The following is a 57,671-nucleotide window of genomic DNA, read 5'->3' on the forward strand; positions in this document are numbered from 1 at the left end:
GGAAGTGTGGCGACATACGGAGCTGAGAGATACTAATCGATCGAGGACTTAACCTATAAATAAGTATGATTCGGTATTCGTTAAAAAATGTTAGTTTTATTCAGTTTTCAGTGTTTTATTTCAAAAAAACACTTGCATATTGTGGTATATTTGATATAATATAATATGTCTTGAGAAATGAATAATAGTCTAGTGACGATGGCAAAGAGGTCACACCTGTTCCCATACCGAACACAGTAGTTAAGCTCTTTAGCGCCGATGGTAATTGGGGGTATCCCCCTGTGAGAGTAGGACGTTGCTAGTCTATATTTTTCTTAAATATAAAAAACGTGTAACTTCTAATTAATCCGCAGTAGCTCAGTGGTAGAGCAATCGGCTGTTAACCGATCGGTCGCAAGTTCGAGCCTTGCCTGCGGAGCCATTCTTGGAGAGCTGTCCGAGCGGCTGAAGGAGCACGATTGGAAATCGTGTAGGCGGTATACACTGTCTCAAGGGTTCAAATCCCTTGCTCTCCGCCAGGTTTTCAAAGGTTTTTAAAAGCAAGGCCCCTTGGTCAAGCGGTTAAGACACCGCCCTTTCACGGCGGTAACACGGGTTCGAGTCCCGTAGGGGTCACCATTTTCGGAGGATTAGCTCAGCTGGGAGAGCACCTGCCTTACAAGCAGGGGGTCGGCGGTTCGATCCCGTCATCCTCCACCATTTTCTTATAGCAATTATCGCGGAGTGGAGCAGTGGCAGCTCGTCGGGCTCATAACCCGAAGGTCGCAGGTTCAAATCCTGCCTCCGCAACCAAGGTCCCGTAGTGTAGCGGTTAACATGCCTGCCTGTCACGCAGGAGATCGCGGGTTCGATTCCCGTCGGGACCGCCATTTTTATGGTTCAGTAGCTCAGTCGGTAGAGCAAAGGACTGAAAATCCTTGTGTCGGCGGTTCGATTCCGTCCTGAACCACCATAATTGTGCCGGTGTAGCTCAGTTGGTAGAGCAACTGACTTGTAATCAGTAGGTCGAGGGTTCAACTCCTTTCGCCGGCACCATTTTTTCATATAGTAAAATAAATTCTGGTGGGGTAGCGAAGTGGCTAAACGCGGCGGACTGTAAATCCGCTCCCTCAGGGTTCGGCGGTTCGAATCCGTCCCCCACCACCATTTTTTTAACATAGGGGCATAGTTCAACGGTAGAATAGAGGTCTCCAAAACCTTTGGTGTGGGTTCGATTCCTACTGCCCCTGCCAATTTTAAAAACTATAGTAATGTGGCGATTGTGGCGAAGTGGTTAACGCATCGGGTTGTGGTCCCGACATTCGAGGGTTCGATTCCCTTCAGTCGCCCCATATTTTCATTTTACTACTTTGTAGTAGAATTATTTTTGTATAATGGCGATTGTGGCGAAGTGGTTAACGCATCGGGTTGTGGTCCCGACATTCGAGGGTTCGATTCCCTTCAGTCGCCCCATTATTTTCATAATTGATAACACTAATTATTAGTGGGGTATAGCCAAGCGGTAAGGCAACGGACTTTGACTCCGTCATTCGTTGGTTCGAATCCAGCTACCCCAGTAGTATGCGGAAGTAGTTCAGTGGTAGAATACAACCTTGCCAAGGTTGGGGTCGCGGGTTCGAATCCCGTCTTCCGCTCCATTTTATAAAAGTTATATTATGTAGGCGGCATAGCCAAGCGGTAAGGCACGGGTCTGCAACACCCTTACCACCGGTTCGATTCCGGTTGCCGCCTCCATTTTTTCTTTTTTGCCCGAGTGGTGGAATGGCAGACACGTCGCACTCAAAATGCGATGCTCTCTGGGCATGCCGGTTCAAGTCCGGCCTCGGGTATAATTCGAGTAATAAAAGAACGATGAGAAAGAGATCTTGTAAACATGTCGATTCATGTTTATAAGGCTTTTTTTTTGCTTAAAATTCATTAGACATTTATTACAATGAAAGAGGAATGATTGAATCGTGATATAAAAATTCCCCACTCTATAAAAGAGTGGGGCAGATGAGATTCAATCGTAGGCCGAAGCCTCTTCAAAAGAAAATTTGATCCATTGCGCTTGCCGATAGTTGGTTATAGGTCATGGGTCACAATGTGAAAGGTAAGAGGTCATTGGTTTGATTAAAAGGGATGATTGAACCTCACCTGGTTGTAAAGGGAGTCTCACCCTTTACAACGATTATAGGAAATACGCTTCTCCGTTAAAGTCTAATTCAATTTGATAGTTTTTCGCGTTAATTTTATTCGATAAAGCATGTGCTTTTTTCTCGAGTAATAATGCTTTTTGACGATATTCTTCAGGGTCGAAAAGAGCGATGCGATAAATCGGCGCACTTTCCGTTCCATAGCCGTACATCGGCTCTTCTGTTTCAGAAGTAGCGAGCTCTTTACATGTGTTCGCCTCAGCACGAAGCTGTGTAGCGCGTTCAATCGCTTCTACAATCGGTAAAGTCTCACCTTCGAATTCAATCGTATGATCGATATTCGCTCGATAAATGAGTGCATCGAGTTTACGGCTATCGAAGCGTACTTGTGCTAAGTCTTGTTCCACGTCTTTCATTGTACGTGTTTGTTCAGGGAATGGTTCAGCTTTTGTTTTGGAAACGAAAGCGACACGCATCAGTTCATTTTCTAAATCGTGTAATTGTGTACGTAAAATACTTTTTAATTTAATCGCTTCTGCTAAATAGATCATGCGATAACCTCCAAAGTTTGATTCGTTTTTAAAATGTGAGTGGTGCTCGTTCCACCGTGAATTTGGAAGAAAAATTGTCGTGCGGCTTCTAAGCGTTGTTGACATTCTTCCTCTGTCAGTTCATTAGGAAAGTAGAATAGTTGAATCGCTGCTGTCGTAGACTCATCCACCATCTCCGTAAGTGGTCGCTGTAAAGCTCCTGAATCTATGATGTAATCATCTTGAATGTTTCCATTAAGATGAACAGGAAAACTAAATTGTAAGGCGTAGAGTAAGTTAATGTCTTCTCCGCTATTCGTCAATGATTGCCATTCTTCTCGTTGAATTTTTTCAATTGTATCGTAAAAGGTAGATGGTTGAAATTGAGTAAATGACGTTTCTTGGAGAGGACGATCTTCGAGTTCAAAAAATAGTTGTTCTTGAAATAAGCGTAGCCTTCCTCTCAACATTTGAGGCGAATGTCCGACTTGTATTTTGGTATAATGGATAAGTCCAATTCGTTCAAATTCATTCAACGCATCTGTCCGAATGATTTTCACATAGGTCACCTCAATTAGTTTATTAATTCTTTTAGTATAGGGGGAAATGTTATGGATGTCCACCAATTGCAACAGCAAATTCGAGACTATGCAGCGTATATCGGCATCGATAAAATTGGATTTGCTTCCGCGGCACCTTTTGTCGAATTGAAGCAACGACTCATTCGTCATCGAGAGCTCGGGTATGAATCAGGATTCGAAGAAAAAGATTTAGATAAGCGAACGACGCCTACTTTGTTATTACCAGGAGCACAAAGCATTATCGCAATTGCGGTCGCTTATCCGTCTAAGATGAATGACAGTCCCAAAAGTACACGTGGTGAACGTCGTGGACTGTTTTGCCGAGCTTCATGGGGAACGGACTATCATCTCGTTTTAAAAGACATGCTGACGGAGTTAGAAGCGTTTATTTTGACGCTCGTTCCTGATGCGAAATTAAAATCGATGGTCGATACCGGAGAATTATCCGATCGAGCGGTTTCAGAACGTGCAGGTATCGGATGGTCAGGGAAAAATACGATGATCATTACCGAAGAATTTGGTTCTTACGTTTATTTAGGTGAGATGATTACGAATATTCCTTTCGTACCAGATACACCGATGGAAGATCAATGTGGAGATTGTCGTTTATGTATGGATGTTTGTCCGACCGGTGCTCTCGTGCAACCCGGACAATTGAATGCTCAAAGGTGTATCGCTTTTTTAACGCAGACGAAAAATCCTGTACCACTTGAATTTCGAGATAAAATTGGAAATCGTATTTACGGTTGTGATACGTGTCAAACCGTTTGTCCGAAAAATCGTAAAAAATATAATCAACATCAAGAAGCATTCAAACCAGATGGAGAGCTAGTGAAACCTTTACTGAAGCCTTTACTGCAATTATCGAATCGTCAATTTAAAGAGCGTTTCGGTCATATGTCAGGTTCATGGCGAGGAAAAAATCCGATACAGCGCAATGCGTTAATTGCACTTGCACATTTTAAAGATGAAACGGCTCTTCCTGATATTCATCGAATTTTACAAGAAGATGCGCGCCCGATGATGCGTGGAACAGCAGCTTGGGCAACAGCGAAAATATTAGATGATTCAAGTATTGCAATATTGGAAAGTTGCTTGCAAAATGAAGAAGAGGAAAGCGTGCGTCTCGAAATCGAGGCAGCGCTCGCCGAATTTAAAGAGAAAGAAGAGAATATGGATGGCTAATCATATCGTTTTATATCAACCGCTTATCCCAGCGAATACGGGAAATATATCACGCACATGTGCAGGGACTCGCACGACATTGCATCTCATTCGCCCGCTCGGGTTTTCCACAGAAGATAAAGCTTTGAAGCGTGCAGGACTCGATTATTGGGAGCATGTGGATATCGTGTATCATGATCACCTTGATGAATTGTTTCACGCTTATCCAGAAGGTTATTTTTATTACATTACGAAATTTGGTTCACATACGTATACGGACCGTGATTACACAGTAGAAGGAGATCATTTCTTTATTTTCGGTCAAGAGACGAAAGGACTGCCTGATACTTTGTTACAACAAAACCCTGAGCGTTGTTTACGCATCCCAATGGACGATACACATATTCGTGCATTGAATTTATCGAACACGGCAGCGCTTGTACTTTATGAAGCATTGCGTCAACAAGGTTGGCCACATTTAACATAAAAAAATGCCTCACTCGATGAAGAGTGAGGCATTTTTACAATTAGCGAACGTTATTCGCTTTGTTTTCGTAACCACCTGTGAAGATTGCAGATAAGAATGCGAAGCAAACTGCTCCGATAAGAATAAGTTTCATGGACTTAACCTCCTGTATAATAATCTTCTATTAATTATACATGATATGAATGAAAATGAACATGCTTGAAAAAGATTTCTCGAAAAGAATGGCGGAATTGCGAATTGATAAATAAATTGATAAATATATTATAAAAAATAATATATTAATACTTTCGTATGATATAATTGTATTAATTATGAAGGGAGATGAATAATATGTTTGGAAGAAAAAATTTCGCTGCTGAAGAAGAGCGACTGCAAGCAGAAATTCGATCTTTGGAAGACGAATTACGTCGCGAGCGTCAAAATACAACATCGCAAATTCAAAATATGAAAGCGCAAATGTTGCGTGCAGTGGAACAATATAAGTCTGATTTACATAATACACAATCTGATGGACGTGCTCTTGAGCAATTAGAACGTAATTTGCAATCATTCGTTCAAGAATACTCAACTGCGACATCAAACGTAGAGCAAATATTTACATATAGCGATGAATTAAAAGAAGATACGGATGTTTTAATCGAAGGTGCGAGTACGGGATTAAATGAAGTGAACGGAACAGCAAATCTGATGAAAGACTTAGGGAGTCAAATTAAATCATCTGTTCAAAGTATCGCTAATTTAAGTGCACGTTCTGAAGAAATTCAATCGATCGTAGGAGTTATTGAAGATATTGCTGCTCAAACGAATTTACTTGCGCTAAACGCATCTATTGAAGCAGCACGAGCAGGTGAATCTGGAAAAGGTTTCGCAGTAGTCGCACAAGAAGTTCGTAAGCTGGCAGAAAGTACGTCAGATAGTACAGCGAATATTCAAACGTTGACAAATTCTTTACGTGAAGAAATTGAAGAAGCTTTAAAAGCGACTAAACGTAGTTCAGAAATGATTGAACGCAGTGTGAAAGCGAGTTTAACGACCGCTGACAAAATTGCTGAAATTTTATCAGCAGTAGAAGCGGGAGAAGCAAATATTGAATTCATTCGCCAGCTGTCTGAAGAACAACAACGTCAGATGAAAACACTTGAACAGCAAGCGCACGATTTAACGAATGATTTAAATCAAATCGATATTTCAGATCAAACGGCACAATTTGCGGAAGCATTTGAACGTACTGTCGAGAAAGCCGTTCATTCGATTTAATGAATAGTAAAAAGAGTTGACCACATTATAAATGTGACAACTCTTTTTTTATCGAAATTTTTTGTTTTGTGATCGGATGAACAAAATTTAATTCATTTGCGACTAAAGCGTACGGTTCTTCTTGTTTTTCTCCCCCGTACATTTCATCTCCGACAATCGGGTGGCCGATTGAGCTAAAGTGGACACGGATTTGATGTGTGCGTCCCGTATGAAGTTGAACACGTACGACAGAGTATTGTTGAGTGACTTGAATCGCTTCGTATGTTGTCCGACTTGCTTTTCCTGTTTCGGATGTGTGACGTTTCGTTTGATGGTGACGGTCACGGCCGATCGCTTGTCGAATTGCGCCACGTTTTTTCAATAAGCGGCCTTCCACGACAGCTTCGTAAAAGCGTTCGACTTCCCCGCGTTCAAACATACGATCGAGAAGGTTTTTCGCAATTGGATGTTTAGCGATTAATACGAGTCCAGCTGTTTCGTAATCGAGACGGTGGACATGTTCCACATAAGGATGTGGTGCGGTCATTGCTTGGACGTGATTCATTAACGTATCGTGTTCACCGACTTCGTTCGGATGAACTTTGAGAAAAGCAGGTTTCCAAACGATGAGAAGGTGTTCGTCTTCGTATAGTCGCTCATGTTCTACCAATGTAGGTGCGTAGGAACTTTGTGCTTGTAATGTGATGTTCACCATTTCTCCTTGATTGATTAATTCATGAAATGGAATCGGCTTGTCATGATGTTTGAACGCTTGGTCCATACGCAGTTGATGGCGTAATTTTTTGCCGAGTTGCCAATCATCTTGTAGCAATTCGTCGACCGATTGAGTTTTTAAAAATGTGTAAGGGATGATCATTTGATATACGGTGTTAAGAAGTTTTCGATTTGGCTCGCATCATGATAGCCTGTAATGCGTTCAACTTCTTGGCCATCTTCGAATACCATCAATGTCGGCCATCCTTCTAAAGCATATTCGTTTTTCCCTGATTCAAACTCCAATACGTTAAATTGTCCGAAATGAGGAACTGTGACATCGTTCATCACTTTCATTAATTCTGGTGTCATTTGTTGACAATATTGACATGTTGGGTGGAAGAAATAAGCGATTGTCGTTTCTCCCGTATTAATATCTTTTTGCAATTGTTCTGGTGTCGTAATATTTTGGTAGTTTTCATCTTTTAGTAAAGCGATCGTAGCTGAATCGAGCTTATCTTTACCGTAAGGATTTCCTTCACTTTTCTTTTCTGCTGATTGACTAGATAAAAAAGCAACGACGGCGAATAAAGCGATAATGACGACGCCACTAATAGCTAATTTTTTCAAAATCATCATTCCTTTCGATTATTTATTCATTTTCATGAGGCGAATGCTTAAAATGAAAATAAGACTAAATGCGATGAGTGAAAGTGCTGGAATCGTAATGAATCCTAAATAGTTAACGTATTGCGCTGTACAAGGAACTCCATCTCCACAGCTCGGTGCATTTTCTTGTAAAAGTGGTAACTTTTGAAGTGCGTAGTGATATGCTGCGAGTGCTGTACCGAGACCAGAAAAAATGGCTGTTGTGAGCGCTACTCGTTTATTCTTTTGTGCAATTGCAACTCCGATAATGATGACGAGCGGGTACATTAAAATACGTTGATACCAACAATATGTACATGGCACAAAGCCGTGCACTTCAGAATAGTATAACGAACCGATCGTTGCAATCGTCGCAATAATCCACATACTGAGCAAAATATTTTCACTCTTTTTGTTCATTTCCAATCACCTCGATTAGTATAGGGATTTCGTAGACTGTTGTCCACAAAAAGTAATTTTACAGGAGTAATATTAAGAAGTGATGAAAATTTGAAGAATCTTTGAATTTTCATACGACTCGTAGAAAAGATAGAAAAAACACAAGCTTATGCAAACATAAACTTGTGCCATAATTTTACTCTGCGACTGTCGGAATCGCTTCTTGAATTTTCTTTGCCTCGACAAACGAAATGTGATGTCCTTCTACTTCGAGAGCAGAGAAGACATATTGTTGTTCGATAATTTTTTCATTCGGCGCAGCTTCGAAATGTTGCGACATGAACCAACCACCGATCGTATCGATATCTTCATTTTCGATGTGAATGCCTAAAATATCGTTGACGACATCTAACAATACTTTTGAATCGAAGATGTAATGTGATTCTGTAATTTTTCGAATTTCAGGTACTTCGTGCACGTCAAACTCATCTTGGATTTCCCCGACAATTTCTTCTAAAATATCTTCGATTGTAACGAGTCCGCTCGTCCCTCCGTATTCATCAACGAGAATAGACATGTGAATTCGTTCGCGTTGAATCTTTAAAAGAAGGTCTCCGATAGGCATCGTTTCAATCGCATGAATGATTGGCTGCATATACTCTGTTACAAGATGATCTCCTGTCGTCGGATCTTTAATGTATGCGGAGAGTAAATGTTTAATGTTGACGAGTCCGATGACATTATCTTTATCCCCTTCAATCACAGGATAGCGTGTATATTGTTCTACCCCAATGACTTCAAATACGTCATTTAACGTAAATGTGTGGTCAATCGTCATCATTTCAGTACGTGGCGTCATAATTTCTTTTGCAATACGGTCGTCAAACTCAAATATTTTATTGACGAATTTATATTCCGCTTGATTAATTTCTCCACTCTTATAGCTGTCCGATAAAATCATGCGTAATTCTTCTTCTGTATGGCTCGTTTCTTGTTTGTTCATTGAATTGAAGCCGAACGCTTTTACGAGTAAGCGTGCTGAACCGTTCAACATTTTGATGAGCGGATACATGACAATGTAAAAGAGACGTAGCGGTTTTGCGAACAAGAGCGTAATCTGTTCCGCTTTTTGAATCGCAATCGTTTTCGGCGCAAGTTCACCGATGACGACGTGTGCAAATGTTACGACAGAAAAAGCGATGATGAAGGAAAGTGTCGTCTCTGTACTGCTCGATAATTGAAGTCGCTCAAATAGAGGGACGAGCAACTGTCGAACAGTAGGCTCTCCAAGCATACCGAGTCCGAGTGCTGTCATCGTAATGCCGAGCTGACAAGCGGATAAGTATTCATCCAATTGATCGGTAATTTTTTTAGCGATGACGGCTTTTTGATTTCCTTCATCTATTAATTGTTCTAACCTTGTAGAACGCACTTTTACGATGGCAAACTCAGCAGCTACGAAAAATGCAGTTAAAATGATTAAGACAGCAAATGCTGTCAATCGTATCGGAATGTCCAAATAGTGGCTTCACTTATGCGAATATTCGGAATAAATGAAGCTCCCACCTCCTATAAAATAAAAAATGTTAGTTACATCTTATAGTAGTGGAAAAGACGATAAATTACAATAAAATACACTTTTAGTTATCGTATACATGGAAAAGCATCAGTTCATGAATCATTTTTTCGCATTGTTCGATATTATTCGGCTTTTCGGACTCCCAAACGATTGAACCATCTTGTTCGTAATTCGCAAAATATTTTTTTCCTTCATATAAAAAAGAGACGATCCAACCAGGCAATTCGCTATTTGGAAACATTCGTTCATACTTAAAATGTTGTAACATATTATTCCCCTCCTTTATGTAATGTCTATTATACGAAAGATGTAGCATATATTGCTATGAGGAAGAATTAACCTTTGTTATACTTAAGCATGTTACGAGAAAAAGGGTGAGCATATGAACTTTTTATGGACTGTACTTTTCATGGCAATCGTTGGAGCTCTCATTGGAGCTTTTACGAATCATATTGCGATTTTAATGTTGTTTCGCCCACATGAAGCGAAGTACATAGGATCGTGGCGCCTGCCATTTACACCGGGTTTAATCCCGAAACGTCGAGCGGAACTTGCGACACAGTTAGGTCGAACGGTGAATGACTACTTATTGACACCGGAAACATTTAAAGAGAAGTTATTAACTCAAGAGACACGACAAGTTGTAAGTGATACGATTGAACAACAAGCTGTGCACCATATTTTTCAATCTGAAAAGACGTTAGCTGAATGGTTGCGACTTGTAGAAGGTGAAAAATTCATTCCGATTGTTGAGCAAGAAGTGACAGCGTACGCGAGCAAGCAATTGTATCAATTCAAAGACTATTTATACGGGGGAACGATTGAACAAGTCGTCCCAGCGAAATGGCTTATGCAATTTGATGAGAAAGTGGAGAATGTGCCGAACTGGATTTTGCAACGCGGGGAAACTTTCGTTCGTTCCGATGAAGGAGCGCATCTATTCCGAAAGTTACTGAACAACTTTTTAGAATCGAAAGGGACATTCGGTAATATGTTGCAAATGATGGTGGGTGATTCGAATACAGTCGTTGAAAAGTTTCAAAAAGAAGCGCTGAAATTTTTGAGCGCTGCTGAAACGGAACAATTGTTGCGCGGTATTATCGCAAAAGAATGGGATATGTTGAAACAAAAGCCTGTTCAAGAGTTGTTACAAAATATCGATTGGTCACAAATTGAAAAAGATATGAATGCTTTTATTTTGCGTAAAATGGATATTCAAGAACGCTTAAATCATCCGCTCTCTCATTACTGGCCTACTGGTTCTGCTTGGTTTACGGAAGAAGTGTTGACGAAATTAGTCGACGCACTTTTCAAAATCGGGGAAGAGAAATTGGAGATTGGATTGCGAGCATTGAAAATCGATGAAATGGTAGAGAAACAAGTGAATGATTTTCCAATCGAAACATTGGAAGGACTCGTCATTCAAATTGCGACACGCGAGTTGAAAATGATCACCGTGCTCGGTGGAGTACTCGGTGGTGTCATCGGAATCGTACAAGGACTGATCGTATTTTTCACCACATAATGGAGAGGAGTCATGAACATGACAGTAAATATTTATGACGATATTAATCGTTTAGAAGCGAGCTTTAAACAGACAGAACAATTCGAGGCACTCGTTGCAGCGGTAGAGGTAGTGAAAGCAGATGAAGAAGCACAACGCCTTTTCGTCGCATTCCGAGATATGCAAATGGAACTTCAACAGCAACAAGCGATGGGCGTCGATATGACGGAAGAACAATTAACAGAAGCGCAACAAGTTGCAGAACAAGCACAAACGAATGAAAAAATTATGGCGATGCTTCAAGCAGAAATGCAATTGAGTGAAGTGCTCAACGAAGTGAATCGTGTTTTAGTGAAACCGATTCAAGATTTATATAACGGACTATAATAAGAAGAGGCGGACGCTTAGGCGTTCGTCTTTTTGTTTGCCGATAGCATCCTTTTTCATTTCACGATATAGTATAGATACATATGTTGAGAAAGAAGGACAGTTATGAAAAATATTTATTTCAAAGAGCCGATTACGGAAGAATACGTCCGTTTATATACGCATTTAGCAAATTTGTTTTTTGAAGAATCAAAAGTTCGTCAACCGATGACGGGGGATTATCAAGTGTCGATCGAGGTAGAAGAACGAGAAGGACATTATGTTGGTAAAGCGACATTGCAGACGACAGAAAATAAATACGAAACGACGTATGAAGAAAAGATTGAGCAACAATGGCTATCGGAAAAGCATCAAGTGAAACGAGTGAAATCGCGTCTCTTTTTACAATTGCTTGAGGAAGAGACAGGGATGACACAAAGTTGGGGAGTGCTTACGGGAATTCGTCCGATGAAGTTATATCACCAACATATGCAAAAGTTAGGTGATCGCGAGCAAGTTCATGAACTGTTACGCAAACAGTATCGAATTAGCGAAGATAAAATTGAACTTCTCGCTGAAATTGAACGAGTTCAACTACGTGCTTTACCTGATTTATATGATTTGAAAAAAGAGGTGAGCGTTTATATCGGGATTCCGTTTTGTCCGACGAAATGCGCTTACTGTACATTCCCAGCATATGCGATTCATCGCAAAAACAACCGTGTCGACAATTTTTTAGATGCGCTCCACTTAGAAGTTGAAGCGATTGGAAAATGGTTGACAGAACACGATGTCCGCATTACATCGATTTACTTTGGTGGAGGTACACCGACGTCGATCGAAGCGCATGAAATGGATGCGTTATATGAAAAAGTGTATAACAGCTTCCCGAATATGGACAAAGTGCGAGAGATTACAGTAGAAGCGGGAAGACCAGATACGATTACAGAAGAAAAATTAGCGGTATTAAACAAATGGAAAATCGACCGCATTAGCGTCAATCCACAATCCTTTACGAATGCGACATTGAAGGCGATCGGCCGTCACCATTCCGTAGAAGAAACGATTGAAAAGTTTCATCTCGCACGTGAACACGGCATGAATAATATTAATATGGATTTAATAATCGGTTTGCCGAATGAAGATGAGACACATTACGCTCATTCTTTAGCGGAAACAGAAAAATTAATGCCAGAGTCTGTGACGATGCATACTTTGTCGTTTAAACGAGCGAGCCATATGTCGCAAAACAAAGAGAAGTACAAAGTCGCCGATCGCAAAACGACAGAGCGGATGATGCAAATGGGCGTAGATTGGGCGAAAGAACACGAGTACATCCCATACTACATGTACCGACAAAAAAATATTTTAGGAAATTTAGAAAATGTCGGGTATAGCAAGTTTGGAGAAGAAAGCTTATACAATATTGTCATTATGGAAGAAGCGCAAACGATCATCGGTCTCGGAAGCGGAGCAACGAGTAAGTTCATGAAGCACGGCAGTAGAAAATTACAGCAATATATGAATCCGAAAGACCCTGCGAGTTATGCGCTGACGATTGATCAATCGATTGAAGAGAAAATCGACTGGTTAAATAAAATCGTCAAATAATCGTCACAACGATGTATAATGAATGAGAATAATAGTGTTTGAAAGGGGAATAAACAATGGAGAAAGTAGTACATGTTCAATATGAGGGGAATATCGCAACGGTGACGATGAGTCGTCCAGAAGCGATGAATGCAGTGAATATTAAAATGATGGAAGAGCTCGAATTAACATTTCGCGAATTAAAAGAACGCGAAGATATTCAAATTGTCATCCTAAAAGGTGAAGGAAGAGCATTTAGCGCGGGGGGCGACATTAAACAAATGTTGTCGAATGAATTGACGGATCGAATGGATGATGTGATGGACATCGTTAGCAATATGGCGATGCATATGTATCAACTACCACAAATTATGATTTCTCACGTTCAAGGAGCGGCAGCGGGTATCGGCCTAAGCATTGCGTTATCAAGCGATTACATCGTAGCAGAACGCGCGAGCAAAATTGCGATGAACTTCATAGGAATCGGTTTAGTTCCTGACGGTGGCGGGCACTTTTTCTTAAAAGAAAGATTAGGCGCTGAACGAGCAAAACAGCTCATTTGGCAAGGAAAAGTGATGGAGGCGGAAGAAGCTTATCGTTTAGGTTTAGTGGATGAAATCGTTGAAAATGGCGATACTGCGAGTTTTGAAACATTCATTAAAAAATTGCAACAAGCTCCTTTAAAAAGTATGCAAGAAACGAAATATATTTTACGAAGCTCAAACTATGAGCAACTAGCTCAAATGTTGCAAAAAGAAAAAGCGGGTCAATTGAAAATGAAAGATACGGAAGATTATCGTGAAGGAATTAAGGCATTTGTTGAAAAACGTGCACCACAATTTAAAGGAAAGTAATAATAACTCTTTACTATTAAGAAATTAGTCCGATATAAGTAGTAGAGAAAAAAACATGCGGAGGTGTCACGATGAATATAAGAGTTCCTAGTTCAGCAGTAGCGACTCCGATGAACAATCAATCATCTTCGGAAGAGACTGTCGTTGAACAAGTGCGTGAATCGCAAGAAATGGCTCAAATGAAAAGTGAAGTACAAGATCAAATAACGAAAGAACAAGCGAAACAAATGGCAGATAGTATGAATCATTTTTTAGAAACCGTGGATACGCAATTGCGTTTTAAATATCACGATAAGTTAAATGAGTACTACGTCACGATTGTCGATTCAAAAACAGACAAAGTCGTTCGCGAAATCCCATCGAAGAAATTGATGGATATTCACGCGGCAATGCGCGAATATATCGGTTTATTAGTAGACCAAAAAATTTAAGGATGAGGTGTTATAAATGAGAATTAGTGGATTAGCTTCTGGAATCGATACAGAGTCGATCATTAACGACATGATGCGTGCTCACCGATTACCTTTAGATAAAATTACTCAGAAAAAACAATATTTAGAATGGCAATTGGACGATTATCGTTCGATTAACCGTGATTTACGTCAACGTTCGGATGCGTTGTTTGATACGGTCATCGGAAACTCTGCAACGTTTAATAAGAAAAATGTCAACATTTCTGATCCGAATGCGATCAGCATTAATGGCAACAATGCAGCGAATGATTTTGCAGGAACGATTCAAGTGAATCAATTAGCAACACAAGCGACGCTTCAGAGTGGACAGTCGCTCGATTTAGGAAAAGATGCAGGTAAGAAAACGTTGAAAGAACTCGGGTTAGCAGAAGGTTCGACATCAATTACGATTCAAGTGCCGCATTCAAGCGAAGCGAAAACGGTTGAGTTGAAAGAAAATATGACATTGGACCAAGCGATGAGCGCGATTACGAAGCAAACGGGAGCGATGGCATTTTACGATGCCCATTCAGGAAAAGTCGCTTTAACATCGAAACAGACAGGTGCAGGCAATTTGCAAGTATCTGGAGACTTCGCTACGAAGACGGGTATTGCTCACGATGGTGAAAACGGTATCGGGCAAGCAGTCGCTGGGAAAAATGCGGAATTTATTTTCAACGGACTTGAAACAGAGCGTGAGACGAATACATTCAACATTAGTGGATTCGACATTACGTTGAAGCAAGTGACGACTCAACCGGTCACATTCAGTTCATCACCTGATGTCGACTCAGTGATGGAGTCGATTGAAAAGTTTGTTGATGATTACAATGAATTGATCGGCGATTTAAATACGAAAGTCCGTGAGCCGAAATACCGCAGTTTCCACCCTCTTTCATCGGAAGAAAAAGAAGCGATGAAAGATCGAGAAATTGAATTATGGGAAGAAAAAGCGAAAAGCGGTACGTTACGCAATGACCCGACATTAACAAATATGTTATCTAACATGCGTTTGGCGATGTCTTCATCTGTAAAAATCGGAGAAGGTGAAAACCAACGTTCGATCTCTTTACGTGATATCGGAATTACGACGTCATTATCATATACAGAAAACGGTAAGCTCGAAATTGATAAAGAGAAGTTGCGCGATGCGATTATGGAAGATCCAGGCGCAGTGCGTGAACTATTCGCACAAAGCACGACGAACAGCGCAGACGGTAAAGGTGGAATCGCAATCCAATACCGTAAAGCGATGGACGACGCACGCTCAACAATTTCACAACGTGCAGGTACTGCAGGAGCTGGTAATGATTCATTCACACTCGGTCGTTCGATGAAAGCGATGAACCAACAAATTGAACGTTTTGAAGAGCGTTTGAAAGCGACAGAAGAACGTTACTGGAAGCAATTCTCTGCAATGGAGAAAGCAATTCAACGTGCGAACGAACAATCTGCACAATTAATGAACTCATTAGGCGGTATGTAACGCTTCATGAATATAGACAAGAAAAGGGGACAAGTTTCATGTCGATGAATAATCCATATGCTGCATATAAAAACAATGCTGTAAATACTTCTACGCCAGGTGAATTAACATTAATGCTTTATAACGGAGCACTCAAATTTATTGAGCAAGCGAAACGAGCAATTAATGAAAAAAATATTACAGAAAAAAATACAGCGATTCAAAAAGCACAAGCGATTGTAACAGAATTAATGATCACTTTAGATCGCTCTGTACCGATTGCTGAAAACATGCTCGTTTTATACGACTATGTGAACAATCGTTTAATCGAAGCGAATATTCACAATAACGTCGAACGTTTAGATGAAGCAACTGAAATTATGACAGAGTTTCGCGATACGTGGAAGGAAGTCATTCAAATTCAACGCAAAAAGCAATATGCGAACGTGGACGAAGTATGATTAGAGCTGAAATGAAAGAGTGGCATACGCTCACTGAAAATATGATTCGCCTTTTACAAATCGAAGAAGAAGAGAAACGCGATCTCGTCATAGAACAAGTGGAGCTCTCTTTAACGAAGCGTGAAGAACTGCAAAGTTTTATTCAACAACCTTTTACAGAAGAGGAAATTGAGTTTGGCAAAAAACTTATTTTAGCGGACCAGCAATTGAATAAAAAACTGAATGTTTATATGTCAGCAATTAAAAAAGATTTGTCCAATACACAAGTGAAAAAAGATACGATGCATAATTACGTAAATCCTTACGACAAAGTAGCACGGGATGGAACGTATTACGACACGAAGCAATAAATAGGTTTTACCTATTTATTGCTTTTTTTAATTGTAAAAGGTCGATTACGAATGTAAACTTTGCTATAATGAATGTAGTGATATCGCTCACTTGAAATGAAAATATAGAAATCTCATCTATTTTTGCTATTTTCAAAAAATAAATGAGTGCAAATGACGAGGAGGAATAGTTTTATGTTTGATTACAATATTCGTGGAGAGAACATTGAAGTCACTCCAGCAATCCGAGAGTACGTTGAAAAGAAAGTATCGAAGTTAGAGCGTTACTTTACAGAAGGCATCACAGCAACTGCACATGTAAATTTAAAAGTGTACAATGACAAACAAACTAAAGTGGAAATTACAATTCCGATGAAAGATTTAACATTGCGCGCTGAAGAGCGTCACGATGATATGTACGCAGCGATCGACTTAATCGTCGATAAGTTAGAGCGTCAAATTCGTAAATACAAAACACGTGTCAACCGTAAAGCACGTGAAAAAGGTGGAGTAGAAGCGTTATTCGCATCACTCGAACCATCAAAAGACGAAGAGGAATCATCAGATTCAGATATTCAAATCGTACGTACGAAACGTTTCGACTTGAAACCGATGGATAGTGAAGAAGCTGTTCTTCAAATGAATATGCTCGGTCATAATTTCTTCGTCTACACAGATGCAGAAACAGATAGTACAAACATCGTTTACAAACGTAAAGATGGAAAATACGCTTTAATCGAAACGAACTAAAGCAATGTTCAAACTGTCCTCGAAGAGTTTTGCTCGAGGACAGTTTTTTCGATTGGAACTGTTTTTGTAGCTCGATATTTGCGCCTATGTTTTCACAATGTTAAAATAAAGAGTGATATGAATGAGGATGTGACGAAAAGTGTTAGGCTTATTAAATAAAATTTTTGATCCGAATAAAAAAGATTTAAAACGTTTAGGGAAAGTAGCAGATCAAGTTGAAGCATTGCAACCTAAGATGGAAGCGATGTCTGAACAAGAACTACAAAATATGACTGCACAATTTAGAGAGCGCTTAGCGAATGGCGAAACATTAGATGACATTCAAGCAGAAGCATTCGCTGTTGTACGTGAAGCGTCAGAGCGCGTATTAGGGATGCATCCATTCCGTGTTCAAATACTCGGGGCTGCAGCTTTACATGAAGGAAATATCGCAGAAATGAAAACAGGTGAAGGGAAGACGTTAACGTCTACTTTAGCTGTTTATTTAAACGCGCTCACAGGAAAAGGTGTACACGTCGTAACGGTGAACGAATACTTAGCGAGTCGTGACGCCGAAGAGATGGGCGTTCTTTACAATTATCTCGGTTTGACGGTCGGTTTAAACTTAAATAGTATGTCAAAAGAAGAAAAAGCAGAAGCGTATTGTTGTGATATTACGTACAGTACGAATAACGAATTAGGCTTCGACTATTTACGTGACAACATGGTGCTTTATAAAGAACATAAAGTACAGCGCCCACTACATTATGCGGTCATTGACGAGGTCGACTCGATTTTAATCGACGAAGCGCGTACCCCGCTCATCATTTCAGGACAAGCGGCAAAATCGGCAGACTTGTATCAATTGGTCAATCGTTTCGTCATCACATTGAAAAAAGAAGAAGATTACACATACGACGAAACGACAAAAGGTGTCACACTTACAGAATCAGGAATTGAAAAAGCAGAGCAAGCATTCAATATTGAAAACTTATTTGACCTAGAACATGTGACATTGAACCATACAATCAACCAATCGCTAAAAGCGCATGTTAGCATGCAAGCGGATGTGGATTATGTCGTACAAGAAGGCAAAGTCGTCATCGTTGACTCGTTCACAGGTCGTTTAATGGAAGGTCGTCGTTATAGCGACGGCTTACACCAAGCGATTGAAGCGAAAGAAGGACTCGAAATTCAAAACGAGTCAATGACACTCGCAACGATTACATTCCAAAACTACTTCCGTATGTATGAGAAACTTTCAGGTATGACAGGAACAGCGAAAACAGAAGAAGAGGAATTCCGCAATATTTACAATATGAACGTCGTCGAAATTCCAACGAACCGTGAAATTGTACGTGACGATCGTCCAGATTTGATTTATTCAACGATGGAAGGAAAGTTCAAGGCAGCGGCGGAAGAAATTAAAGAACGTCATGAAAAAGGACAACCTGTTTTAGTCGGTACGGTAGCGATTGAAACGAGTGAAATTATTTCTGCGTATTTAAAAAAGTGGAAAGTACCTCACAACGTATTAAACGCGAAAAACCACGAAAAAGAAGCGGAAATTATTTTAAATGCTGGTCAAAAAGGCGCGGTTACAATCGCGACGAACATGGCTGGTCGTGGTACGGACATTAAACTCGGCGAAGGTGTTAAAGAATTAGGTGGACTCGCTGTCATCGGTACAGAGCGTCATGAATCACGCCGTATTGATAACCAGTTACGAGGTCGTTCAGGTCGTCAAGGAGATCCAGGTGTCACTCAGTTCTATTTATCACTCGAAGATGATTTAATGCGTCGTTTCGGTTCGGATCAAATGAAAAATATGATGACGAAACTCGGTATGGATGACTCGACGCCAATCCAATCGAAAATGGTCTCTCGCTCAGTTGAATCTGCGCAAAAGCGTGTAGAAGGGAACAACTTCGATTCACGTAAACGCCTTTTACAATACGACGATGTATTGCGTCAACAACGTGAAATTATTTACGCAGAACGTAATGAAGTACTCGAACTTGAAAACGTACGTCCAATTTTAGAAGGGATGATTGAACGTGTCGTCGATCAAACCGTTCATTCTGCTTTTGAAGGCGAAGAGAACGAGTACAATGCACAAGGTTTACTCGATTATGTCCATGCGAACTTATTGCCAGAAGGAACTTTAGAGAAATCTGACTTAGAAGGCAAAACAGCAGAAGAGTTAATCGAATTCATTTTGCAGCAAGTTGAAGTGCGATATGACGAAAAAGAACAAGAACTCGGTGAAGAACAAATGCGCGAGTTTGAAAAGGTTGTTCTCTTACGTGCAATCGATACGAAATGGATGGATCATATCGATGCGATGGATCAATTGCGTTCAGGAATTCATTTACGTGCATACGGTCAAACCGATCCGTTACGTGAATATCAATCAGAAGGTTTTGCGATGTTTGAAATGATGGTCCATTCGATTGCACAAGATGCATCGAAATACGTCATGAAAGCAGAAATTCGCAATAACTTGGAGCGGGAAGAAGTAGCGAAAGGTCAAGCGGTCAACCCGAAAGAAGACGGAGAAGGACCGAAACAAAAACCTGTACGTCGCACATCAACAGTGAAACGTAACGACCCTTGCCCATGCGGTAGCGGCAAAAAGTATAAAAACTGTCACGGCAAAAATTAATTTTATAATTTCAGGAGGAACATGATGATTCAATTATCAGATATACGTAATGAGCTCGACAATACAGCTAGTGAAATAGCGGACTTCAGGGGGTCTCTTTGACTTAGAAAACAAAGAGCCACGCATTCAAGAGTTGGATGAAATTATGGTCGACCCATCATTTTGGGATGACCAAGAAGCAGCGCAAAAAATCATTTCGGAGTCGAATGCGTTAAAAGCTGTTGTCGATTCGTACAAAGAACTTGTAGAAACTCAAGAAGAACTCGAAATGACGCACGAGCTTCTTAAAGAAGAGATGGATGAAGATTTATTTGAAGAGCTAGCAGCGGATATGAAAACATTCCGTAAAAAGCTCGATAACTTTGAGCTTCAAATGTTATTGAGCGACGAGTTCGACCAATATAGTGCAGTGCTTGAAATTCATTCAGGAGCTGGTGGAACGGAGTCTCAAGACTGGGCTTCGATGTTGTTGCGTATGTACACACGTTGGGCAGAGCAACATAACTACAAAGTTGAAACGCTCGACTATCAAGCGGGAGACGAGGCAGGCGTGAAGTCTGTCACGCTCTCCATTAAAGGGCATAATGCATATGGTTACTTAAAGGCAGAAAAAGGTGTCCACCGTCTCGTTCGAATTTCGCCGTTCGATTCATCAGGTCGCCGTCATACGTCGTTCTCTTCAATTGAAGTGATGCCAGAATTCGATGGGGATATCGATGTTGAAATTCGTTCAGAAGACTTGAAAATCGATACGTATCGTTCAAGTGGAGCGGGTGGACAGCACGTTAACACGACCGATTCAGCGGTTCGTATTACACATATTCCGACAGGAGCAATCGTCACATGTCAGACTGAACGTTCTCAAATTAAAAACCGCGAACGTGCGATGAATTTATTGAAAGCGAAATTGTATCAAATTCAACGTGAAGAAGAACGTGCGCGTCTCGATGAAATTCGTGGAGAACAGAAAGAGATTGGCTGGGGAAGCCAAATTCGCTCATACGTCTTCCATCCATACAATATGGTGAAAGATCACCGTACGAACGAAGAGACAGGAAACGTACAAGCCGTAATGGATGGAGACCTTGATCTATTCATTAACGCATATTTACGTTCTCAAATCTCTTAATGTTTAGTTTATGTTTGTATGGGTATAATCATTATGACAATCACATGACGATTAGGCATATTTTTTGGAAAAATTAAAGATGCTTTTGTCTAAAAGTGGTCGCTCATTTGGTATAATGAACAATGAATCTCATATAATAAAAGGAGGATGCAAAGTGAAAAACAAATTACTTGCAGTCTTATTCGGAACTACATTAGTATTAGGTGCTTGTGGTGGTGGCGATTCTGACGGTGATAAAACACCAAATGAAAACGCAGGCGGAGCAGAAGAAACAGCTTCAATTAACATGGATGATGCACCAGTAAGCACAGCTTCATGTGTATCATGTCACGGTGGAAGCTTTGAAGGTCAAAGCTCAAACCCATCATTAGTAGGAGTAGGTTCAAAATACTCTGAAGATGAGATTCTCGACATCATCGAAAATGGTAAAGGTTCAATGCCAGGTGGAATGATGAAAGGCGAAGACGCTGAAAAAATGGCTGCTTGGTTAGCAGAACAGAAATAATATAGAATCCTGTATAAAAACGAAATACCCCTCTTGTCGTAGTGTGAACTATACAAGAGAGGTATTTTTTTAATTTTACAAAAAAGTGTGATTTGTCGCGCTTAAAAGCTGTATTGTAAATGAAATATAACTGTAATGTAGTATTGAATTATTTCATGATACAATGATACATGAATAGAACTAGGTAGAGCTTGAAAGAAAAGCTAAAACAGGTGGTTTGAATATAATGATAGTGATGAAAGATGTATATAAAAAATATGCGAATGGCGTTGTCGCTTCTAACGGAATTAACGTCGAAATACCAGCAGGTGAATTCGTTTATGTCGTCGGTCCGAGTGGAGCAGGTAAATCAACTTTCATCAAAATGATGTATTGTGAAGAGCGTCCGACAAAAGGGGACGTCATCATTGATGGAGTCAACTTATCCAAGTTGAAGAGAAGGGAAATTCCTCACTTGCGCAGAAAAATCGGTGTCGTCTTCCAAGATTTTAAGCTATTGCCGAAGCTGAACGTCTTTGAGAACGTCGCGTTCGCTTTAGAAGTGATTGAAGAATCTCCGAGTCGCATACGTAAAAAAGTAAACGATGTTCTACAACTCGTAGGACTTACAGCGAAAGCGAGAATGTTTCCGCATGAATTGTCGGGTGGAGAACAACAGCGGGTATCGATTGCTCGTTCGATTGTGAACATGCCAAAAGTAGTCATTGCAGACGAGCCGACAGGAAACTTAGACCCTGAAACATCGTGGGAAATTATGAATATTTTTGAACAAATTAATAAACGTGGCACGACAATCGTCATGGCTACACACAATAAAGAAATTGTGAACACAATCCGCCATCGTGTTATTGCGATTGAAGGCGGATTAATTACGAAAGATGAATACGGAGGCGATTACGGTTATGAAGCCTAGAACGTTTGGACGTCACGTACGTGAAAGTTTCAAAAGCTTAGGACGGAATGGCTGGATGACATTCGCTTCTGCCAGTGCAGTAACGGTCACTTTATTTTTAGTCGGTGTGTTCACCATCATCATGATGAACTTAGGTGTTCTCGCTGATAACATTGAAGAAAATGTTGAAATTAAGCTAACAGTTGATCCAGCAGCGAATGAAGAAGCGATCGAACAATTGTCCGAAGAGATTAAAGCGATTAAAGAAATCGGAACGATTGAACACGCGACGAAAGAAGAAGAATTGGAACATTTAGTTTCTACATACGGTGATGAATTTAATTTATTTAAAATGAGCAACCCATTAGGGGATGCGTTTTATATTCGTACAGCAGATCCTTTAGATACGCCGAAAGTTTCTAAGAAATTAGAGAAGTTGAATTACGTATCCGATGTCGTTTACGGAGAAGGTACGGTTGAAAAATTATTCAATGTCGTTCAAATTAGTCGAAATATCGGATTAGTCTTGATCGTTGGCTTATTATTTACCGCGATGTTCCTCATTTCGAACACGATCAAATTAACGATTAACGCTCGTGGTACAGAAATTGAAATTATGAAACTCGTCGGTGCGACGAATTCATTCGTCCGAATTCCATTCGTATTAGAAGGGGTTTGGCTAGGAATATTAGGGGCAATCATTCCGATGACGGTCTTATCTATCGCATATAATCGTTTATATGCATGGTTGAGCCCGCAGCTGAAGAACGAGATTTTACAATTGCTTAGCCCGTCGCCATTTTTATTCCAGTTGAATGGTTTATTGTTATTACTCGGAGTATTAATTGGTGTCTGGGGTAGCTTTATGTCTGTCCGTAAGTTTTTAAAAGTGTAAAGTATCGAGAGGAGTCATGAGAAGTTGAATAAGAAAAATTGGTTACATACAGGTGCAATTGCTCTATTGTTAGCGACAGTTCCATTAGGGGCTGGGGATGTCTCGGCTGCATCTTTAAAAGAGCTTCAACAACAAAAGAAAGAAGCGGATAACAAGAAGAGTAACTTACAACAAAACATTAATCAAAAGAAATCAGCCATCACGACAAATCAATCTAAAATTGATGATATTTTAGGGAAAATTAAAGAGTTAAATCAACAAATTGAAAAAACGAACGGAGAAATGAATACAGTTCGTAACAATATTGCAGAAACGAAAAACGAAATCGAAAAATTACGTGAATCGATTGAAGACTTAGAGCAAAAAATCGAAGAACGCGATGTCGTCTTACGTGAACGTGCACGTACTTTACAAACGCGAGGCACGTCGGTTAGCTATGTCGAAGTATTGCTTGGGGCGAGTAGCTTTGCTGATTTCATCGACCGCTTCTCAACGGTCACTACTTTAGTCGAAGCAGATCGTAACATTATGCGTCAGCAACAAGCAGATATTGATCAATTAGAAGAAGAGAAAGAGCTCGTTGAAGATAAATTAGTGAAGTTAGAGAAACAAGAAGCAGAATTGAAAGATTTGAAGGCAAAATTAGACGGTCAAAAACAACAACAAAATAAATTAGTTGACCAGTTAGAAGCGGAGCAACAAAAGCTTTCTGAAGAAAAGACAGAGTTAGAAGAAGAATTCCATGAAGTATATGAAGTGAGTAAGGAACTAGAAGGGCAAATTGTTGCGGAACAGCGTCGCCTTGCGGAAGTAGCTCGTAAAATTGAAGCGGAACGTAAAGCAGCATTAGCAGCTCAGCAACAAAACAACTCAGGTGGAAGCAGTAGTTCGTCAAGTAACTCATCTGGAAGTTCATCAACCGGTAATATACCAGCGGTTTCAGCAGGATCTTGGACAAAGCCGGCGAACGGCCGTTACACGTCAGGTTTCGGTTGGAGAAAGCACCCGATTCAAGGTGTTATGAAGCAACACCGTGGTATTGATATTGCGAACTCAGTCGGTACACCGATTGTAGCAGCATCAGACGGAGTCGTATCAAAAGCAGGTTGGATGGCAGGATTCGGTAATGTCATCATGATTACACATTCCATCAATGGTCAAATTTATACGACAGTATATGCTCACTTATCTGGAATTAATGTCAGCTCAGGCCAGCAAGTGGCTAAAGGACAACGTATCGGTGCAATGGGTAATACAGGAAACTCTAAAGGTTCTCACTTACACTTTGAAGTGCATGTTGGCACATTCTCAGGAAGTGGCCCAAGCGCTGTGAACCCATTACGTTTCGTCTCTTTATAAGATGATCACATAGCTAGAATTGAGGAATTCATTTTCTCAATTCTAGCTTTTTTAAACCGTATTATTTAAATTTTCATGAAAGTGCGGTAAGCTAAGCAAAGAATGAAGAAGAGGTGAACAATACGTGAAACGTCAAACGGTCTTATCGCTTCTATTTATTACAATCATCGTAGGGATGCTCATCTATACAGTGAAAGAAAGTTTAAACGATTTAGCTGACATTGAGCCGTACCATGGAGAAGCGGTCGTTGATAATGAACGAGTAGAAGGTGCAGTAGGATTACAAAGGGGAGATGTCGCTCCGAATATTCAATTGAAGTCGTTACAAGGAGACGTCATCTCATTACATGACTACCGTGGACAATATGTCATACTAAATTTTTGGGCTTCTTGGTGTGGTCCGTGTCGCGTTGAAATGCCCCATATGGAAAGTTATTATCGCGAGTATAAAGAAGAACATCAAGTTGAATTGTTAGCTGTTAATTTAACGAGCGATGAACGAAAAGGACGTCAAGGAATTGAGTCATTCGTCAATAAAAATCGTTTAACATTTCCGATTTTATTAGATCAAGAAGGATATACGAAGAAGGAATACAATATTTTACAAATTCCGACGACGTATATTTTAGATCAAGATGGAGTCATTGCATATAAAATTATGGGTCCACTTGATGAAAAGAAGTTAATTCAATTAATGGAGCAATTACAAGAAAAATAGACTTATCAAAAGTCTATTTTTTTCGCGAAAATTTCAATTTAGGAGTTCATTTGATACAATGATAAACAAATAGAAATCGCAAATGATGGAGTTGTAAACAATGACATATATAATTGAAAGTATAAAATATTTTATGATGAACCCGATTTGGCTCTTCGCTTTAGTTAGTTTAATTTTAGTCGGATATGTACGAGTAAAACGAGAAAGGAGCCAGTTTTATACTCGTATCGAAAGCGGTTTAGATGAGATGAAAGAAGGAATGTTTAAAGGTTTAGGTGTGGGAATACTCGCTTCTATATTATTTGTAGGTATCGGAATTGTTGTTAGTCCTTTATATTTACTTTTATTGACAGGGGTATTGCTCATTCTTTTGTTTTTCTTTAATTTCATTTTTTTATCAGCTATTTATCCGTTAATTATTACATTCTTTGCAATGTTTTTCTTTTTACAAGTTGAAGAAGGACTTACGCTATTTGGAACGACATTTGAACAGTCGATCAGTATGAATCAATTGGCAATATCACTTTTATTTATTAGTGCCATATTGTTGATGGGAGAGTCCATCTTATTGTTGCATTTGATGAAACGTAGCCCATCTCCTCATTTAAAGAAAACAGCGAGAGGAAGATATGTTGGCGCATTTCGAATGAAACAGCTTTGGCTCGTACCGATACTATTCATCATTCCAGGAAGTTGGGTGGAGGCGCTTCCTTATTGGCCTCAACTTAATTATGGAGAGACGAGTTTTGCATTCGTACTTTTCCCATATATTATCGGATTTCAACGTCAATGGTTATCCACTTATCCGAAAGAAGGATTACAAATTGAACGAAAACGACTCATTCAATTGAGTTTTCTTTCTTTAATTTTAGGAGTTGTCAGTTTAATTTACGTAGATTTAGCGATTTATGCATTAGGAGTCGTCGGATTGTTTGCGCTTTTACGTTCATTTATCGCTTTAATGAAAGAAAGGAAAGATGAGGCTTTCGTTAAACCTTTGAATGAAGGCTTACCGATCGTAGGTGTTTTGCCGAATAGTCCAGCAGAACAAATGGGATTACAAATTGGTGAAGTCATACGTTCAGTTAATCAGCAAGTAGTTCATGATGAAAAAGAATTTTACGAAGCGGTCCAAAAAAATGCGGCACATTGTCGTCTACAAGTGTTAGGACGTGACCAAGAAATACGGCTAGAGCAAACGGTGTTATTTGAGCAAGATCATTTTAAATTAGGGTTATTGTTTATGACTGAAAAAGCGACATATGGAAAGTAGGGAAGTACAATGGATTCATTTGAAACGAAGTTATTGCTCGCCTTATTTTTGCCAGGTATACTCGTCGTCTTTTTTACTCGAGTGACCTTTCATCATTACGTCGGTCTTATTTTGACGCTCGCTTTAATTGCAGCGAGTGTTTATGCAGGTTATACACATAGCTTATGGCTTTACGTTGCAGATGCTTTATCATTAACGGTCGGTTATTGGTACGCAAGACGAATGGTACATGAAGCGAAGCAGTGAACTTTTTGATTTTTCCTACGTCATAATGTTGAATGTAGAAAGAACGAAGGTGTAGACATGCTGGAACAATGGTTTGATGTTGAATATGTGATGGAATTAGCTGAAAAATATAAAGCACTCGGTCCATTCGTCGGAATATTGCTTCCGATGATTGAATCGTTTTTACCTTTTTTACCGCTGTTCGTCTTCGTCTTTGCAAATGCAGGGGCGTACGGATTGTTGAAAGGTTTTGTTTTATCGTGGATGGGTACAGTGATTGGAAGTTATGCGGTTTTTTTACTCGTTCGTAAATACGGGCGCAATAAAATTTTAAAACGTTTAACGACACATCCGAAAGTGGAAAAGTTAATTTTTTGGGTGGAGCGAAATGGATTTGGCCCACTGTTTTTACTCATTTGTTTTCCTTTCACTCCGTCAGCGCTCGTGAACTTTGTAGCAGGATTATCTGATTTAAAACGTACACATTACTTATTCATATTAATGATGGGCAAATTTGTCATGATTTTTACGATTAGTTTTATCGGATATGATTTACGCGCCTTATTTACACAACCTTTACGTACAGCATTGCTTGGACTATTTATCGCCCTCCTTTGGTTTGTCGGAAAGCGTGTAGAAGCGCATTTAAATGCAAAAGTCGAAAAAGATTTTAATGAGTTAACGAAGAAATGAACATCATCATGAGCTTACTCTCGCGTATAATGAGAGTAAGCTTTTTTTGAAAGGGGAGAATGCAATGATTCGCATCATTACAGGTCGAGCTGGTGTCGGAAAAACAACGCTCATTCAAAAAGAAATTGCAGAAACATTAAAAGAATCACCTATCGGAGATCCAATGATTGTTATCGTACCGGATCAACAATCGTACTCGATGGAGTATGATTTAACGACGAAATATGACCTTGGGGGGCTCATTCGCGCAGAAGTTTTAACATTCAAACGTCTCGCATGGCGCATCCTTCAACAAGAAGGAGGTATTACTCGTCAAGAAATTGATCAGTACGGTTATTCGATGTTACTTCGAAGTATTTTGGAAGAAGAACGTGAAAAACTTCAACTATTTCAAAATGTCGCAACGCGTCAAGGATTTATCGATCAACTGACGAGAATGCTTCAAGAGTTTGAACGTTACCGAATCGATCACGAAGCGCTCGCTCGTTTAGAGGAAGAGATGATTGCTGAAAAGATGAATGAAACGCTCATTCGAAAAATAAAAGATTTACGCTTAATCGCCGAGCGTGTAGAAGGACATATCGGTACGCAATATGTCGACAGCGAACGTTATTTACGTTTACTTGCAGAAGCGATTCCGAATAGCGATTATTTGAAAAGCGCGACGATATATATCGATGGCTTCGAAGATTTTACAGAGCGTGAGATGGAGATTATTGAAGGACTCGTATTAAATAGTCAATCTGTTACTTTTTCGGTGCAAGTAGATTTAGCAAAAGAATATAGTGACGTATTTGTGCAAGGGCGAAAAATGTATGACAAACTGCAACTATTGATCGAGCGGAATCATTTAAACATTGAAGAACAATTGACTTTAACAGAAATGCATCGCACGCAAAAACAAGCGCTGCAACATGTTGAGAAAATGTTCGACACTTACCCTGTCACATCATTAGTTGCTGATGATTCTCTAGCTATCATTGAAGCGGAAGATCAACAGGCGGAAATTGACGCAGTTGCACGAGATATCGTACGACAAGTGAAGGATGGAAAACGTTACCGAGATATTGCGGTCATGTACCGCCAATCCGAGTTGTATGATGATTTATTAAGACAGCGCTTCTCTCATTACGGCATTCCGTTTTTCTTAAGTATGAAAAAGCCGATGCTCCATCACCCTTTAATTGAATTGACTCGTTCTGTATTGGATGTCGTGAAATCAAATTGGGCATACGAGCCGATGATGCGCGCATTAAAAACAGAGTTATTTTATCCAGTAGATGAGTCTATTGAGCGTTGGCGTATGTCGGGAGAACAATTTGAAAACTTCGTATTAATGCGTGGAATTGTCGGAAAGCGTTGGTTTGATGAGGAGCGGTGGTCCTACATTCAATATCGAGGTTTAGAATCCATCGGTCGCAAACAAACTGATGAAGAGTTAGAGAAGCAGGCGATCATTCAAGAGATGCGTGACCGAATGTGCGTCCCTCTCGCAGCATTTGAAGCGAAGGTGAAAGGAAAGCAGACAGGGCGCGTCATCGTCACAGCTCTCTTTGAATTGGTCGAACAATTGAAGGTCTTTGAACATTTAATGCGTTTAAAAGAGAATGAAGCGGAAAATGGCTCTCTCGAAAAAGCATCCGAACACGAACAAGCGTGGCGTAAATGGATACACGTCTTAGAACAATTCGACATGATGTTTGGTGAACGAGAGATGACGATCCGAGAAGCGATTCCAATTTTAGATGAAGGACTTGAAACATTGACATTTAGTCAAATTCCACCAGCAGTCGACCAAGTGACGATTACGACATTTGAAACGTCGAGCATTTCAAATCCTGATTTATTGTACGTCATCGGTGTAAACGACGGTGTCATTCCAGCTCGCATGGATCATGAAGGATTGCTTTCGGATCGAGAACGCGAATTTTTTGAATCGATCGGTTATCCGTTAGCATTATCGACGACCGAACAGTTAGAGCGAGAAACGTACTATTTATACCGCGCTTTAACAGCTGCTCGTGAAAAAGTGACGATCGCTTATGCCGTAGCAGACGAGGAAGGAAAAGCACTATTACCGTCGATGTTTATCGAACAATTAAAACAGATGGTCAGTGATATTCCTGTTCAATACGTCGTGAATGATGTGAGCGAATTACAAGAGGAAGCGGAAAGTTACGTCGTCACATTGCCGACATCACTTACGTATTTTATTCAAAAGTGGCGAGTAGCTGAATATGATATTCAACAAATGCCGATGTTTTGGCGTTACGTCTATGAACAATTACAACGAGACCCTTTCATTCAAGTCATCTTACAAAGAATGATGCAACGAACGGTCTCACGGAATCAAGAGCAATACTTACATCCAGAAATAACGAAGCAGTTGTATGGAGAAAAGTTCGTATCGAGTGTGTCGAGAATTGAGTCGTTTTACAAATGTCCATTCCAGCATTTCGCAAGTTATGGTTTGCAGTTGAAAGAACGAACGCAATTTACACTTGAACCACCGCAACTTGGGGACTTATTCCACGCAGCTTTAAAATATGTCCATGAAGAAATTAAACGTCGCCAACTCGCATGGCATGAAATTGATCACGCCTTAAGCGCAGAACTAGCGAACGAAGCGTTACAACAGCTCGCACCTTATTTCGTACATCAAATTTTATTGTCGAGCTCGCGTTACACGTATATTATGCGTAAATTGACATCACTCATAGAGCAAACGGTCGGCGCATTAGGAACGCAAGCGAGACGCTCGATGTTCCAACCTGTGAAAGTAGAGGCAGGTTTTGGCCCAGGAGAAGGCTATGATATGCCACCACTTCTCATTCGTTTACAACATGATGTCGAAATGGAGTTACGAGGTCGCATTGATCGAATCGACGCGTTAGAAAAAGAAGATAAAACATATATTCGCATCGTCGATTATAAATCGTCAGAACAAAAGCTCGATTTAAGTGCGGTTTATTACGGACTTTCTTTACAAATGTTGACGTATTTAGAAGCGGCTATCGTCCATGCGCCGATTTGGTATGAGAAGGAAGTGCACCCTGCAGGAATGCTTTACTTCCACGTGCACAATCCACTCATACAAGCAGATGAATTAAAAGAAGACCAAATTACAGCTGAAAAAATAGCGAGTTACCAGATGAAAGGTTATGTGACGAACGAATTGTCAGTGCTTCAAGAGATGGATGAAGTATTGAATGAATTCGGTACGAAATCGCACGTCGTTCCTGTTCAATTGACGAAAGCTGGAAAATTAAATGCACATTCAAAAGTGTTGGCGGAAGATGATATGTACGTGTTAATGAATCATGTTTCTAAAAAGCATGAACAAGCCGGCAATCGTATGATTGAAGGAGATACTCGCGTCTATCCTTACATGTACGACGGGAAAAAACCGTGCACATTTTGTAATTATCGAGCCGTTTGTCAATACGATGAAACGGACCCTATTTATGAACGACGAGACTTAACGAAATTAGATGAGAAAAGCGCGTTACAAAAAATGAGAGAGGAGCGATCGAATTGATCCCAGAAAAACCACAATCGACGACATTTACAGATGCTCAATGGGAAGCGGTATGGCGTACAGGAAGTGATGTGCTCGTCGCCGCTGCTGCAGGAAGTGGTAAAACAAGAGTGCTCATTACCCGCCTCATTGAAAAAGTCATTGCCAAAAACAATCCAATCGATGTTGACGAATTGCTCGTCGTGACATTCACGAATGCAGCCGCTGCAGAAATGCGTCAACGAATGGCGAGCGCATTAGAAGAAGAACTGCAACGCCAACCGAATAATGACCGGTTGCGCAAACAACTAACTTTACTCAATAAGGCACATATTTCAACGATGCATTCGTTTTGTTTACACGTCGTCAAACAGTATGCATATATGCTTGATATTGATCCAGCTTTCCGCATCGCCGATACGATGGAAGCCGCTTTATTGCGAGAAGATGTATTAAGTGAAGTGCTTGAACAATTGTACGGGGAAGAAGATACCGTGCAATTGACATATGCGCTCGTCGATAGCTTTTCTTCAGATCGTTCAGACATCGATATTGAAACGATGATTGAACAGTTATACGACTATGCTGCGGTAGATCCGGATCCAGTTGGATGGCTCCGTACGTTGCCTGAATTGTATGCGATTGATGAAGACGTGGCAATTGAGCAGTTGCCGATTACGTCCATCGTTTTCGATTCCCTCGATGCTACTTTACAAGAAGTGAGCATGCAGTACGAAGCGATGCGTGACCTCGTTCAACAACCAGATGGACCGAGTGCTTTTATAAAGACGGTAGAAGCGGATGAAAAAATCGTTCACGCTTTAGCGGAAGCGTTAAAGCAGAGAGATTGGCAGGCGATGTATGAAAGTGTGACGAGTGTCCAGTTCACCCGCGCAACGTCGATTAAAAAAGATAGTTGTGACCCTCATCTTGCTGAAATCGTGAAAGAATTACGGAAAGAAGCGAAGGAAACGATTGAAACGTTACGTGACCGCTACTTCGTACGTCCTCCTGAGCGATTGTTGGAAGAAATGCGACAGATGTATCCTTTAATTGAACATCTCGCTGTTGTAACGGAACGCTTTTATGAAGCGTATCAAGAAGCGAAACGAGAACGTGCAATTGTCGATTTTGCTGATTTAGAACATTATGCATATGCCATTTTAACGACAGAAGAAGATGGTGTGCGCAAGCCGTCCGAAATTGCGAAGTTGTATCAAGATAAATTTGAAGAAGTGCTCGTCGATGAGTATCAAGATACGAACTTACTACAAGAAGCGATCATTCAACTCGTGAAGCGTAATAGTGAAGGACATGGAAATTTATTTATGGTAGGAGATGTGAAGCAGTCCATTTATCGTTTCCGACTGGCAGAACCTCAATTATTTTTACAAAAGTATGCGCGCTTCACGAAAGAGCCGCGAGACGGATATGGAACGAAAATTGATTTAAATGCGAACTTCCGCAGCCGTCCAGAAATTTTGCAAGCGACAAACTTCATCTTTTCTCAACTGATGGGAGAAGACGTAGGAGAGATCGTGTATGATGACGATGCATCTTTAAAGTACGGTGCGCGTTATGAAGCACGTCATGCGCCTGTACATGTTCATCTCATCACAGAATCAGATGAAGAAACGATCGAAGCGCCGAAAGAAGAGATGAAGCGTGAACATTTAGAAGCGCGTGTAATCATTCAACAAATTGAAAGACTGATTGCCGAGGGAGCCGAAGTGACGGACGCATTTACAGATGAAGTACGTCCAATGGAGTACCGAGATATCGTCATTTTATTCCGCTCGATGACGTGGGCGAATACGTTCGCTGAAGAATTTAAACGAGCGAATATTCCTTTATACGTTGAGTTACGAGATGGCTATTTTGATGCGATTGAAGTACAAGTGATGATGAGCGTACTGCAAGTCGTCGACAACAGTTATCAAGATATTCCACTCGCAAGCACGTTGCGTGCACCGTTCTTTAATTTTACGAATGATGAGTTGAGTGATATTCGTAAAACAGTGCGCTCAAATACATTTTTTGAAGCATTACAGCAATATAGACAAGAAGGACATGCGAAATCTGAAGCATTGTTAGAAAAGTTAAATCGCTTTTTCTATTTAGTAGAGCGTTGGAAAAATATCGCGCAACACGGTTCTGTCACAGAACTTATTACAGCGATCTTAGAAGATACGTATTATTACGAATACGTAGGAGCTTTGCCGAATGGAAAGCAACGTCAAGCGAATATTCGCGCTTTGCAAAATAGGGCACGTTCTTATGAACAAACGTCGTATCGTGGATTGTTCCGCTTTTTACGTTTCATTGAACGGATGAGAAGTCGTGGGGAAGATTTAAGCGTAGCTAAACATGTGACGGATCGAGATAATGTCGTTCGTTTAATGACGATTCACGCCTCGAAAGGATTAGAGTTTCCGTACGTTTTCGTCGCAGGTTTAGGGCGTAATTTCAACGAACGCGACTTACGTGAAAAATATTTATTCGACCAACAACACGGCATCGCAGTAAAAGCGATTGATCCGAAGTTACGCGCCATTTATACGTCATTGCCGTTCAATGCTTTAACCGAAAAGAAAAAATTAGAATTGCGTGCGGAAGAGATGCGTATTTTATACGTAGCGATGACGCGAGCGAAAGAACATCTTCATTTAATCGGTTCAGTCAAAAATCTTGAAACATCGATGTACGGTTGGCAACAAGCTGCTCAATTGACGCATGAACAACTGTTACCTTCTTACGTTCGTTCGAATGCGTCGAGTTATTTAGCTTGGTTAGGACCAGCACTCGTCCGTCATGAGCAATTCCCATTGGAAGAAAGAATATGTGCCCCTTTAATCAATGATTCACAATGGAAGTTTACAATGTGGGAAGCACATGCACTCCTTCCAAGAGAGCAAGAAGAGCAAATAGATGAGCGAGAAGAAGAGGAAGTCATCGAAGTTCCTGACGAGTTTAGTCAATGGCTCACACAATCCTACGTCGCAGAAGCGGCAACGGAAACACCGTCGAAACAATCGGTCACTGGATTGAAGCGGTTGACGATGCTTGAACAGTTTGACGATGAGCAGTTATTCCGTCAACAGCCTGCACAAGAACAACAAGAATGGACGTACGAGCGCCCATCTTTCATGCAAGAAGAGCGCAAGTTGTCAGGTGCTGAAAAAGGTACAGCAGTGCACGCTTTAATGGAACATCTCAACTTCCAAGAAACTTACGATGCTGAAAAATTACAGTCCTTTATCGCGCATCTCGTACAGCGTCAATTGCTAACAACCGAAGAAGCGCAAGTATTAAATGTAGATTCTCTCGTGAAACAATTGCCGATTATTCAACAAAAACTAGCGAATGCTCGTAAGATTTGGAATGAAGTTCCATTTACGTATTCATATGAAGTGAACGGAGAAGCGACATTGCTTCAAGGGATCATCGACTGTTTATATGAAGATGAAGAAGGAAATCTTCACATCGTCGACTATAAAACAGACCGTGTCGCTTATAATCGCACACGGGAAGAAGCGCGAACAGAATTAATGAAACGGTACACATTCCAATTGCAGACGTACAAATCGAGTGTAGAACAAATTACGAAACGTCCTGTCGCTCATTGTTTTATTTTTTCTTTTGATTTAAATGAATGGATTGAGCTTGTATAATAAATCATATAGATGCTCCCTGTCCGAGGGAGCATTGTTCTTTAAAAAAGGGGGACATCATTTGACTACAGAACAACCGGTTGTCGATCAGCAACTTATGCAACCGTCGAAGCGAATTTTGACATTAGATGTACTACGAGGATTAGCCTTATTCGGTATTTTAATTGCCAATATGCTGCACTTTCAATCGCCGTACATTTACGTCGATCCGCACACATTTTATAATTCACCTATCGATGCATTAACGTTTAAATGGATTGATATTTTAGTGGAAGGTAGTTTTTATCCGATTTTCGCGATGCTATTCGGGTACGGCATTAACATGCAGTATGAAAAAGGGCTTGCCCAAAATCGTTCAACAGTCGGCCTCATGTTACGTCGCTTTTCTTTATTGATGGTATTCGGACTCATTCATGCGATTTTCATTTGGTCAGGCGATATTTTATTTACGTATGCGATTTACGGCTTCCTTATGATTTTAATCGTTCGTATTCCGAAGCGTATTTTACTCGTTTTATCGGTCGCATTTTTCACCGTGACGAATGTGTTATTGTATGCAGTCACATACTTAATTGCCCAAGCATCAGGTGCAATGGAGGAATTTGTCGACATTCAACAAATTGAACTCGCAATTACAGCGTATGCGCACGGTACGTATTTAGAAGCGCTACAATTTCGCGTCGGAGAGTGGCTCGTTTACGGACTGTTAAATTCAGTATTCGCTGGGTTTTTAATCGTTCCGCTCATGATGTTTGGTGTCGTCTTTTCTAAGTGGAAGTTGATCGAACGTGGGGCGGAATTGTGGAAACTTTGGCTCGTTTTCATCGTCATATTTGGACCGCTCGGTTTTTATTTCAAAGCATTGCCTTATTTGAAAGAGCCACGCATCGATTACGATATGTTACAAACGGCATTTGGTGGACCGTTTGTCGGGTTATTTTATGTAGGGCTCGTCATTTTACTCATGGCGACACCGCTTCAAAAGATATTACAGTTTCTTGCACCTGTCGGAAAAATGTCGCTGACGATTTACATTATGCAATCTGTCGTTGCGACACTTATTTTTAACAATTATGGCTTAGGCTTGTATGGAAAGTTAGATCTCGCAACAGGCACGTGGATTGCAGTCGGCATTTTCGCGATTCAAATTATTATCGCCAATTTATGGTTATCTCGTTATGAGCGGGGACCACTTGAAGCATTATGGCGAAAATGGACATATCGCAAACCGTAAAAATCGTATGATAATTGTAGGTGAAACGTGTCGCATCATGTATACTGATTGTATAGAGCATAAAGGAGGATGGAAACAACATGAAGTTGTTAACTTTTGAAAAAGATGGATTTGAATCGTACGGCCCGAAAGTAAAACGCGAAGAAGCGGTATGGGATATATTAAAAATTGCGGTCGCTCTCAACAAAGAGGACTTCCCGAAAACAATTCGTGAAGGTGTCGCAAAAGGTAATGAGTTCGTTGAAGCGATCCGTTCACTCGTAGAGCGTGCAGAACAGAGCGACAATCCAGAAGCATATAAACATGCGTTCAATGAAATTACGTGGAAGTCGCCGATTCCGAAAACAGCGAAAAATATTATGTGTGTCGGTAAAAACTACGCAGATCATGCAGTAGAGATGGGTGAAGAGAAAGCACCTGAAAAAATTGTCGTCTTCACGAAAGCGCCGACGACGATCGCTGCAGATGAACAGACGATTTCTGTCCATGCGGATGTCACGTCGGAGTTAGACTATGAAGCGGAACTTGCAATTGTCATCGGTAAGCGCGGTCACCAAATTCCACGTCAACTTGCGTATGACTACGTATTCGGTTATACGATTGCGAACGACATTAGTGCGCGCGATATTCAATACGGACATCAACAATTTTTCTTAGGAAAAAGTTTAAACGAAACATGTCCACTCGGCCCGTATGTTGTGACAAAAGATGAAATTCCGAATCCACACAACTTATCGGTCGTCACGAAAGTAAACGATGAAATTCGTCAAAATGGGCACACATCAAACATGATCTTCAAAGTGGAAGACATCATTGCTGAAATTTCACGTTACGTGACACTCGAGCCAGGAGATATCATTTTAACAGGTACTCCAGCAGGTGTCGGTAAAGGAATGAACCCACCTCAGTTTTTAAAAGCTGGCGATGAAGTGAAAATTTCTATCGAAGATATCGGAACTTTAACGAACCGTTTCCAATAACGTTTGAAAATGAATAGAAGATGAATTTTAAATAAAAGACCGAAAGAAAACCACGAAGATTTTGACAAATGTGTCGAAAACGGTGGTTTTCTTTCATAAAAATAATGATTCGAGAAGTGAAATAGTATGTAGTCATTCTCATCTATGCTAGAATGGAATTATACTAATTTAAATAGAGGTGAATGACAATATGGAAGGTATGTTTCCAGATTTTATGGTAGGCGGTACTCACTTACACATATTCACATGGGTAGTCGGAATTGTACTATTTTTAGCAGCATCACAAATGAAAGTCGGATCGAAAGGGCGTAAAGTGCTCCACATGATCGCACGACTTTTCTATATTTTAATTTTAGTTTCAGGCTTTGCGTTATTCGCGCAATATCAATCAATTGATAATGCGATGTACGGAATTAAATTCGTTCTCGGATTATTGACGATTGGATTTATGGAAATGGTACTCGTCCGTGCAGAAAAAGGAAAAGACACGAAAATGTTCTGGATCTTATTCGCAGTTGGTGTACTCGTAACAGTATTCCTCGGATTCAAATTACCAGTAGGTATTTCATTTTAATCATTTCATTTAAAAGATGAGGCTGTATTGTGAAATACAGTCTTTTTTTATGGGAAAAAACGTAGAAACGATGGTTTCAAAATAATGAATTTGTTAAACTTATGAAGAGATAGTGAAGATAGGAGGAACCATTTTGTACAAAATGAAAACAGCGATGCTGGCACTCGTTTTCGTCTTAACGTTTGGCAGTTTTCCGATACATGCTTTGGCAATGAGTCCGGAGGAGCAAAGTATTTATGATTTGAATGTAGACCGTTTTAATAACGGAACACGCGATAATGACAAAGATGTGGACTTGAATAATCCGTCTGCTTATTATGGTGGTGACTTTGTTGGTGTGAAAGAGCGTTTAAATCATATTAAAGAAATGAAATTTACAACGGTTATTCTCGGAAATGTTTGGCAAGCGTCAAACTTCATGGGAGAAGATACAGAGTCTTATATCGAAGTAAATGACCATTACGGAACAGAAGAAGAATTAATAAGCTTAGTAGAAAAAATGCAAGAAGAAAAATTGATTGCGGTAGCTGATTTCCCAATCGACCGATTAGGTGAAGGACATCCGCTTCGTAAAGCGCACGAAACGACAGCAGACGGTCAATGGACGACGATAGACGAGGCGCTTGTCGCAGCGATGGCGAAAGAAATCGTAGCATCTGTCGAGAAGTATGGTTGGGATGGGATTCGTTTGACGAACACTCAACATTGGGATGCGGCATCGCTTGAATCTCTCATCGACCTTATGAAAAAAGAAGCAGATCAATTAATTGTGATGACGCTTGAACAGACAGAGGCGAACAATGTCGACATCATCCAAAATGACGCATTGACGCAAACTTTCCACGATACATTCATTCAATTCAATAGTGGGGTATCATTGTACGATGATATGCAGACGATTGATCGTCGCACACAATTACAAGTGGATCGCATCGACCAACTTCGTATGACATATGAAATGGTAGAGTTGCGAATGTTCCCACCGACCCGTTGGAAAACAGCTTTAACAGCGCTATTCATGCTTCCAGGAGTCCCTACAGTATCGTACGGAACAGAAATTGCGATGAATGGGGAAACAGTTGAAGAAGGGCTTCAAATGATGAACTTCAAGACTGAAATGGAATTGAAAGATTACATCGGAAACTTAAACACATTACGCAATGACTCTGAGACGATTCGTAACGGAGAGTTCGAATTGCTTCACAATGAAGATGATTTCACAGTATTCGCTCGTTATTCAGACGATGAGCATTGGATTGTCGTCATTAATAATAGTGATGATACGAAGAAGTTCAGCATTCCGAAAGAGCGTTTTGGAGAAGAGAAAGTGAAATTACGTGGCGTTCTTAATCAAGATTTAATTCGTTTAACGAAAGATGATCAATACAATATTATTCAAGACCGTGAGCGTGTAGAAGTGTATTATGTAGAGGAAGATAAAGGATACAACATTCCTTATTTAATCGCATCGATCATGGTGTATGTAGCGTTTATTTTATTTTTATACGTCGTTTTGAAAAACAGCCGTAAAAATCGCGCAGCGAATCGATAAGGAGAAGGGGAGCATTGTCTATTCGACAATCTCCTCTTTTCTTTTCCATAAAAAAAGCAGGGTGGCTTTCGCCATCCTGCTTTTGTCGATTACTCAACGAATTGAACGTTTTGTAATTTGTAAATACCGCTCGTATCGATATCGAAGCCAGTAATGTCATTGCTGACGCCGAGTAAGTACTCTTGGTGATGGATAAAGATCATCGGTGCATCTTCAACGATTAATTCTTGTGCTTCTTTGTAGATATCGTTACGTTTTTCTTGATCTGCTTCACGACGACCTTCGTCTAATAAAGCATCAACTTTGTCGTTTTTGTAGAATGTACGGTTACCTGCCTCACCAAACTGTGAAGAGTGGAAGAGTGGGTATAAACCGTAGTCAGCATCTCCAGGAGGGTTGCTCCATCCGAGGATGAACATATCGTGCTCACCTGCTGATGTTTTCGCGAGGTACGCACCCCACTCGAGTTGTTCGATTTCAACATCGATGTTTACTTCTTTTAATACGTGTTGGAGCATAATTGCAGTGTCCGTACGTTGGTCACTGTCGTTTGTCCAAATTGTCGTTTTGAAGCCGTCTGCATAACCTGCATCAGCGAGTAATTGTTTCGCTTTTTCAACGTCTTTTTCAATCAATGGTAAATCGTCGTTATGTCCGAAAATGCCTGGTGCGATTGGACCGCGTGCTTCAACACCGAAACCTTCATAAATTCCGTCGATAATTTCTTGACGGTCTACTAACATTGAGATCGCTTGACGAACACGTGCATCATCGAATGGTGCTTTCTGTGTGTTGAATCCAATGTATGAAAGGCTTGAAGATGGTTTTTGGAATACTTTACCGAAGTTACTTTCGTTAATTGAGTTTACTTCGACTGGTTGAACTGGATCTGTAATTTGTACGAATCCACGCTCTAAGTCTGCGTTACGTGTAGCACTTTCTGGGCTCACTTGGAAAGTGACTGTGTCGACATGTGGTTTGTCTCCCCAGTACTCGTCGTTACGAACGAGTTTAATTTTATCGTCCGGGTTCCAGCTTTCAAATTTGAAGAAACCTGTTCCGACTGGTTTTTGGTTAATAATTGTACCTGCTAATTTACCGTCTGCCATCGCAGCTAAATCTTCTTCGATAACTGCTGGTGATACGATTCCGCCACCGTTATGTGAAAGGTGAGCGAGTAATGGTGCGAATGGATACTCTGTTTTAATTTGTACTGTGTAGTCATCAACGACTGTAACGTCTGTCACCATTTCATATAAGAATAAACGTGGTGATGCAACGTCTGGATTTAAAATACGTTCTAAGTTCGCTTTAACAGCTTCAGCGTTAAAGTCAGTACCGTCATGGAATTTTACGCCTTCACGTAATTTAAATTCCCATGTTAATTCATCGATTGCTTCCCAAGATTCTGCTAATCCTGGTTCGAGTTCGTTTTCGTCGTTACGCGTTACGAGTGTTTCGTAAATATTCGCTTGTACGACTGAAGAAGGTGAATCGTTTGATCCTGCTGGGTCAAGTGATTGCGCATCAGAGAGAACTGCGATGACGAGATCGCCACCTTCAACTGGTTGTTTCTCTGTTCCTTCCGGTGTTTCTTTGTCTTTTGAACCTTCGTCGCTACCGCCTGAACAAGCTGCTAAAATGACAGACATGAGTCCGACGAGAAGCAACATTAAAAAAGAACGTTGTTTCATGTAAAAGCCTCCTCATAATTCAATGTAAAGAAATTGTAACATAGTAATAATATTCAGACAACACTGAAATTAGAAAACAATCTATGTTCCACTATTCTGTATATTTCAAATAGTTAAACGCTTTCATGGAAAATAAATATGATCTCATAATACTTATGTTTAGAAAATAAATAAAAAATGAATATATAATAAAAGGATAGAGTAAAGGAGGAAGAAATGGTGATAAGATGAGAAAATAGAAAAATCTCTTCCATTATAAGAGGTGAAAAAACACTCTTTTGCACATTGTCAAAAGAGTGTTTTTTGTCTTACTCGACGAATTGAACGTTTTGTAAGTTGTAAATACCACTTGTATCCATATCGAATCCGATAATGTCATTGCTGAGTCCTACTAAGTATTCTTGGTGGTGAACGAAGATGAGTGGTGCGTCATCAATTAAGATTTCTTGGATTTCTTTATAGATTGCCATACGCTTTTCTGGATCTGCTTCACGACGACCTTCGTCTAATAAAGCATCGACTTCAGGGTTGTTGTAGAATGAACGGTTTCCTGCGTCACCGTGTTGTGCTGAGTTGAAGAGTGCATATAAACCGTAGTCAGCATCTCCAGGAGGGTTGCTCCATCCGTGGATGAACATGTCGTGTTCACCTGCTGCAGTTTTCGCGAGGTACGCACCCCATTCGAGTTGTTCGATGTCGATATCGATGTTTACTTCTTTCAATGCGTGTTGGAGCATAATTGCAGTGTCTGTACGTTGGTCACTGTCGTTTGTCCAAATTGTCGTTTTGAATCCATCTGCATAACCTGCATCAGCGAGTAATTGTTTCGCTTTTTCAACGTCATATTCAATTGGCTCTAATGAATCGTCATAACCGAAAATACCAGGTGCGAGTGGGCCGACTGCTGGAATACCGAAACCTTCATAAATTCCGTCGATAATTTCTGCACGGTTCACCATCATTGTGATCGCTTGGCGTACACGTTTGTCATCGAATGGTTTTTTGTTCATGTTGAATCCGATGTATGAAAGACCAGAAGATGGTTTTTGGAATACTGAACCGAAGTTACTTTCGTTAATTGAGTTCACTTCGATCGGTTGAACTGGATCTGTGATTTGAACGAATCCACGCTCTAAGTCTGCGTTACGTGTTGCACTTTCTGGGCTCACTTGGAAAGTAACTGTGTCGACATGTGGTTTGTCTCCCCAGTAGTCTTCGTTGCGAACGAGTTTAATACGATCGTCTGGTGTCCAGCTCTCGAAAGTGAAGAAGCCAGTACCGATCGGTTTATCGTTAATGATTGTACCTGCAATTTTACCTGCTTTCATCGCTTCGTAATCTTCCGCGATAACAGCTGGTGATACCATGCCGCTACCTGTATGTGAAAGGTGAGCGAGTAATGGTGAGAATGGATATTCTGTTTTAATTTGTACTGTGTATTCATCAATTACTGTAATTTCGTCAATCATTTGGAATAAGAAATAACGTGGTGATGCGACTTCAGGGTCTAAAATACGCTCTAAGTTAATTTTAACTGCTTCAGCGTTGAAGTCTGTTCCATCATGGAATTTTACACCTTCGCGTAATTTGAATTCCCAAGTGTTTTCATCGATGCTTTCCCAAGATTCAGCAAGGCTCGGCGCTAATTCGTTGTCGCTGTTGCGAACGATTAAACGCTCGAAAATATTAGCTTGTACTGCTGAAGAAGAAGTGTCGTTTGTGCTTGCAGGGTCTAATGATTGTGCGTCTGATAAGACCGCTACAACTAAGTCTCCACCTTCAACAGGTGTACGGTCTGCCGGATCTTTAGCGCTTTCATTACTGCCGCCACCAGAACATGCTGCAAGGATAACAGTCATGAGGGCAAACATAAGTAATGTTAAAAAAGAACGTTGTTTCATTGATAAGCCTCCAATACTTTAAATGTAAAGCGATTGTAGCATAGTAATATTTTTCAGACAATATAGAAATAAGAAAACGCTTTAAGTTTAATTATTCAGTATATTGAGGCTATATTGAACTATTTTTCTATTCTTGAAAATGAGTTAAAATGTTATTGTAATGAAAAGAATAGTCCGACTATTTGAAATAAAGAGATAAAAAACCACATACGCTTACGTAACGTATGTGGTTCGTTATTATTTGAATTTGACGTCTTTTAACATGTAGTGTCCAGAAGAGTTGATCCAATACCCATCGATGTCATTGCTTACACCAGTTAAGTACGCTTGGTGATAAACGTAAACCATCGGAGCATCTTCAATCAATACTTTTTGAACTTCTTCGTATAACTCGATACGTTTCGCTTCGTCAATTTCTTGACGTGCTTCGTCGAGTAAACGGTCTACTTCAGGATTGTCATAGAATGAGCGGTTACCTGAAGCTCCTTTATTTTTCGAGTGGAACAATTGTGTTAAGAAGTAGTCAGCATCTCCAACAGGGTTTGAAAGACCGAGGATGAACATTTCGTGTTCTCCGTTCGCTGTCTTATCGAGATACGTACCCCATTCCATCTGTTCGATTTCAACATCGACATTTACTTCTTTTAATTTTTGTTGTAATAAAACAGCTGTTTCAATACGTTGTGGATTGTCATTCGTCCAAATTGACGTTTTGAATCCATCACCTAGTCCAGCTTCTTCAAGTAATTGTTTCGCTTTTTCAATATCGTGAGCAAGCGGTGGGTATTTATCAGAGTATCCGAATACGCTTGGAGCGAGTGGACCTTTTGCTGCTTGACCGTAGTCATCGTAAATCCCTGTTAAAATTTCATCAGTATTAATTAACATAGAAATTGCTTGACGTACTTTCGGATTGTCGAAAGGTGCTTTTTCTGTATTGAATGCGACGTAAGAGAGTGAGTTTCCGTCTGTGACATCTACTGTCCCTTTACCTGACGTTTCAATTCCTGTTACTTCACTCGGTTGAACAGGTTCGATTAAGTGAGCGTAACCTGTTTCGAGTTCAGCGACGCGTGTGCCACTTTCTGGTACGACTTTAAATGTGATCGTATCGACGTTTGCGCCTTCTTGCCAATAATCATCGTTGCGTTCTAAAACGATCGCATCATCTGGATTCCATGATTTGAACTTGAACATACCTGTTCCAATTGGACCTTCAGCTACAACAGCTCCAGGTTGACGACCTGCTTTCATACCTTCGTAATCCGCTTCAATCAATGCTGGGCTGAGCATCACTCCAACTGGGTGGTTTAAGTGTGCAAGTAATGGTGCGAATGGATATTCTGTAATGATTTGTACAGTGTGATCATCGATTACTTTCACTTCTTCGATCACTTCGAAGAGGAAAGCACGTGGAGCTGCCACTTCCGGGTCTAAAATACGTTCGAAGTTTTTCTTCACAACTTCTGCAGTGAAATCTTCACCGTCGTGGAATTTAACACCTTCTTGTAATTTGAACTCCCACGTTAAGTCATCGATGTTTTCCCAACTCTTCGCGAGTGCTGGAACGATTTCGTCATTTTCATCTTTCGTGACGAGACCTTCTACAACGTTGACGAGCACTGCTGCTGTTGGAACGTCAGTCGCTGTTTGTGGATCGAGTGTCGCTGCGTCAGAAAGTACTGCGACGACTAAGTCTCCACCTTCTTTTCCTTCTGACTGTTCTTGTCCTTCTTCGTTCTCTTTTGCGGGCTTATCATCCGAGCCGCCACTACATGCTGCGAGGACTAACGCAAAAATCGCAAATAGTGCTGTTACCAAAAATTTCTTGTTATGCATATGAAAACCTCCTTTTCCTGATGCTTTCTAAAGTAACATATAAAAATGATTCTAACAATAGTGAATTATCAAAAATTTCACGAAAGTACTATATATAGAATAATCGGAATAAAAAGAATAGTAGAAAATATATTGATATTGCAATATTCGTATTTACAAACGGGCGGATGTATATTAGCTTAATAAGTAATTGAAAAATTTTAAACTTGAATACGTATGCAAATTTATACGTTTTCAAGTACACTATTACTTTATTGAGAGATGGGGGGATTTATCTTGTCAAAACAGGTGGAGACAGCTACACCAGCAAAGTACAACCCGAAGCTTGAGTATTATAAAGAGCTTTGGAGACAATTAAGAAAGAACAAGGCAGCAGTCGTCGGTGGAGGATTTATCGTGTTATTCATTCTCATCTCGATTATCGGGACACCGTGGATTGGGCCGCACGTATTAACGTATGCACCAGATGCAGTAGATATTCCGAACAAATTGCAACCGCCTTCAGCGGATCACTGGTTTGGAACAGATAACTACGGACGTGATATTTTCACTCGTATTATTTACGGGATGAAACTCACATTGTTTATCGGATTCACTTCGGTAGCAATTGGTGGAATTTTCGGAGTTATTTTCGGAGTGGTCGCAGGATATTTCGGAGGATGGGTTGATACAATCATTATGCGTATCATGGACGTTTTACTTGCATTCCCTGGAATTTTACTTGCACTTGCGATCGTCAGTGTTCTCGGCGGAAGTATTCAAAATATGATCATCGCCGTATCCATTTACTCAGTTCCAGCATTTGCGCGGATTGTTCGTGGATCTACTTTATCTGTTCGTAAGCTCGAATATATCGATGCAATGAAAGCGCTTGGAGCGAGTCATACACGAATTATTTTCAAGCACATTTTACCGAACGTTATGAGTCCAATTATCGTTCAAGCAACGATGCGTATCGCTTCAGCTGTACTTACAGCGAGCGGACTTTCATTCTTAGGTCTCGGGGTTAAACCACCGACACCAGAGTGGGGCGCAATGATGAACGAAGGACGTAACTTCATGCGTGAATCACCACACGTCATCATGTTCCCAGGTATGATGATCGTTATTGTCGTATTAGCATTCAACATTTTCGGAGATGGACTTCGAGACGCACTCGATCCAAAAATGAAAAAATAGGAAGGGGGAAGCGATTTGACAAAGTATATTGTACGTAGATTATTGCAAATGATACCAGTGTTAATCGGGGTTTCGATCCTCGTCTTCTCACTCATGCATTTGATTCCGGGTAACGCCGCTCAAATTATGGCTGGAGAAGGGGCGTCCCCTGAAACGATTAAACAATTAGAAGAAAAACTCGGATTGAATGACCCACTCGTCGTCCAATACGGAAAGTACATGTCACGTGTCGTTCAAGGTGACCTTGGCGATTCGATTCGTAACGGTCGTCCCGTTATTGAAGAAATTAAAACACGCTTTTGGGTAACAGCAGAATTAGCCGTATATTCAACAATTTTAGCCGTCTTTATCGGGCTGATTGCGGGGATAGTTTCCGCCGTCCGGCACTATACATGGGCGGACGTCAGTATTATGATTGTCGCGCTATTCGGACTTTCGATGCCTAACTTCTGGCTCGGACTCGTCCTCATTCAATGGTTTGCAGTCGGTGGCGACTGGTTACCAGAAATTTTAAAAATGCGTCCTTCTGGATGGGGCGAAAGTTGGAGACAAGTCGTCTTACCAGTTATCGCACTCGGTACAGGTGGAGCGGCGATTATCGCTCGTATGACACGTTCGTCGATGTTGGAAGTAATCGGGCAAGATTACATCCGTACAGCGCGTGCGAAAGGTGTTAGCGAACGAGTCGTTATTTACCGTCACGCATTGAAAAACGCCTTAATTCCAGTTATTACAGTTGTCGGTTTAGAATTCGGTGCTTTCTTAGGTGGTGCCGTTATTACTGAGACAATTTTCGCAATTAACGGTATGGGTCGATTAACGATTCAAGCGATTCAACAACGTGACTTCCCAGTCGTTCAAGGGACAGTTCTCGTCTTATCGATGTTGTTCGTATTCGTTAACTTAATCGTCGATGTTTCTTACAGATTCTTGAACAAACGTATAGACTTGAACTAAGAAGTGAGGAGGAAAAGCTATTATGTCAGAGCCAATATTACGTGTGAATAACTTGCGTACTTCTTTCTTCACAGATGATGGGGAAGTTAAAGCGGTAGACGGTGTGACATTCGACGTTCCAAAAGGTGAAACGATTGGAATTGTAGGAGAGTCGGGATCGGGTAAAAGTATCACATCTTTATCGATTTTACGTTTGCTTGCTAGCAACGGTAAAATTATGGGTGGCGAAATTTTATTCAAAGGGGAAGATCTCGTTAAAAAGAGCGAAAAAGAAATGCGTAACGTTCGTGGAAACGCAATTTCAATGATCTTCCAAGAGCCGATGACGTCACTGAACCCAGTATTCACAGTAGGATATCAAATTAGTGAAGCATTAATTAAACATAAACAAATGTCGAAAAAACAAGCGCATGCTCGTTCAATCGAATTGTTAGAATTAGTTGGAATCCCTTCACCTGAAACACGTGTCGATAACTATCCGCACGAATTATCAGGCGGGATGCGTCAGCGTGTCATGATCGCGATGGCACTTGCATGTGACCCAGAAGTATTGATCGCGGACGAACCGACAACAGCGTTAGACGTTACGATTCAAGCGCAAATTTTAACATTGATGAAACAGTTGCAAGAACGTATCGGAATGTCGATCATCTTCATTACGCACGATTTAGGTGTCGTAGCGGAAACATGTGACTATGTTGCGGTTATGTACGCAGGACAGATCGTTGAGTATTCAGACGTTGTATCATTGTTTAAAAAACCGAGCCATCCTTATACGATCGGTTTATTGAACTCATTGCCACGTCACGATATTGACCAAGATGAGTTAGAACCAATTTTAGGTAACGTACCGAGCGTTCACGATATGCCGACAGGTTGTCGTTTCGCACCACGTTGTCCGGCAGCGTCAGACATTTGTCGCGCGAAAATGCCAGAGCTCGTAAAACGTGAAAACGGTAATGACATTCGTTGCTGGTTATATACAGACGAATGGGACGGAGAAAAGGAGGTTGACTTGTATGGCCAAAAAAGAATTGCTCAAAGTTGAGAACTTGCAACAATATTTCCCGATTAAGGGCGGAATTTTAGGTCGCACAGTGAACCACGTTAAAGCAGTAGACGATATTAGTTTCGAAGTGTATGAAGGAGAAACAGTAAGTATCGTAGGAGAATCAGGTTGTGGGAAATCGACGACAGGTCGTGCGATTTTACGCTTGAACGAACCGACTGCAGGTAGAGTAACGTATGACGGCGTTGACTTAGCGAGTCTATCAACGAAGGAAATGCGTAAATATCGTAAAGATTTACAAATTATTTTCCAAGATCCGTACGCATCGATTAACCCGCGTCAAACGGTATCTGAAATTTTAATCGAAGCGATGGAAATTCAAAACGTCGTACCGAAAAAAGAGCGCCGTGCCCGCGCGATTGAATTAATGAAAACAGTAGGTTTAAACGAACACCAAGCAGACCGTTATCCACATGAATTCTCAGGTGGTCAACGTCAACGTGTCGGAATTGCGCGTGCGTTGTCTGTCAATCCTAAATTAATTATTGCGGATGAGGCAGTTTCAGCTCTTGACGTTTCGATTCAAGCACAAGTGTTAAACTTATTGAAAAAACTTCAAAAAGATTTTAAATTAACGTACTTATTCATCTCGCATGACCTCGGTGTTGTACGCCACATATCCGACCGTGTCATCGTTATGTACTTAGGTAAAATCGTTGAAATCGGTGACCGAGTTTCGATTTTCGATAATCCGAAACATCCGTATACGAAGGCGTTGCTTTCTGCAATTCCTGTTCCGGATCCGACAGCTGAAAAGCATCATGTTCCGTTACAAGGAGATGTTCCTTCACCGATTAACCCGCCAACAGGATGCCGTTTCCATACGCGTTGTCCGTTTGCGCAAGAGCGTTGTCGTCAAGAAGAGCCAGTGCTCACACAACATGACGGCATGACAGAAGGACATACAGCAGCATGTCACTTCGTCAATGATTTACAACCGAAAAGCATTTAATAATAATGCCCGTTCTCTTTAGCTTTATGAAAGAGACGGGTTTTTTGAATAGAGAGGAGAATGAATGTGAGAGTAGTCGATACGCATTGTGATGCGCTCTTAAAATTAGAAGAAGCGAACGGGACATTATCTTTTAAAAATAGTCCAGAGCTCGATGTCAATTTAGAAAAGCTTCAAAAAGGAAAGGTGAAAGTACAAGCGTTTGCGATTTTCACTTATCCATCACTGAATACGGAACGTCAGTGGGAATCGATTATGAATCAAGTGTATTACTTTTACTACTCCGTCTTGCCGAGCAGTCCGAAACTCGTTCATATAAAGGATTGGTCTCAATTAGAAACGCTAAAAGACGATGAAATTGGAGCGATGTTAACGTTAGAAGGAGTCGGTGGACTAGGGAATGATTTAAAACGTTTAGCCATTTTAAAACAACTCGGCATTATGATGCTCGGACTTACATGGAACGATGCAAATTTAGCTGCGGATGGCATTTTAGAGCCGCGCAACGGAGGATTGACAACTTTAGGTAAAAAAATCGTCGCTTTCAATAATAAACATCAAATCATAACAGATGTGTCGCATTTGAGTGAACGAGGCTTTTGGGATGTGATCGAGCAAGCAGATTATATGATTGCGAGTCATTCCAATAGCCGTACAATTTGTCCACATGTGCGTAACTTAACGGATGAACAAATTGAAGCGATCATTGAAAAAGATGCGCTCATTCATCTCGTCTATTGCCCGGCATTCGTCGCTGAAAAAGAGCGAGTGACGATTGATGATTTGTTAAAGCATATTGATCATATCGCCAGTTTAGGTGGCATGTCGCACATCGGCTTAGGTTCTGACTTTGACGGCATCGGCCGTAAAGTAGAACGACTAGAGGATGCGAGTATGACGGTTCATTTAGTGGAAGCATTATTGAAACATTATTCAGAAGATGAAGTGAAAGGCATCACTTCGGAAAACTTTTTACGACGTATTCCGAGAACATAAAAAAAGAACCGTTTGCACGTGCAGACGGTTCTTTTTCTTATTGAGATTTCGCGTAAAATTGTTCGATTTCTTTTGCATATTTTGCGAGAGAGCTTGGCGAGACGTCAAAATGCGCGCCGAGTTCTGTCCACGTTGTTTCATAATCGAGCAGTTGTTGTTCTACGCCGAAACGTATAGCACCTGCCGCAATCGCGACATCTTTACGCGCATTCGGTTGTTTCGCTGCTAAGTAATCTTCGACAATCGTTACGAATTGTGGTGCTTCAATTTTTTGTTCATTTAAAAATTGAATCGTTTTCGTTAACACATTCGCTTCAAAATTCGTCCATTCATCGCCTGTAAAGCCAGCTTCAATTAAATGTAAGAAAAATTGAAGAGTCGTGCTTGCATCCCATCGTTCGGGCATTTCCCATTTCGCTAATGTTTCATCAAAGTCTGTCGGAATGAAGATGAGTGTTGATACTGCGAGTTGTTCGTTATTTTCTTCTCCATTCGGTAATAAAAATGTGTAGAAATTCGAATGAAGTGGGATCGGTCGCTCTGTATCGAGAGCGATTGTCACATGTTCACCCGTTTTAAAATGCTCCGCAATCATTTTATGTTCGGCTGTTTCAACGACTTTTCCGACGAAGCGTGCCGGTTTCGTCCAATCATTGAGTAATTGCTGTAACTTCGGTCGCAATACTTTTTGTCTTTGTTTTTCGATATAGTTTTCCCAAATCGTAGGAGCGACGTCGAAGAAATATTCGTCCAATGCGATCGCTTCGATGAGTTCCGTCATAAATCGTTCTTGAATTTGTTCTTTCCACCCGTTAACTAACTCGATATATGGAGGAAGGTCAGGTCGCTCTGGGTAAGCGTTATAGAAAGATTGAAGAAGGAGTTCAATCTCTTCTTTCACGACTTCATCTGTCGTGATGGCATGTTTATTCATACAGCATTTTTTATACTTTTTGCCACTGCCACAAAGGCATGGGTCATTACGTCCAATCATGAAAAACACTTCCTTGTTAAAAATAAAATACTTTTTTATCATAACATGAGAAAGCGCGTTCGACAATTTCGAACAAAAAACGACGCCCGTGACGTCGTTTGAATATTTATTTTTTTACGTAGAAGAGAGCGACCGTACCTGGACCTGTGTGAGAGGCTACGGTTGCACCGATAATTTCGATTTGAATTTGTTTTGGAGCAGCGACTTCTTCAATTTTTCGCTTTAATTGTTCAGCGAGTTGTAAATCATCGCCGTGACTAATACCAATCACTTGGTCTTCTAAAGGTGCAGCTGTTTCTAACATGAGCTCGACCATGCGATTGAGCAATTTTTTCTTGCCGCGAATTTTTTCGAGTGGTACGAGGAAGCCGTCGTCTACATGTAAAAGTGGTTTAATATTTAATAATCCACCGACAAAGGCGCTCGCTTTAGAAACGCGTCCACCAGCCGCTAAATAATCGAGGTCGTCCACTGTAAATAAATGTCCCATTTTATCGCTTCGTTCCTGAACGAGAGTGACAATGTCGTCGAACGAATGTCCAGCATCTCGAAGTTCAGCGGCATAGCGCACGATGAGTCCGTAGCCGAGAGAAGCAGCTTTCGTATCGATAATCGTTAACTGCAGATCCGGATATTCTTCGAGCACTTGTTGCTTCGCCATTTCGGCGGTCGCATAGGTCCCTGATAAGTTTGAAGAAAATGCGACGTAAATGCCTGCTTCGCCACTTTGTGCTAGTTCCGTCCATAACGTAATCAACTGCTCTAAAGAGGCTTGTGCTGTCGTAGGACGTCCACCAGCGCGAATCGTATCGTATACACGGATCGGTTCGATTTGTAACAAATCTTCATACGTCTGCCCTTCAATAATCACTTTTAAAGGGATGAGTTCAATTTGATGTTGTTGAAAATAAGAAAGAGGTAAGTCTGAGGCGCTATCCGCAAAAATTTTCATAAATGTTCCTCCTTACAGCTGTAAATAATCTTTTAAAAACTTACCGATGCCGTCTTCGTCATTCGTATCTGTCACGACATTCGCAATATTTTTCAAGTCATCAATCGCATTGCCCATCGCGACTCCGATACCAGCATATTCAATCATTTCTAAGTCGTTCGATTCATCACCGAATGCGATGACGCGTTCTTGTGGAATTTTATACACTTCTGTGATCGGCTTAATGCCATATGCTTTATTCACTTCTTTGTTGACGAGTTCTAAAATGTGAAACGGCGGTCCCCATTCATGGTAGTAGAGCGCATCCACATGTTCTGACGTGACGGCTTGTCTTAACGATTCGACATCGCTTCCGTTCGCTTGTAATAATAAGCTCGTTGCTCCTGTCGTTAAAGAATCGCGGATGTTGCCGTGAACCATATGAGGTTCTCCGAAGTTGAAAATTGGCATTAAGTCCGCATCGTATTGTTCAATGTACACATCATCTTTCACTTCAGCGACGATATTTTTCACACCGTGTCGCTCCGCGATATCGAGTAAGTTATGTACTTTTTCTAATGGCAGTGGTGTGTGACGTACTTCCCATTCTGGGATGAGTGGATGATGAACATATGCTCCATTAAAGTTTACGATTGGTGTCGATAAACGGAGTTCATTATAATAAAGGACGCTAGCGCGGAAGGGACGTCCTGTTGCGATCATCACTTCATGTCCTGCTGCCATTGCTAATTGCAATTGTTTTTTTGTATAAGGAGAAATAACTTTCTCACTTGTGAGTAACGTGCCGTCTAAATCGAGCACGATTAAATGTTTATCCATAAATCCGATGCCTCTCTTTCTTTGTTTAGTCTAACTTGAAAGCATGGAGCTCGTCAAAGAATTATCGCTTCATCAGTGTTATAATACGATAAAGATTCGAGGAGAGGGTGGATACTGTGATTCAAATTGAACATCGCAACATCGAACAAATTCCAGCATTAATCGTCGAAAAAGAAGAGTGGGAAGGTCGACCACATCCGACTGTTATTTTTTTACACGGTTTTCAAAGTGGGAAAGAACATAATTTACACTATGCGTATAATTTAGTGAATCAAGGAGTACGTGTCGTTTTACCAGATGCTCATTTGCACGGGGAACGTGACGACGGTGCGGATTTTGCTAGAATGAGCGCAAACTTTTGGAAGATTGTCTTAACGTCGATTCAAGAGCTGAAACAAATTTATACTGCGTTAAAAGAAGAAGGTTTATTAATGGAAGGAAAAGTCGGAGTGGGCGGTACGTCGATGGGTGCCATTACGACGTATGGAGCACTCGCATCTTATCGTTGGATTGATGTCGCAGTAGCGATGATGGGAAATGCCCATTACGAATTGTTAGCGCAAGGGCAGCTTGATTATTTTAAAAAGAAAGGTTTGCAGTTACCGGTCGATCAATCGGTCATTGATGAGCTCTTTCAGATGTTGGAACGCGTTGATTTATCGAAGCATTTAGATCGTCTTAATCAACGACCTTTGTTCATTTGGCATGGCGAACAAGATGGCATCGTCCCATTCAGCTTAACGGAATTGCTCATGAAAGAAATTACCCCTCTCTATGAAGGGACATCTCATTTAATGTTCATCCGAGATGAAGAGGCGGGACATGCTGTACCGAGACCAGCGATGTTGAAAAGTACACAATGGTTTAGCCAACATCTCGTAGAAGCAGACGAGTTGCGAAACGAGAAGTGACTTGCTATGATGAATGAAACAGTGAAAGGGGCGAAAAAACATGGATGAAGAGATGAAAGGAAGCATGCTCGGTGCACTCGAGAATGTTATTGACCCAGAGCTTGGAATCGATATCGTCAACTTAGGATTAATTTACGATGTAGCGTTAGATGAAGCAGGTGTAGCAACTGTTACGATGACACTTACATCGATGGGATGCCCGATGGGACCACAAATCGTCGGCAATATTAAACAAGAATTACTCGAGCTTCCAGAAGTGAAAGAAGTGGAAGTAGACGTCGTATGGAGCCCGCCATGGTCGAAAGATATGATGTCACGCTATGCAAAGATGGCACTCGGTGTACACGGATAAGCACTCAATCACGCAAATTGTTTGCGTGATTTTTTTATTGGAAAAAAGTGAGCATTTCAGTTGAAATAGGGTATAGAACATTGTATATTAGTATTAGTCAAAGATAGTCAAAGTCAGTATAACTACTAAAAAAGAGGTGCATCATATGAGAATGGGAAATATGCAGCAAGAAGATCAACGTACACCTTTAGAACAATTCGGTCGCAATTTAATCGATGCGGTTAAAAGTGGCAAGATGGACCCAGTCATCGGTCGAGATGAAGAAATTCGAAATGTCATCCGTATTTTATCTCGTAAAACGAAAAATAACCCTGTATTAATCGGGGAACCAGGTGTCGGGAAAACAGCGATTGTGGAAGGACTCGCTCAACGAATCGTGAAAGGTGACGTACCGGAAGGATTAAAAGAAAAAACGATTTATGAACTCGATATGAGTGCTTTAATTGCTGGTGCGAAATATCAAGGGGAATTCGAAGAACGTTTAAAAGGCGTATTAAAACAAGTGAAAGAAAGCGATGGACAAATTATTATGTTCATTGACGAACTTCATACGATTGTCGGAGCGGGACGTTCAAGCGGTGCGATGGATGCGGGGAATATGTTAAAACCGATGCTCGCACGCGGTGAACTATACTGTATCGGAGCGACAACGCTCGATGAGTATCGTCAATATATCGAAAAAGACCCAGCATTAGAACGACGCTTCCAACAAGTGATGGTACGTGAGCCGTCCGTTGAAGATACGGTTTCTATTTTACGCGGTTTGAAAGAACGTTTCGAACTTCACCACGGAGTGCGCATTCATGACCGCGCGATCGTAGCGGCAGCAGCTTTATCGGATCGTTACTTAACAGAGCGTTTCATGCCGGACAAAGCGATCGATTTAATCGATGAAGCGAGTGCGATGATTCGTACTGAAATTGATTCGATGCCACAAGAGCTCGATGCAGTCACACGTCGCATGTTACAACTTGAAATTGAAGAACAAGCTTTAATGAAAGAGACAGATGATGTGAGTAAGCAACGACTTGAAGCGTTGAGAGAAGAACTTCAACAGTTAAAAGATTCATCTGCGGATATGAGAGCACAGTGGGAAAAAGAAAAAGAAGCAATTCAACAAGTGCAAGCGAAACGAGAACAACTCGATGCGTATCGTCGAGAGCTTGAAGAAGCAGAAGGTCAATTCGATTTAAATAAAGCGGCTGAACTTCGTCACGGAAAAATTCCGGCACTCGAAAAAGAATTGCATGCGATTGAAGAAGAAATTGAGAAGCATGGCGATGAACGTTTACTTCGTGAAGAAGTGACAGAAGAGGAAGTCGCAGCAATTGTCGCACGTTGGACAGGCATTCCAGTGACGAAGCTCGTCGAAGGAGAGCGCGAAAAATTACTCCGTCTCGGCGATACATTGAAAGACCGTGTCATCGGTCAAGATGAAGCGGTTCGTCTCGTCACAGAAGCGGTATGGCGTGCACGAAGCGGCATTAAAGATCCGAACAAACCGATCGGCTCTTTCTTATTCCTCGGACCGACGGGTGTAGGGAAAACAGAACTTGCGAAAACACTCGCTGAAACATTATTTGATTCGGAAGATCATTTCGTTCGAATCGATATGAGTGAATATATGGAGAAACATAGCGTATCACGTCTCGTCGGAGCGCCTCCAGGATATGTAGGCTATGAAGAAGGCGGCCAATTGACAGAAGCGGTTCGTCGCAATCCGTATTCGGTTATTTTACTCGACGAAATTGAAAAAGCGCATCCTGACGTTTCGAACATTTTATTGCAAGCGTTAGATGACGGGCGCATTACTGATAGTCAAGGTCGCACAGTCAATTTCACAAATACGGTCATCATTATGACATCTAATATCGGTTCTCATTTGTTGCTAGAACATGCGGAAGAAGAGGATCATGCACTTGAAGATATTATGATGGCTGAACTCCGTCAATATTTCCGTCCAGAATTGTTAAACCGAATGGATGATATCGTCATGTTCCATGCATTATCAGGAAACACATTCAACTTAATTGCGAAAAAGATGTTACACGATTTAGAAGTTCGTTTACTCGAACAGCAAATCGATTTGCAATATGAAGAAGAGGTAATTGACTGGATCGTCGCACACGGTACAGACGCTCAATTCGGAGCCCGTCCGCTCAAACGATTCATTCAACGTCATATCGAAACAGCTGTTGCACGTCACATTATCGCAAGACAAGTGAATGAAGATGGCATCATTCGATTATCGATTGAAGACGACGAACTTCAATTAAATTAAGAAAAGAAAAAACACATTCTCGAGCTTATTCGAGAATGTGTTTTTTAATAGTCTGGTGTAGATTCGTTCGGAATTACTGCAGCGAGAACGAAAACTAAAATAGCGAGAGCTGCCGCCGGAACGTAACCTGCCTCTAATACGAAATCAACCGCTTTGATCGAGCTAGCGAGATAGTTCACGACAGTGACGAGTAAAAACGCCCAGACAAATGTCATAATGAAGCGCATTTCATTCACCTCTTCAATTTATTTCTAATCTATCATATCACAACTACTACATATAGAAAATAAAAATAATAAATGTTGAAAATTTTTCACTTTTCCTTTATTATTAACACCAGCTACTAATAATAGATATTAAAAGGTGGAGAACATCATGGGAGTAGGTATTCTTGGCGTCGGTAAAAGTGTGCCAGCCAACGTAATGACGAACTTTGATTTAGAAAAATTAATGGATACATCAGACGAGTGGATTCGCACGCGCACGGGAATTGAAGAGCGTCGCATCGCTCCAGATGAAATCGATACATCACATATGGCGACAGAAGCAGCGGAAGAAGCGGTGCGTAATGCAGGAATTTCCCCTGAGCAAATTGGATTAATTCTCGTGGCGACTGTAACACCAGATCAACGTTTTCCAGCTGTTGCGACGATGGTTCAAGATCGCATCGGCGCGACGAATGCAGCAGCGATGGATATTTCAGCAGCTTGTGCTGGATTCATGTACGGAATCGTCACAGGTCAGCAATTCATCGAAGCGGGTATGTACGACTATGTACTCGTCATCGGTGTCGAAAAACTTTCGAAATTCCTCGATTGGAATGACCGCAATACAGCCGTGTTATTTGGAGATGGTGGCGGTGCTGTCGTTCTCGGTAAAGTGAGTGAAGGACGCGGTATTTTATCTTCTGAGCTCGGAGCGGATGGAAGTGGCGGAAAACATTTAGAACACGACGGTACTCACATTCAAATGAATGGTCGTGAAGTATTTAAGTTTGCGGTTCGTCAAATGGGTGAGTCCGCTGTAAAAGTGACAGAAAAAGCAGGATTGACGACGGATGATGTCGATTATTTAATTCCACACCAAGCGAATACACGCATTATGGACGCTTCACGTCAACGTCTCGGCTTGCCGGAAGATAAAGTGTCGAAAACGATTCATAAATACGGCAACACGTCAGCTGGCTCGATTCCGTTGTCATTGTATGACGATTTGCAAGACGGCAAAGTGAAAGACGATGACGTCATCGTATTAGTTGGATTTGGTGGAGGGCTCACTTGGGGAGCACTCTGTATAAAATGGGGTAAGTAATCATAGAAAGGATGGTTCAATTGGAACAAAAACGTGTAGTAGTAACAGGGATTGGTGCTGTAACACCGATAGGCAACAATGCAGCAGATTCATGGGAGTCACTTATGCAAGGAAAATCTGGACTCGGCTTAATGGAACGTTTAGATCGTGAACAATTTCCAGTAAAGGTAACGGCAGAAGTGAAAGATTTTGATATTGAAGAATATGTGTCACGTAAAGATGCACGCAAAATGGATCGTTTCACACATTACGCATTAGCTGCTTCGATTATGGCGATGAAAGATGCGAATTTAGAAATCGATGAAAAACTCGCACCACGTGCAGGGGTATGGATCGGTTCAGGAATTGGTGGTATGGAA

At 40.8% G+C, this 57,671-nt stretch carries 52 protein-coding genes, 16 tRNA genes and 1 rRNA gene (1 of these 69 running past the window's edge); 55 read left to right on the plus strand and 14 right to left on the minus strand.

The window, feature by feature from the left end; all coding sequences use genetic code 11:
• Window positions 1-188: 188 nt before the first annotated feature.
• From rrf to ACFQ0V_RS08725, 17 genes are all read left to right on the plus strand, one after another.
• A 5S ribosomal RNA gene (rrf, locus tag ACFQ0V_RS08645) occupies window positions 189-304 on the plus strand.
• Window positions 305-346: 42 nt separating this feature from the next.
• Window positions 347-421, plus strand: a tRNA-Asn gene (locus ACFQ0V_RS08650).
• Between the two features lie 5 nt (window positions 422-426).
• A tRNA-Ser gene (locus tag ACFQ0V_RS08655) sits at window positions 427-518 on the plus strand.
• Between the two features lie 25 nt (window positions 519-543).
• Window positions 544-618: transfer RNA gene (locus tag ACFQ0V_RS08660), tRNA-Glu, on the plus strand.
• Between the two features lie 5 nt (window positions 619-623).
• Window positions 624-699: transfer RNA gene (locus ACFQ0V_RS08665), tRNA-Val, on the plus strand.
• 18 nt (window positions 700-717) lie between these two features.
• Window positions 718-792 (plus strand) — tRNA-Met (locus tag ACFQ0V_RS08670).
• A 1-nt stretch (window position 793) separates the two neighbouring features.
• A tRNA-Asp gene (locus ACFQ0V_RS08675) sits at window positions 794-869 on the plus strand.
• A 7-nt stretch (window positions 870-876) separates the two neighbouring features.
• A tRNA-Phe gene (locus tag ACFQ0V_RS08680) sits at window positions 877-952 on the plus strand.
• Between the two features lie 7 nt (window positions 953-959).
• Window positions 960-1,035, plus strand: a tRNA-Thr gene (locus tag ACFQ0V_RS08685).
• 26 nt (window positions 1,036-1,061) lie between these two features.
• Window positions 1,062-1,146: transfer RNA gene (locus ACFQ0V_RS08690), tRNA-Tyr, on the plus strand.
• 12 nt (window positions 1,147-1,158) lie between these two features.
• Window positions 1,159-1,232: transfer RNA gene (locus ACFQ0V_RS08695), tRNA-Trp, on the plus strand.
• A gap of 23 nt (window positions 1,233-1,255) precedes the next feature.
• A tRNA-His gene (locus ACFQ0V_RS08700) sits at window positions 1,256-1,331 on the plus strand.
• A 45-nt stretch (window positions 1,332-1,376) separates the two neighbouring features.
• A tRNA-His gene (locus ACFQ0V_RS08705) sits at window positions 1,377-1,452 on the plus strand.
• Window positions 1,453-1,484: 32 nt separating this feature from the next.
• Window positions 1,485-1,556: transfer RNA gene (locus ACFQ0V_RS08710), tRNA-Gln, on the plus strand.
• Between the two features lie 6 nt (window positions 1,557-1,562).
• Window positions 1,563-1,637 (plus strand) — tRNA-Gly (locus tag ACFQ0V_RS08715).
• Between the two features lie 23 nt (window positions 1,638-1,660).
• Window positions 1,661-1,734: transfer RNA gene (locus ACFQ0V_RS08720), tRNA-Cys, on the plus strand.
• Between the two features lie 13 nt (window positions 1,735-1,747).
• Window positions 1,748-1,829 (plus strand) — tRNA-Leu (locus ACFQ0V_RS08725).
• A gap of 341 nt (window positions 1,830-2,170) precedes the next feature.
• On the opposite strand, the gene ACFQ0V_RS08730 is transcribed toward ACFQ0V_RS08725, so the two are convergent.
• Window positions 2,171-2,686 (minus strand): hypothetical protein, encoded by a 516-nt coding sequence (locus ACFQ0V_RS08730; RefSeq protein ID WP_381012325.1) that lies wholly within the window; start codon window positions 2,684-2,686, stop codon window positions 2,171-2,173.
• Window positions 2,683-3,225: a hypothetical protein gene (locus ACFQ0V_RS08735; RefSeq protein WP_381012328.1), complete on the minus strand. Its 543-nt coding sequence runs from the start codon at window positions 3,223-3,225 to the stop codon at window positions 2,683-2,685. Before ACFQ0V_RS08735 ends, ACFQ0V_RS08730 begins: the two co-directional genes overlap by 4 nt.
• A 51-nt stretch (window positions 3,226-3,276) precedes the next feature.
• Here ACFQ0V_RS08735 and queG point away from each other — a divergent pair, with 51 nt between their 5' ends.
• The 3 genes from queG (at window position 3,277) to ACFQ0V_RS08750 (ending at window position 6,154) form a co-directional block, all read left to right on the plus strand.
• Entirely contained in the window at window positions 3,277-4,431 is a 1,155-nt protein-coding gene (gene queG, locus ACFQ0V_RS08740) for a tRNA epoxyqueuosine(34) reductase QueG (RefSeq protein WP_381012331.1), read from the plus strand.
• The gene (gene trmL / locus ACFQ0V_RS08745) at window positions 4,424-4,897 is read left to right on the plus strand and encodes a tRNA (uridine(34)/cytosine(34)/5-carboxymethylaminomethyluridine(34)-2'-O)-methyltransferase TrmL (protein WP_381012334.1); all 474 of its coding nucleotides are present in this window, start codon (window positions 4,424-4,426) and stop codon (window positions 4,895-4,897) included. Before queG ends, trmL begins: the two co-directional genes overlap by 8 nt.
• A gap of 330 nt (window positions 4,898-5,227) precedes the next feature.
• Window positions 5,228-6,154: a methyl-accepting chemotaxis protein gene (locus ACFQ0V_RS08750; RefSeq protein WP_381012336.1), complete on the plus strand. Its 927-nt coding sequence runs from the start codon at window positions 5,228-5,230 to the stop codon at window positions 6,152-6,154.
• Between the two features lie 25 nt (window positions 6,155-6,179).
• Here ACFQ0V_RS08750 and ACFQ0V_RS08755 read toward each other — a convergent pair whose 3' ends face one another.
• The 5 genes from ACFQ0V_RS08755 to ACFQ0V_RS08775 form a co-directional block, all read right to left on the minus strand.
• Window positions 6,180-7,010 (minus strand): RluA family pseudouridine synthase, encoded by an 831-nt coding sequence (locus ACFQ0V_RS08755; RefSeq protein ID WP_381012339.1) that lies wholly within the window; start codon window positions 7,008-7,010, stop codon window positions 6,180-6,182.
• Complete coding sequence (locus ACFQ0V_RS08760; RefSeq protein WP_381012342.1) at window positions 7,007-7,477, minus strand: thioredoxin family protein; 471 nt, start codon at window positions 7,475-7,477, stop codon at window positions 7,007-7,009. Before ACFQ0V_RS08760 ends, ACFQ0V_RS08755 begins: the two co-directional genes overlap by 4 nt.
• A gap of 18 nt (window positions 7,478-7,495) precedes the next feature.
• Window positions 7,496-7,915, minus strand: a complete 420-nt coding sequence (locus ACFQ0V_RS08765) for a disulfide oxidoreductase (protein ID WP_381012344.1) — start codon at window positions 7,913-7,915, stop codon at window positions 7,496-7,498.
• Between the two features lie 175 nt (window positions 7,916-8,090).
• Window positions 8,091-9,413, minus strand: a complete 1,323-nt coding sequence (locus ACFQ0V_RS08770) for a hemolysin family protein (RefSeq protein ID WP_381012347.1) — start codon at window positions 9,411-9,413, stop codon at window positions 8,091-8,093.
• Between the two features lie 121 nt (window positions 9,414-9,534).
• A complete protein-coding gene (locus ACFQ0V_RS08775) occupies window positions 9,535-9,741 on the minus strand; it encodes a DUF5342 family protein (RefSeq protein WP_381012350.1) in 207 nt (68 codons plus the stop codon).
• A gap of 114 nt (window positions 9,742-9,855) precedes the next feature.
• On the opposite strand from ACFQ0V_RS08775, the gene ACFQ0V_RS08780 reads away from it, so the two are divergent.
• The 25 genes from ACFQ0V_RS08780 to ACFQ0V_RS08900 all read left to right on the plus strand — a co-directional run bounded on the left by ACFQ0V_RS08780 (window position 9,856) and on the right by ACFQ0V_RS08900 (window position 39,105).
• Window positions 9,856-10,998: a DUF445 family protein gene (locus ACFQ0V_RS08780; protein WP_381012353.1), complete on the plus strand. Its 1,143-nt coding sequence runs from the start codon at window positions 9,856-9,858 to the stop codon at window positions 10,996-10,998.
• Window positions 10,999-11,016: 18 nt separating this feature from the next.
• Window positions 11,017-11,364, plus strand: a complete 348-nt coding sequence (locus ACFQ0V_RS08785; RefSeq protein ID WP_381012356.1) for a YlbF family regulator — start codon at window positions 11,017-11,019, stop codon at window positions 11,362-11,364.
• A 105-nt stretch (window positions 11,365-11,469) separates the two neighbouring features.
• Window positions 11,470-12,954, plus strand: a complete 1,485-nt coding sequence (locus ACFQ0V_RS08790) for a coproporphyrinogen III oxidase (RefSeq protein ID WP_381012359.1) — start codon at window positions 11,470-11,472, stop codon at window positions 12,952-12,954.
• 56 nt (window positions 12,955-13,010) lie between these two features.
• On the plus strand, window positions 13,011-13,787 hold the full coding sequence (locus ACFQ0V_RS08795; protein WP_381012362.1) for an enoyl-CoA hydratase: 777 nt from the start codon (window positions 13,011-13,013) through the stop codon (window positions 13,785-13,787).
• 71 nt (window positions 13,788-13,858) lie between these two features.
• Window positions 13,859-14,218: a flagellar protein FlaG gene (flaG, locus tag ACFQ0V_RS08800; protein ID WP_381012365.1), complete on the plus strand. Its 360-nt coding sequence runs from the start codon at window positions 13,859-13,861 to the stop codon at window positions 14,216-14,218.
• Window positions 14,219-14,234: 16 nt separating this feature from the next.
• Window positions 14,235-15,725 carry a flagellar hook-associated protein 2 gene (locus ACFQ0V_RS08805; protein ID WP_381012366.1) on the plus strand — a complete coding sequence of 497 codons (1,491 nt, stop codon included), beginning with the start codon at window positions 14,235-14,237 and terminating at the stop codon, window positions 15,723-15,725.
• Window positions 15,726-15,763: 38 nt separating this feature from the next.
• A complete protein-coding gene (gene fliS / locus ACFQ0V_RS08810) occupies window positions 15,764-16,165 on the plus strand; it encodes a flagellar export chaperone FliS (RefSeq protein WP_381012368.1) in 402 nt (133 codons plus the stop codon).
• Window positions 16,162-16,515 carry a flagellar protein FliT gene (locus ACFQ0V_RS08815; RefSeq protein ID WP_381012371.1) on the plus strand — a complete coding sequence of 118 codons (354 nt, stop codon included), beginning with the start codon at window positions 16,162-16,164 and terminating at the stop codon, window positions 16,513-16,515. The genes fliS and ACFQ0V_RS08815 overlap by 4 nt, the downstream gene beginning before the upstream one ends.
• A gap of 174 nt (window positions 16,516-16,689) precedes the next feature.
• Window positions 16,690-17,244 carry a ribosome hibernation-promoting factor, HPF/YfiA family gene (gene hpf / locus ACFQ0V_RS08820; RefSeq protein WP_194563474.1) on the plus strand — a complete coding sequence of 185 codons (555 nt, stop codon included), beginning with the start codon at window positions 16,690-16,692 and terminating at the stop codon, window positions 17,242-17,244.
• Window positions 17,245-17,383: 139 nt separating this feature from the next.
• A complete protein-coding gene (gene secA, locus ACFQ0V_RS08825) occupies window positions 17,384-19,888 on the plus strand; it encodes a preprotein translocase subunit SecA (RefSeq protein WP_381012374.1) in 2,505 nt (834 codons plus the stop codon).
• Between the two features lie 27 nt (window positions 19,889-19,915).
• A protein-coding gene (gene prfB / locus ACFQ0V_RS08830) for a peptide chain release factor 2 (RefSeq protein WP_381012484.1) occupies window positions 19,916-21,017 on the plus strand; the annotation gives its coding sequence in 2 pieces (ribosomal slippage) (window positions 19,916-19,987 and window positions 19,989-21,017; 1,101 coding nt in all).
• 154 nt (window positions 21,018-21,171) lie between these two features.
• A complete protein-coding gene (cccB, locus tag ACFQ0V_RS08835; protein ID WP_381012377.1) occupies window positions 21,172-21,522 on the plus strand; it encodes a cytochrome c551 in 351 nt (116 codons plus the stop codon).
• Between the two features lie 226 nt (window positions 21,523-21,748).
• On the plus strand, window positions 21,749-22,435 hold the full coding sequence (gene ftsE, locus ACFQ0V_RS08840; protein ID WP_381012380.1) for a cell division ATP-binding protein FtsE: 687 nt from the start codon (window positions 21,749-21,751) through the stop codon (window positions 22,433-22,435).
• Complete coding sequence (gene ftsX, locus ACFQ0V_RS08845) at window positions 22,425-23,309, plus strand: permease-like cell division protein FtsX (protein WP_381012383.1); 885 nt, start codon at window positions 22,425-22,427, stop codon at window positions 23,307-23,309. Before ftsE ends, ftsX begins: the two co-directional genes overlap by 11 nt.
• 24 nt (window positions 23,310-23,333) lie before the next feature.
• Entirely contained in the window at window positions 23,334-24,668 is a 1,335-nt protein-coding gene (locus ACFQ0V_RS08850) for a murein hydrolase activator EnvC family protein (protein ID WP_381012385.1), read from the plus strand.
• Between the two features lie 124 nt (window positions 24,669-24,792).
• A complete protein-coding gene (locus ACFQ0V_RS08855; protein ID WP_381012388.1) occupies window positions 24,793-25,386 on the plus strand; it encodes a TlpA family protein disulfide reductase in 594 nt (197 codons plus the stop codon).
• Between the two features lie 100 nt (window positions 25,387-25,486).
• A complete protein-coding gene (locus tag ACFQ0V_RS08860) occupies window positions 25,487-26,659 on the plus strand; it encodes a PDZ domain-containing protein (protein WP_381012390.1) in 1,173 nt (390 codons plus the stop codon).
• A gap of 9 nt (window positions 26,660-26,668) precedes the next feature.
• Entirely contained in the window at window positions 26,669-26,905 is a 237-nt protein-coding gene (locus ACFQ0V_RS08865) for a CsbA family protein (protein ID WP_381012393.1), read from the plus strand.
• A 57-nt stretch (window positions 26,906-26,962) separates the two neighbouring features.
• Window positions 26,963-27,577: a TVP38/TMEM64 family protein gene (locus ACFQ0V_RS08870; RefSeq protein ID WP_381012396.1), complete on the plus strand. Its 615-nt coding sequence runs from the start codon at window positions 26,963-26,965 to the stop codon at window positions 27,575-27,577.
• Window positions 27,578-27,641: 64 nt separating this feature from the next.
• Entirely contained in the window at window positions 27,642-31,115 is a 3,474-nt protein-coding gene (addB, locus tag ACFQ0V_RS08875) for a helicase-exonuclease AddAB subunit AddB (protein ID WP_381012399.1), read from the plus strand.
• A complete protein-coding gene (gene addA / locus ACFQ0V_RS08880; protein WP_381012402.1) occupies window positions 31,112-34,765 on the plus strand; it encodes a helicase-exonuclease AddAB subunit AddA in 3,654 nt (1,217 codons plus the stop codon). The genes addB and addA overlap by 4 nt, the downstream gene beginning before the upstream one ends.
• Before the next feature lie 61 nt (window positions 34,766-34,826).
• Window positions 34,827-35,999 (plus strand): DUF418 domain-containing protein, encoded by a 1,173-nt coding sequence (locus tag ACFQ0V_RS08885; protein ID WP_381012405.1) that lies wholly within the window; start codon window positions 34,827-34,829, stop codon window positions 35,997-35,999.
• Between the two features lie 80 nt (window positions 36,000-36,079).
• Window positions 36,080-36,979: a fumarylacetoacetate hydrolase family protein gene (locus ACFQ0V_RS08890; RefSeq protein ID WP_381012408.1), complete on the plus strand. Its 900-nt coding sequence runs from the start codon at window positions 36,080-36,082 to the stop codon at window positions 36,977-36,979.
• A 190-nt stretch (window positions 36,980-37,169) separates the two neighbouring features.
• Complete coding sequence (locus ACFQ0V_RS08895; protein ID WP_381012411.1) at window positions 37,170-37,553, plus strand: YisL family protein; 384 nt, start codon at window positions 37,170-37,172, stop codon at window positions 37,551-37,553.
• A 142-nt stretch (window positions 37,554-37,695) separates the two neighbouring features.
• Window positions 37,696-39,105: an alpha-amylase family glycosyl hydrolase gene (locus ACFQ0V_RS08900; protein ID WP_381012487.1), complete on the plus strand. Its 1,410-nt coding sequence runs from the start codon at window positions 37,696-37,698 to the stop codon at window positions 39,103-39,105.
• An 89-nt stretch (window positions 39,106-39,194) separates the two neighbouring features.
• Here ACFQ0V_RS08900 and ACFQ0V_RS08905 read toward each other — a convergent pair whose 3' ends face one another.
• The 3 genes from ACFQ0V_RS08905 to ACFQ0V_RS08915 all read right to left on the minus strand — a co-directional run bounded on the left by ACFQ0V_RS08905 (window position 39,195) and on the right by ACFQ0V_RS08915 (window position 44,539).
• Window positions 39,195-40,799, minus strand: a complete 1,605-nt coding sequence (locus tag ACFQ0V_RS08905) for a glutathione ABC transporter substrate-binding protein (protein WP_381012414.1) — start codon at window positions 40,797-40,799, stop codon at window positions 39,195-39,197.
• A gap of 308 nt (window positions 40,800-41,107) precedes the next feature.
• Window positions 41,108-42,700 (minus strand): glutathione ABC transporter substrate-binding protein, encoded by a 1,593-nt coding sequence (locus ACFQ0V_RS08910; RefSeq protein WP_381012417.1) that lies wholly within the window; start codon window positions 42,698-42,700, stop codon window positions 41,108-41,110.
• 237 nt (window positions 42,701-42,937) lie between these two features.
• Window positions 42,938-44,539 carry a glutathione ABC transporter substrate-binding protein gene (locus tag ACFQ0V_RS08915; RefSeq protein WP_381012419.1) on the minus strand — a complete coding sequence of 534 codons (1,602 nt, stop codon included), beginning with the start codon at window positions 44,537-44,539 and terminating at the stop codon, window positions 42,938-42,940.
• A 276-nt stretch (window positions 44,540-44,815) separates the two neighbouring features.
• Between ACFQ0V_RS08915 and nikC the strand changes: the two genes are divergently transcribed.
• The 5 genes from nikC (at window position 44,816) to ACFQ0V_RS08940 (ending at window position 49,692) form a co-directional block, all read left to right on the plus strand.
• Window positions 44,816-45,718: a nickel transporter permease gene (gene nikC, locus ACFQ0V_RS08920; protein ID WP_381012422.1), complete on the plus strand. Its 903-nt coding sequence runs from the start codon at window positions 44,816-44,818 to the stop codon at window positions 45,716-45,718.
• Window positions 45,719-45,733: 15 nt separating this feature from the next.
• A complete protein-coding gene (locus ACFQ0V_RS08925) occupies window positions 45,734-46,675 on the plus strand; it encodes an ABC transporter permease (protein WP_381012425.1) in 942 nt (313 codons plus the stop codon).
• 22 nt (window positions 46,676-46,697) lie between these two features.
• Window positions 46,698-47,723, plus strand: a complete 1,026-nt coding sequence (locus ACFQ0V_RS08930; RefSeq protein ID WP_381012428.1) for an ABC transporter ATP-binding protein — start codon at window positions 46,698-46,700, stop codon at window positions 47,721-47,723.
• Window positions 47,695-48,696, plus strand: a complete 1,002-nt coding sequence (locus tag ACFQ0V_RS08935; RefSeq protein WP_381012431.1) for an ABC transporter ATP-binding protein — start codon at window positions 47,695-47,697, stop codon at window positions 48,694-48,696. The genes ACFQ0V_RS08930 and ACFQ0V_RS08935 overlap by 29 nt, the downstream gene beginning before the upstream one ends.
• Window positions 48,697-48,762: 66 nt before the next feature.
• Window positions 48,763-49,692, plus strand: coding sequence for a dipeptidase (locus ACFQ0V_RS08940; RefSeq protein ID WP_381012434.1), 930 nt, complete (start codon window positions 48,763-48,765; stop codon window positions 49,690-49,692).
• Between the two features lie 37 nt (window positions 49,693-49,729).
• Here the strand turns inward: ACFQ0V_RS08940 and ACFQ0V_RS08945 are convergent, their stop codons facing one another.
• The 3 genes from ACFQ0V_RS08945 to ACFQ0V_RS08955 all read right to left on the minus strand — a co-directional run bounded on the left by ACFQ0V_RS08945 (window position 49,730) and on the right by ACFQ0V_RS08955 (window position 52,457).
• Window positions 49,730-50,686, minus strand: coding sequence for a YecA family protein (locus ACFQ0V_RS08945; RefSeq protein WP_381012437.1), 957 nt, complete (start codon window positions 50,684-50,686; stop codon window positions 49,730-49,732).
• A gap of 106 nt (window positions 50,687-50,792) precedes the next feature.
• On the minus strand, window positions 50,793-51,638 hold the full coding sequence (locus ACFQ0V_RS08950; RefSeq protein ID WP_381012440.1) for a DegV family protein: 846 nt from the start codon (window positions 51,636-51,638) through the stop codon (window positions 50,793-50,795).
• A gap of 12 nt (window positions 51,639-51,650) precedes the next feature.
• Window positions 51,651-52,457 (minus strand): Cof-type HAD-IIB family hydrolase, encoded by an 807-nt coding sequence (locus ACFQ0V_RS08955; RefSeq protein WP_381012442.1) that lies wholly within the window; start codon window positions 52,455-52,457, stop codon window positions 51,651-51,653.
• A 116-nt stretch (window positions 52,458-52,573) separates the two neighbouring features.
• Between ACFQ0V_RS08955 and ACFQ0V_RS08960 the strand changes: the two genes are divergently transcribed.
• The 3 genes from ACFQ0V_RS08960 (at window position 52,574) to ACFQ0V_RS08970 (ending at window position 56,001) form a co-directional block, all read left to right on the plus strand.
• Window positions 52,574-53,368, plus strand: a complete 795-nt coding sequence (locus ACFQ0V_RS08960; RefSeq protein WP_381012445.1) for a prolyl oligopeptidase family serine peptidase — start codon at window positions 52,574-52,576, stop codon at window positions 53,366-53,368.
• Window positions 53,369-53,408: 40 nt separating this feature from the next.
• Window positions 53,409-53,720, plus strand: a complete 312-nt coding sequence (locus tag ACFQ0V_RS08965; RefSeq protein ID WP_381012447.1) for a metal-sulfur cluster assembly factor — start codon at window positions 53,409-53,411, stop codon at window positions 53,718-53,720.
• A 145-nt stretch (window positions 53,721-53,865) separates the two neighbouring features.
• A complete protein-coding gene (locus tag ACFQ0V_RS08970; protein ID WP_381012449.1) occupies window positions 53,866-56,001 on the plus strand; it encodes an ATP-dependent Clp protease ATP-binding subunit in 2,136 nt (711 codons plus the stop codon).
• A 44-nt stretch (window positions 56,002-56,045) separates the two neighbouring features.
• Here ACFQ0V_RS08970 and ACFQ0V_RS08975 read toward each other — a convergent pair whose 3' ends face one another.
• Window positions 56,046-56,228: a DUF2929 family protein gene (locus ACFQ0V_RS08975; protein WP_194563502.1), complete on the minus strand. Its 183-nt coding sequence runs from the start codon at window positions 56,226-56,228 to the stop codon at window positions 56,046-56,048.
• Window positions 56,229-56,376: 148 nt separating this feature from the next.
• Here ACFQ0V_RS08975 and ACFQ0V_RS08980 point away from each other — a divergent pair, with 148 nt between their 5' ends.
• Together ACFQ0V_RS08980 and fabF are read left to right on the plus strand one after the other, a co-directional pair.
• Entirely contained in the window at window positions 56,377-57,312 is a 936-nt protein-coding gene (locus ACFQ0V_RS08980; protein ID WP_381012452.1) for a beta-ketoacyl-ACP synthase III, read from the plus strand.
• Between the two features lie 20 nt (window positions 57,313-57,332).
• Window positions 57,333-57,671: the start of a beta-ketoacyl-ACP synthase II gene (gene fabF, locus ACFQ0V_RS08985; protein WP_381012455.1), read on the plus strand. It continues 903 nt past the right edge of the window; only the first 339 of its 1,242 coding nucleotides appear in the window; it begins with the start codon at window positions 57,333-57,335; the stop codon falls past the right edge of the window.

The sequence above is a fragment of the Savagea faecisuis genome, from assembly GCF_042675605.1.
Lineage (GTDB): Bacteria > Bacillota > Bacilli > Bacillales_A > Planococcaceae > Savagea > Savagea faecisuis.

Bases quoted from the DNA above. Each gene is read 5' to 3' on its own strand.
- addB (WP_381012399.1), top strand. From the start codon at position 27,642: ATGATTCGCATCATTACAGGTCGAGCTGGTGTCGGAAAAACAACGCTC.
- ACFQ0V_RS08805 (WP_381012366.1), top strand. From the start codon at position 14,235: ATGAGAATTAGTGGATTAGCTTCTGGAATCGATACAGAGTCGATCATT.
- ACFQ0V_RS08795 (WP_381012362.1), top strand. From the start codon at position 13,011: ATGGAGAAAGTAGTACATGTTCAATATGAGGGGAATATCGCAACGGTG.
- ACFQ0V_RS08860 (WP_381012390.1), top strand. From the start codon at position 25,487: ATGACATATATAATTGAAAGTATAAAATATTTTATGATGAACCCGATT.
- ACFQ0V_RS08900 (WP_381012487.1), top strand. From the start codon at position 37,696: ATGAAAACAGCGATGCTGGCACTCGTTTTCGTCTTAACGTTTGGCAGT.
- ACFQ0V_RS08780 (WP_381012353.1), top strand. From the start codon at position 9,856: ATGAACTTTTTATGGACTGTACTTTTCATGGCAATCGTTGGAGCTCTC.
- ACFQ0V_RS08980 (WP_381012452.1), top strand. From the start codon at position 56,377: ATGGGAGTAGGTATTCTTGGCGTCGGTAAAAGTGTGCCAGCCAACGTA.
- ACFQ0V_RS08930 (WP_381012428.1), top strand. From the start codon at position 46,698: ATGTCAGAGCCAATATTACGTGTGAATAACTTGCGTACTTCTTTCTTC.
- ACFQ0V_RS08765 (WP_381012344.1), bottom strand. From the start codon at position 7,915: ATGAACAAAAAGAGTGAAAATATTTTGCTCAGTATGTGGATTATTGCG.
- ACFQ0V_RS08785 (WP_381012356.1), top strand. From the start codon at position 11,017: ATGACAGTAAATATTTATGACGATATTAATCGTTTAGAAGCGAGCTTT.
- ACFQ0V_RS08775 (WP_381012350.1), bottom strand. From the start codon at position 9,741: ATGTTACAACATTTTAAGTATGAACGAATGTTTCCAAATAGCGAATTG.
- ACFQ0V_RS08790 (WP_381012359.1), top strand. From the start codon at position 11,470: ATGAAAAATATTTATTTCAAAGAGCCGATTACGGAAGAATACGTCCGT.
- flaG (WP_381012365.1), top strand. From the start codon at position 13,859: ATGAATATAAGAGTTCCTAGTTCAGCAGTAGCGACTCCGATGAACAAT.
- ACFQ0V_RS08890 (WP_381012408.1), top strand. From the start codon at position 36,080: ATGAAGTTGTTAACTTTTGAAAAAGATGGATTTGAATCGTACGGCCCG.
- queG (WP_381012331.1), top strand. From the start codon at position 3,277: ATGGATGTCCACCAATTGCAACAGCAAATTCGAGACTATGCAGCGTAT.
- ACFQ0V_RS08935 (WP_381012431.1), top strand. From the start codon at position 47,695: ATGGCCAAAAAAGAATTGCTCAAAGTTGAGAACTTGCAACAATATTTC.
- ACFQ0V_RS08870 (WP_381012396.1), top strand. From the start codon at position 26,963: ATGCTGGAACAATGGTTTGATGTTGAATATGTGATGGAATTAGCTGAA.
- ACFQ0V_RS08955 (WP_381012442.1), bottom strand. From the start codon at position 52,457: ATGGATAAACATTTAATCGTGCTCGATTTAGACGGCACGTTACTCACA.
- ACFQ0V_RS08730 (WP_381012325.1), bottom strand. From the start codon at position 2,686: ATGATCTATTTAGCAGAAGCGATTAAATTAAAAAGTATTTTACGTACA.
- hpf (WP_194563474.1), top strand. From the start codon at position 16,690: ATGTTTGATTACAATATTCGTGGAGAGAACATTGAAGTCACTCCAGCA.
- trmL (WP_381012334.1), top strand. From the start codon at position 4,424: ATGGCTAATCATATCGTTTTATATCAACCGCTTATCCCAGCGAATACG.
- ACFQ0V_RS08950 (WP_381012440.1), bottom strand. From the start codon at position 51,638: ATGAAAATTTTTGCGGATAGCGCCTCAGACTTACCTCTTTCTTATTTT.
- ACFQ0V_RS08905 (WP_381012414.1), bottom strand. From the start codon at position 40,799: ATGAAACAACGTTCTTTTTTAATGTTGCTTCTCGTCGGACTCATGTCT.
- ACFQ0V_RS08915 (WP_381012419.1), bottom strand. From the start codon at position 44,539: ATGCATAACAAGAAATTTTTGGTAACAGCACTATTTGCGATTTTTGCG.
- ACFQ0V_RS08865 (WP_381012393.1), top strand. From the start codon at position 26,669: ATGGATTCATTTGAAACGAAGTTATTGCTCGCCTTATTTTTGCCAGGT.
- fliS (WP_381012368.1), top strand. From the start codon at position 15,764: ATGTCGATGAATAATCCATATGCTGCATATAAAAACAATGCTGTAAAT.
- ACFQ0V_RS08750 (WP_381012336.1), top strand. From the start codon at position 5,228: ATGTTTGGAAGAAAAAATTTCGCTGCTGAAGAAGAGCGACTGCAAGCA.
- ACFQ0V_RS08910 (WP_381012417.1), bottom strand. From the start codon at position 42,700: ATGAAACAACGTTCTTTTTTAACATTACTTATGTTTGCCCTCATGACT.
- ACFQ0V_RS08970 (WP_381012449.1), top strand. From the start codon at position 53,866: ATGAGAATGGGAAATATGCAGCAAGAAGATCAACGTACACCTTTAGAA.
- ACFQ0V_RS08945 (WP_381012437.1), bottom strand. From the start codon at position 50,686: ATGATTGGACGTAATGACCCATGCCTTTGTGGCAGTGGCAAAAAGTAT.
- ftsX (WP_381012383.1), top strand. From the start codon at position 22,425: ATGAAGCCTAGAACGTTTGGACGTCACGTACGTGAAAGTTTCAAAAGC.
- ACFQ0V_RS08965 (WP_381012447.1), top strand. From the start codon at position 53,409: ATGGATGAAGAGATGAAAGGAAGCATGCTCGGTGCACTCGAGAATGTT.
- ACFQ0V_RS08755 (WP_381012339.1), bottom strand. From the start codon at position 7,010: ATGATCATCCCTTACACATTTTTAAAAACTCAATCGGTCGACGAATTG.
- ACFQ0V_RS08895 (WP_381012411.1), top strand. From the start codon at position 37,170: ATGGAAGGTATGTTTCCAGATTTTATGGTAGGCGGTACTCACTTACAC.
- ftsE (WP_381012380.1), top strand. From the start codon at position 21,749: ATGATAGTGATGAAAGATGTATATAAAAAATATGCGAATGGCGTTGTC.
- ACFQ0V_RS08815 (WP_381012371.1), top strand. From the start codon at position 16,162: ATGATTAGAGCTGAAATGAAAGAGTGGCATACGCTCACTGAAAATATG.
- ACFQ0V_RS08975 (WP_194563502.1), bottom strand. From the start codon at position 56,228: ATGCGCTTCATTATGACATTTGTCTGGGCGTTTTTACTCGTCACTGTC.